Consider the following 56,541-nt stretch of genomic DNA (forward strand, 5'->3'; position numbering starts at 1 on the left):
GGTAGCCAGACCGCCACACGCTGTCCCGGGCGCACGCCGATGCGGGCAAGGCCGGCGGCCAGCGCGCGGCTTTGCGTCCGCAGTTGCGCGGCGCCGATGGGTTGGTCCTGGTCGATCAGCAGCGGCGCATCGGGCCGGCGCGCGACCAAGGCGTCCAGGTGTTCGGAGAACGTCGAGTACGGCATGTTCATGGCTTACACCGTGGCGATGGGCGTCACGGGAGAACCCACCGCGCCAGGCATGCGCAAGGGCGGGGCAGTCAGCAGGAAGCGGCTGCGGCCTTGCGCATGCAGCCAGTCGGCCAGGTCCTTCAGGTACCAGAGTTCGGCCAGCGGCAGGCCCAGCTTGAAGAGGCAATGGTGGTGCAGCGGCAGGATGGAGTGGCCGGGGCCGGAGGTGCGCGCCGGATAGGCTTCGACCGCGTAGTTGTCGGCGCAGATCGCGGCGATGCCGGATTGCGTGATCCAGTCCAGCAGCGCCGGGTCGGAGCCGTCCAGCACGGCGCCGGTCTGCTCCAGCTTGTGCGGATCGGGCTGGCCGTCCATGGCAACGATCGCCTCGGCAAAGCCCGTGCGCAGCACCAACATGTCGCCGTGTTCGACCGTCACGTTCTGTGCCCGCATGGCGGCCTGCAGGGCGGCCAGGTCGACGACCGTGCGGCCGGGGCCGTAGGCGCGCGCCAGGTCCACCAGCACGCCGCGGCCCTGCATGCCTTTTTCGGCGTAGCGGTTGATACCCAGCTTGCGCGCGTACGAGCCGCCGGGCGGGCAGCAGGCGTCGTCCGATTTGTCGGGATCCGCGCCGCCGAACACGTCCACGCCGGCGGCGTAGCCGTTGTAGTAGACGCGACGCGCCTGGCCATCGCCCTGGATGTCGAACAGCGCGCCCACGTGGCACAGGCCGTCCCACTGGGTGGAGTACTGCATGGACAGCGTGACCTGGTCGTCGGACAGCACGTCCACGGCTTCGGGCTGCACCTGCGACATCTGGAAGTTCAGGTAGGGCGTGCCTTCGCGGAAGGTGGGCTTGAGCATCGGCGCGTGGCGGCGCGGGTTCAGCACGTTGCCGCCAGGCAGGTCCAGCGGCAGGGACAGGCAGAACACCTTGCCCGTGCGCACTTCGCGCACCGCCTGCAGCACTTTTTCCTCGGTCAGCAGGTTCAGGCGGCCGATCTCGTCATCCGGGCCGAAGTCGCCCCAGGTGGAGCCTTCGGGGCGTTGGGTCCAGCGTTTCATCTGCTTGTCTCCTGGAGGTTTTCTATGTTCTTATGAATATAGTACGTATTTACGTACTTTAAAAAGAAATCCGCAATCAGCGGGTTCGATAGGAGACAAGCCCATGACGCAATTCCTGCAGCGCAGGTTGGCGATCACTGCGCCGGCCCTGGCCGCGCTGGCCTTCCTGACCTTGCCCGCGGCCCAGGCCGCCGGCTATCCCGATCATCCCGTGACCGTCGTCGTGCCGTATCCGCCGGGCGGCGGCGCCGACATCTTTGGCCGCGCCATCGCTCACGCGCTGGAGCCGGGCCTGAAGCAGACCGTGCTGGTCGAGAACAAGCCCGGCGCGGGCGGCAATATCGGCATGGCCTACGTGGCGCGCGCCAAGCCCGACGGCTACACGCTGGGCCTGGGCACCATCGGCACCCAGACCATCAACCAGTTCCTCTACAACAACATGGCGTTCGACCCCGAACGCGACCTGGTGCCCATTGCGCTGGTGTCCACCACGCCCAACGTCATCGCCGTCAGCGCCAAGTCGCCCTACAAGACGGTGGCCGACGTGATCAAGGCGGCCCAGCAGTCCAAGGACAAGAAGCTGACCTATGCGTCGCCGGGCATAGGGTCCTCGGTGCATCTTACCGGGGCCTATTTCGAGGCCATGGCCGGCGTGACCATGCTGCACGTGCCTTTCAAGGGCACGTCCGCCTCGCTGCCGGCGGTGGCGGGCGGGCAGGTCGACCTGCTGTTCGACAACCTGCCGGGCGCGCTGGCGCAGATCAAGGATGGCAATCTGGTGCGGGGCGTGGCGGTCACGTCGGCCGCGCGCGACGCCTCGGTGCCCAACCTGCCCACCGTGGCGGAATCGGGACTGCCGGGCTTTGACGTCACCGCCTGGTTTGCGCTCTACGCCCCGCGCAATACCCCGGAACCCGTGGTCAAGCAGTTGATCGAAGCCGCGCGCAGCGGGCTGAAGAATCCGGCCGTCGCGGCCAACTTCGCCGGCATGGGCGCCAAGCCCGGCACGCTCTTCGGCGCGGACCTGGCGGCCTTCGAAGCCGGGGAACGCAAGAAGTGGGGCGGACTCATCAAGGACAAGGGAATCACCGCGCAATGAAAACGCCCACCGCACTGGTCACCGGCGGCAGCCGGGGCATAGGCCGCGCCATCGTTGCGCGCCTGATCGAAGATGGCTTCGAGGTCGTCAACTTCAGCCGCGGCGCGCCCGCAGCGCTCCTGCCCGGCGAAACGTTCCGTTCGGTCGACCTGGGCGACCCTGCGGCCACGGTGGCCTCCGCGCAGGAGTTGGCGGCCGAGCGCCAGGTCCTGCATCTGGTCAACAACGCCGGCATGATCCAGGTCGCGCGCATCGGGGACGTGACGCAGGAACAGATGGCGCGGATCATGGCGCTGAACGTCACGGCGCCGGTGCTGCTGATGCAGGCCCTGCTGCCCGGCATGCGGGCGGCGGGCTACGGGCGGGTGGTGAACATCGGCAGCCGCGCCGCCCTGGGCAAGGACGGGCGCACGGTTTACGGCGCTTCCAAGGCGGCGCTGGCCGGGATGACACGCACCTGGGCGCTGGAGCTGGCGGGCAGCGGCATCACGGTGAATACCGTGGCGCCCGGACCCATCGCGACTGAACTGTTCAACCAGTCCAACCCACCGGGCGCGCCGCAGACGCTGGCTTTGGAGGCGGCGATCCCGGCGGGGCGCGTGGGCCGACCCGAAGAGGTCGCCCATGCCGTGTCCATGTTCATGGACCCGCGGGCGGGCTTCATGACGGGACAGATGCTGTATGTGTGCGGGGGAGTGTCGGTGGGGCTTGCCGGCTAGCCGCTTGTTGCGTTGCGCGGTTGCTCAGGCTTGCGGCGCCGTCCCTTGCGGCGGCGCGTGTATGGCGAACTCGCGCGCCATTTTCTTCCTGGACACCTTGCCGGACGCCGCCAGCGCCTGCGCCCGCTCCAGGCGCAGGCGCTTGAGCACTTCCATGGGCGCGACGCCGAAATGCGCGGCGAATTTACGCTGGAAGGTGCGGCGCGACATCTGGCAGGCGTCGGCCATGTCGTCGACCGACCAGCGCGCCGATAGCTGCGCCTCGATTTTTTCCACCAGATCCCGGAATGGCGCGGCCACGCGGTCCTGCAAACGCAGCGCCTGGCTGTACTGGCGCTGGTCGCCGTTGCGGCGCATGAAGACCACCAGCCGCCGCGCAACCCGTTGCGACAGGTCGGCGCCGAAGTCGCGTTCGATCAGCGCCAGCGCCAGGTCGATGCCGGCGGTGACGCCGGCAGAGGTCCAGTATCTGCCGCTTTCGACGTAGATGCGGTCGTCTTCGACGCGCAGGGCCGGGTGAAGCTGGCGCAGCCGGTCGGCCGATCGCCAGTGGGTGGTGACGGCGCGGCCGTCCAGCAGGCCGGCGGCGGCCAGCACGAAGGCGCCGGTGCATACGCTGCAGGTGCGCCCGGCGGTCGCGTCGCGGCGGCGCAGCCAGGCGCGCGTCTCGCCATGGGCGCCCGCGAAATCGGCGCCGGGGCCGCCGGGCACGAACATCATGTCCAGGCGCTCATCGCCATCGTCGGCAAAAGTGCCGTCCACCTGCATGCGCAGGCCCTGTTCCCAGGTGGAGACCAGCGGCGTCGCGGCGATGGTGCCCAGGCGGTAGAGCTTGCGGCCGGCTTCCTCGTTGGCCGAACTGAAGGCTTGCCACGGTCCGGCCAGATCCAGCGGCTGGAAGCCGTCATACAGGACGAACTGCACGCGCAATGGCGCATCCGGCGCAGTATTTGGCGCACGCGTCCGGGCGCGTCCGCCTATGCTGGGAGTCGTCGTTTCTAACGGAGCATCGTCATGCATGTGAATTTTCTCTTGTTCGAAGGGCTGACCCAGCTGGATATGACCGGGCCGTACGAAGTGCTGGCAGGCGCGCCGGGCTTCACCGTGGATTTTGTCGCAAAAACGCGCGATCCGGTGCGCAGCGATCGCGGGCTGTGTTTCGTGCCCACGCAGACCATCGCATCGGCGCCGCCCTGCGACCTGCTGGTGGTGCCAGGCGGGCCGGGCACGGATGATGCCATTGTCGACGCCGACTGGGTAGCGTTCACGCGCGCGCAGGGTCTGGGGGCACGCTACGTATTCGGCATCTGCACCGGTTCGCTGTTGCTGGGCGCGGCTGGCCTGTTGCGCGGCAGGCGCGCTTCCAGCCATTGGCGCGCGCGCGAACTGCTGTCGCGCTTCGGCGCCATCCCCAGCGACGAGCGCATGTGCGTGGACGGCAACCTGTACACCGCGGGCGGCGTGACCTCGGGCATCGACATGGGGCTGAAGGTGGTGGCGGACCTGTGCGGCGAGGACGTGGCCAAGCTGATACAGCTGCAGATCGAATATGACCCCCAACCACCGTTTCCCGGTGGCACGCCCAAGACCTCGGAGCCGGCCGTGGTGCAGCGCTATCTGGAGATGTCGCAAGCGCGCTTCGAACGCCGCTCGCAGGCGGTGGACCGGGCCGCGGCCGCGATGGCCTGAGTTCGAGCGCGCGGCGCGCTCACTTCGCCAGATGATCCAGCGGCAGCGGGCTTTGCGGCTTGACGGTCTGGATCGCGAAGTTGCTGCGTATGTCCTTCACGCCGGGCAGCTTCAATAGCGTGCCCAGCAGGAAGCGTTCGTAGGCGCGCAGGTCGGGCACCACTACCTGCAGCAGAAAGTCGGACTCGCCCGACACCAGATGCGCGGCGATGACTTCCGGCAAGGTGCTGACCTCCTCGCGGAACAGGGCGGAGTCGCGCTCGTGGTGCCGCTCCACCTTGATGCCGACGAAGACGGTCAGGCCCAGGCCGACTTCGTCCGGCGCCAGGCGGGCTTCGTAACCCTGGATGACGCCGGCTTCTTCCAGCAGCCGCACCCGCCGCAGGCAGGGCGAAGGGGACAGGCCAATCTGCTCGGCGAGTTCGACATTGGTCAGCCGGCCGTTCTGCTGCAGGGCCTCGAGGATCCGGCGGTCGTAGGCGTCCAATTCGCGTTTTGGCATGAAATCAGGATAAGGATTGTTGGATTGGCGGAATATGCCAATCATCATAAATCGAATGGCATGAATAGGATGCACATGCCAGCCCGGTTTTCCTAGAATGATCGCCTGAGCCAGGACGAAAAGGAGCGGGAAAATGGCGGATATGGCGATGTTTCTAGGGGCTTTGCTGATCGTCTACGTGGTGCCGGGACCCGACATGATCCTGCTGCTGGAAACCGGCGTGCTGCGCGGCAGAGGGCAGGCGCTGGCGGTGGCCGTGGGGCTGGCCATCGCGCGGGCCGCGCACGTGACCCTGGCCGCGCTGGGACTGGCGGCGCTGTTCAAGACCCATCCCTGGGCGTTCGACGCGGCGCGCACGGTGGGGGGATGCTATCTGGTCTGGTTGGGCGTGCGGCTATTGCGCGCAGGACCCGTGTCCTACGATGCCACCGGGCAGGCGCCCGCGAGCCGCGCGGGGCTGGGGCCGGCGCTATTGAGCGGCGTGCTGACCAATGTGCTCAATCCCAAGGCCTTGCTGTTCTGCTCGGTGCTGCTGCCGCAATTCGTGTCGCCTGCCCAGGGGCCGATAGGCCAGCAGTTCGCCGTGCTGGGCGTGATCCTGGTCAGCCTGGGCCTGGCGCTGGACGTGCTGTGCGCGTTGGCGGGCGGGGCGGTGGGGCGCTGGATGTCGGCCAGCCCCCGTGCGCAGAAGATCCAGAGCCGGGTGTTCGGGCTGGCATTGATCGGCTTCGGCCTGCGCCTGACCGTGGCCCAGCGTCCGGCCTGAAGCGGCCGGTCCCGCAGCTTGCGCTACGGGACCGGCTGCCCGGCCTATTTGGCGTAGGCGTACGAGGACTCGTCGGCTTCCTCATCCTTCGGCAGCGGCGGAACCGCGCCGTCCTCCAGCAGTTCGGACTGCGTCAGGCCCTTGGTCAGCTCCAGCGCCTGGCGTTCGAACAGGCGCCGGTACAGACCGCCCTTCAGGCGGATCAGTGCGTCATGGCTGCCTTCCTCGATGACGCGGCCGCGGTCCATCACCAGCAGGCGGTCCAGCGCGCGCACCGTCGACAGGCGGTGCGCCACCACCAGCGTGGTACGACCCACCATCAGACGGTCCATGGCCTGCTGGATCAGCACCTCGCTTTCGCTGTCCAGGCTGGACGTGGCTTCGTCCAGGATCAGGATGGGCGCATCGGCCAGGAAGGCGCGGGCCAGGGCCACGCGCTGGCGTTCGCCGCCCGACAGCTTGACGCCGCGTTCGCCGACCAGCGTGTCGTAGCCCTTGGGCAGCGCCATGATGAAGTCATGGGCGCTGGCCAGCCGCGCCGCCTGCTCGATCTCGGCCTGCGTGGCGCCGGGGCGGGCATAGGCGATGTTCTCCGCCAGCGTGCGGTGGAACAGCACCGGCTCCTGCTGCACGATGGCGATCTGGCTGCGCAGGGACGCCTGCCGCGCCTGGGCGATGTCCTGCCCGTCGATCGTGATGCGGCCGTCGTTCACGTCATACAAACGCTGGATCAGCTTGATGAACGTGGTCTTGCCCGAACCCGAATGGCCGACCAGGCCGACCCGTTCGCCCGGGGCGATGCGTACCGAGAAATGGTCGTACAACGCCTTGTCGTGCGCGCCATAGCGGAACGTCACGTCCTCGAAGCGGATCTCGCCGGCCGTCACGCGCAGCTCGCCCGCGCCGGGCCGGTCGTCCACGCCCAGCGGTTGCTTTTCCAGCGCGACCAGTTCTTCCATGTCGTTGACCGAGCGTTGCAGGTTGCGGATGTGCATGCCTACGTCGCGCAGGTAGCCCTGCAGCATGAAGAACATCGTCAGGGCGAAGGTGATGTCGCCCACGCTGGCCTGGCCGCGCGACCACAGCAGCAGCGACGCGCCCAGGATGCCCGCCTGCATGGCGACCAGCATGGCGCCCTGGATGCCGCCGTTGATCGTGCCGCGGATCCAGGTGCGGCGGGTGCGGCGGCGCCATTTGTCGACCACGCGGTCCAGCCTGACTTCTTCGCGGTCTTCGGCGCCGAAGGCCTTGACCACCGCGTTGCAGCTGACGGCGTCGGCCAGGGCGCCGCCCATGCGCGTGTCCCAGGCGTTGCCCAGGCGCGCCGCCGGCGCCACATAGCCCAGCGACAGCGCCGCGGTCACGGCGATGTACAGCACCGAGCCCAGGCCCACCACCAGGCCCATGATGGGCCAGTGCACACCCAGCAGCGCGGTGGCGCCCACCAGCATCACGACCGACGGCAGCAGCGCGATCAGCAGCGTGTCGTTCAGGATGTCGACCGCCCACATGCCGCGCGTGATCTTGCGCACCGTGGAGCCGGCAAAGCTGTTGGCGTGCCAGTCCGTGGAGAAACGCTGCACGCGGTAGAACGCGTTGGAGACGATGCCGTTCATCATCTTCAGCGTGAAGGTGATGATGTTCTGGAACACGGCCTGACGCAGCAGCGTGCCGCCGATGCCCAGCGCGAGCAGCAGCCAGAACGCGGTCAGCGCCGCGCTCCAGACGATCTCGTCGCCAGCCGCGCCCGAGGCCACGGCGTCAACCAGTTTGCCGGCGTACAGCGGCGTCAGCACGTCGGTCACCGCCGACAGCAGGGCCAGCACGATGATGCCGGAGGTGCGCCAGGGCTGCGCGCGCCAATGGCGGAAGGTAAAGCCAAGGACATCCTTGAAGGTCTGTCCTCGTAGATCGATTTTTTTTCTGGCCATTGCAATGGCCCGGCGTCACCAGGACGCCGGGAGTCCTTGTGTGGAAAGAGGAAGGAGCGGCCTGCGCGGCGAGGCGCGGGCGATTGCGTTCAGGTTTTTGGGGCGGGCACGGAGGACCGGTCGCTAGATAGGCATCCAGCGATGGGTCCGCGCGGGCGACGACTTAATGACGTCGCGGGGACACGCGCGGGATGGCGGTATGCGGATTCATCATCTTGCGCCTCCCAATGGTGTGAGATGTGGGGAAAGGGAATGGGCAGAGGCCCGAATTGAAGATTCTATAGAAGTGGTGTAGGCGAATCAACGGGTAGGCGCGTGCCGGTGTGGGTTTTTTTCAACTGACGCGGCGTTCAATCCGGGGTGAACAGCGTGGGAGGCAGGCGCGCCACGGCCTCGTAGGTCAGGCGGATGTGGGCGGCCAGCAGTTCACAGGCGCGGTCCGCATCGCGCGCCAGCGTGGCGTCCAGGATGCCTTTGTGTTCGTCGTCCAGGTCGCGCGCGATGGGCTTGCGCGTGACGGTCAGGCGCCGATAGCGTTCGGCCTGCTGGTACAGGATGCCCAGGAAATGATGCAGCCAGCGCGACGGACAGGCGCGGATCAGTTCGCGGTGGAACTCGCGGTTGCGCTGTTCCCACTCTTCAAAACGGGTGTCGGGGTCGGCGGCCAGGCGCTGTTCGGCCTTGCTCAGACGGTGGAAGGCGGCCAGCACCGCGCTTTCCCAGTCGTCGTCGCCCAGGGCGATGGACTGGCGCAGGGCCTGGGTTTCCAGCAGCACGCGGTTCTCGGTGATGTCGCGGAAGTCTTCCAGCGAGATCGGCGTGACGTGAAAGCCGCGCTGGCCCTGCGCGATGACCAGGGCGTCCGACACCAGCAGCGCCAGCGCTTCGCGCAGCGTACCGGCGCCCACACCGTAATCGTCCTTCAGATGTTCGACCCGCAGGCGCGAGCCCGGCGGATGCACGCCCTGGATGATGTCGCGGCGCAGGTTGACATAGGCCGCGCCGACCAGGGTGTTGGCCGAGGCGGAATGGGCAAGCGGGGGGAGGGTGGCACCGTCTGACATGGGAGCTACTTTATCACTGGCTTTAAAAAATCTCGATAAAAATTATTGACGCCGAGATTTATGCTGCTTATCGTAGAAAAAAGCGTCGAGACCACGACCGGCATGCAGCCGGCGGCAGGCGCAACCTGGAGACAAGCAGTGATACGGCTACACGACATCCGGTACGTCCGGCTGGGTACCCGCGACCTGGAATCCGCGGTCCGCTACGCGACCGCGGTGCTGGGGCTGGAAGTGGCGCGCAAGGAGCACGGCGCGGTCTATTTCAAATCCGACTCGCGCGACCACACCCTGTGCTATTTCGAAGGCGATCCGCGCGACCACACCACGGCGTTCGAAGTGGACACGTCCGAGGAACTGGAGCATGCCGGCGCGGTGCTGGAGCGCAGCGGCTATCAGGTCGCCGCGGGCAAGCGCGAGGACGCCGAGCAGCGCTACGTACGCGATTTCCTCAGTTTCATCGACCCGTCCGGCAACCGCATCGAGCTGGTGCACGCGCCGCACCACAGCGGCCGCCGCTATTTCCCCAGCCGCGATGCCGGCGTGACGGGCTTTTCGCATATCGGCCTGCGCACGCTGGACGCGCGACGCGACGAGGCCTTCTGGACCGGGCTGCTTTCAGCCCGGGTCAGCGACCGCATCGGCGAAGCGCCCTTGCTGCGCATCGACGAAGTGCACCACAAGATCGCGCTGTTCCCGTCCAGCTATCCGGGCGTGCAGCACATCAATCACCAGGTCGAAAGCATCGACGACATCATGCGTGCCTGGTACCAGCTGAAGGAATGGCAGGTGCCGATCCGCTTCGGCCCGGGGCGCCATCCGACCTCGGGGGCGATGTTCCTGTACTTCGACGGCCCCGACGGCATGATCTACGAGTACTCCACCGGCGTGCGCCTGATCACCGCCGAAGACGAGAAGACCTACCGGCCGCGCAGCTTCCCCGCAGTGCCGTCCTCGTTCTGCATGTGGGGCGCCAAGCCCGACATCCCGGAGTTCAAGACGTGAGCGCCGCGCCGATGAAAGCCGACGCCGGCCAGGAAGCGCTGGTGCGGACGGCGGCGCGCGGCCTGGCCCGCGCCGGCCTGGTCCACGCTTACGGCCATTGCAGCAGCCGCCTCGACGCCGATCACTTCCTGGTATGCGCCGCGCGGCCCATGGGCCTGATCGAACCGGGCGAGGCGGGCACGGTGGTGCCGGTGCACGGCGAACTGCCCGAGGGTGTGCTGGGCGAGGTCCGCATCCACCAGCACATCTACCGCATGCGCCCCGAAGTGGGCGGGGTGGTGCGCTCCATGCCGCCCACGGTCATGACGCTGTCCTCGGCCCGCGTGACGCCGCAGCCGCGCCATGGGATGGGTTCGTATTTCTCTCCGTCCGTGCCGCTCTGGGACGACCCGCAACTGGTGCGCAGCGACGCCCAGGCACGCGGCGTGGCCCAGACCCTGGGCGCGGCCCGCGCCGTGGCCATGCGCGGCAACGGCGCGGTGGTGGCAGCCGAATCGCTGATGCATGCCGTGGTGCTGACCTGGTATCTGGAGGATGCCGCGCGCATCGAATGGCAACTGCGCTCGGCCGGCCTGGCCGACGGCGCGCCCACGTTCTCGCCCGAAGAGGCGGCGACCCGCGCCGTGGGCACGGGCCGGATCTACGAGCGCATGTGGGAATACCTGACCGCCGGCGACCCTGAAGCGGCGCTGGCAGACCTGTCACAACCGAGGACGCAATGACCGATTTCCGCAATTTCATCAACGGCGAATGGGTCGCCACGGACAAGACGTTCGACAACCGCGATCCGGTCGACAACCGGCTGATCGGGCGCATCCACGAGGCCGGCGACGCCGAGGTCGACGCCGCCGTGCGGGCCGCCAAGGCGGCGTTGCGCGGCCCCTGGGGCAAACTCAAGACGCAGCAGCGCGTGGAGCTGCTGCACGCGGTGGCCGACGGCATCATCCGGCGCTTCGACGAATTCGTCGACGCCGAGATCGCCGACACCGGCAAGCCCTACGACCTGGCCAGCCATCTGGACATTCCGCGCGGCGCGGCGAACTTCAAGATCTTCGCCGACCTGGTGCGCAACATCCCCAACGAGACCTTCGACCTGGAAACGCCGGATGGCGGCCATGCCCTGAACTACGGCGTGCGCGTGCCGCGCGGCGTAATCGGCGTGATCTGCCCGTGGAACCTGCCGCTGCTGCTGATGACCTGGAAGGTGGGGCCGGCGCTGGCCTGCGGCAACACCGTGGTGGTCAAACCTTCCGAAGACACCCCGGCCACGGCCACGTTGCTGGGCGAAGTCATGAACGAGGTCGGCGTGCCGCCCGGCGTCTATAACGTGGTGCATGGCCGCGGCCCCGGTTCGGCGGGCGAAAAGCTCACGCGCCATCCGTTGGTCGACGGCATCACCTTTACCGGCGAAACCCGCACCGGCGAAGCCATCATGCAGGCCGCGGCGGTGGGCGTGCGTCCCGTGTCCTTCGAACTGGGCGGCAAGAATGCCGGCATCGTGTTCGCCGATGCGGACTTCGACAAGGCGGTGGCCGGCATTGCCCGGGCCGCCTTCGACAACACCGGGCAGGTCTGCCTGGGCACCGAGCGCGTCTACGTGCAGCGGCCGATCTTCGACCGCTTCGTGGCGGCGCTGGGCGAGCGCGCCCGCGGCTTCAAGCTGGGCCGTCCGAAGGATCCCGGCGTCAACCTGGGTCCGCTGATCTCGCAGCGCCATCGCGACAAGGTGCTGGGCTACTACGCCCGCGCCCGTGAAGAAGGCGCCACGGTGGTGGCCGGCGGCGGCGTGCCGGACATGCCGGACGACCTGGCCGGCGGCGCCTGGATCCAGCCCACGGTCTGGACCGGCCTGCCGGAAAGCTCGGCCGTGATCCAGCAGGAGATCTTCGGCCCCTGCTGCCACATCGCGCCCTTCGACACGGAAGAAGAAGCCGTCGCCCTGGCCAACGCCACGCCCTACGGCTTGGCGGCCTCGGTCTGGACCAGCAACGTGGGCACCGCCCATCGCATGGGACAGGCCCTGGAAGTGGGCATCTGCTGGATCAATTCCTGGTTCCTGCGTGACCTGCGCACGGCCTTCGGCGGAGCCAAGCAGTCCGGCATCGGCCGCGAGGGCGGCGTGCATTCGCTCGAGTTCTACACGGAGCTGCGCAATGTCTGCGTGAAGCTCTGACCTGTAAGCAGGCCTTAGTACCGGCAGGCGCCGCGCAGAACGGCGCCGCCGTCCATCCCCCAAGGAGACTTAGCATGCAAGCATACGCACGCGGCCTGTCCGCGCTGGCCGCGGTCGCGGCCCTGACCGTGGCCAACGCCGCAATGGCGGACGTCCGCATCGGCTTTACCGGGGTGCTGTCCGGCCCCCAGGCGGCATTGGGCCAGGATCAGTACGACGGCCTGATGTTGGGCATCGAGCAGCTGGGCGGCAGCCTGGGCGGCCAGAAGGCGGTGGTGATCCGCGACGACGACCAGCTCAAGCCCGACGTGGGCGCGCAGATCGTGCAGAAGTTCATCGAGAAGGACAAGGTCGACGTGATCGTCGGGCTGGGCTTCTCCAACGTGCTCATGGCCGAACTGCGGCGCATCAAGGAATCGGGCGTGGTGGCGCTGTCCACCAACGCCGGACCCGCGCCCATCGCCGGCCGCATGTGCCTGCCCAATCTGTTCGTGCTCGGCTGGCAGAACGACAGCATGTCCGAAGCCATGGGCAAGTACGTCAAGGACCAGGGCTACAAGCGCGCCTACCTGATGTCGTCCAACTACCAGGCCGGCAAGGACAAGCTGGCGGGCTTCAAGCGCTTCTATGGCGCCGCGCCCGCCGACGAGATCTACACCCAGCTGGGGCAGCTGGATTACTCGGCCGAGATCTCGCGCATGCAGTCGGCCTCGCCCGACGCGCTGTTCGTGTTCTATACCGGCGGGGTGGGCGTGAACTTCGTGCGCCAGCTGCGCCAGGCCGGCCTGATGGAAAAGCTGCCGTTCTTCTCGGAAAGCCTGATCGATTCCAACACGCTGACCGCGCTGAAAGAGCAGGCGGTGGGTGCGATCTACGGCACGCCTTGGGCCACCACGCTGGACAACCCGCAGAACCGCAAGTTCGTCGAGGCCTTCAAGGCCAAGTACGGCCGCTTGCCGTCGGAATATGCGGTGGGCGGCTATGACGCGGCGTTCCTACTGGATACCGCCATCAAGCAGCAGGGCGGCAAGGTCGGCGACAGCAAGGCCCTGGCCGCGGCGGTGAAGGCGGCCGGCGCCAACTTCCCCACGGTGCGCGGCAAGTTCCGCTTCAACAGCAACAACATGCCGGTGCAGGACCTGTATGCCTACCAGGTCGTGAAGGAAGGCGACGGCGTGGGCTTGAAGCAGCTGGCCAAGGTGTTCACCGACCATCAGGACGCCTACGTGGCCGACTGCCCGCTGAAGTAACGTCCCGGGAGACGCCCCATGAACGGATCCTTGCTGTTGTCGCAGATGCTTAATGGCCTGCAGCTCGGCGCCTTGCTGTTCCTGCTGTCCTCGGGGCTGACCCTGATCTTCGGCATCATGAACTTCATCAACCTGGCGCACGGGTCGCTGTATATGATCGGCGCCTTCCTGGGCGCCACCGCCTACAACGCCAGCGGCTCGTTCGCCTTCGCCATCCTGGCGGCGGTGACGGGCAGCGGCCTGGTAGGGGTGGCGCTGGAACGCCTGATTGCGCGGCCGCTGTACAAGCATGATCACCTCTATCAGGTACTGGCCACCTTCGGGCTGATGATGTTCTTCAATGAACTGGCTTCGGTCATCTGGGGCAGCCGGCCGTACTACGCCGCCGTGCCGCAGGGGCTGGAAGGAGCGGTCAGCCTGTTCGGCAACGACTATCCGGTGTATCGCCTGATGATCATCGGCGTGGGCGCGCTGGTGGCGGTTGGCGCCTGGTTCCTGATCCAGCGCACGCGCTTCGGCATGCTGATCCGCGCCGGCGCCAGCAATGCGCCCATGGCCAGCGTGCTGGGCGCCAACGTGGACCTGCAGAAGACGCTGCTGTTCCTGCTGGGCGCGGTGCTGGCCGGCGTGGCGGGGGCGCTTGCGGGGCCGATCCTGTCGGTGCAGTCCGGCATGGGTGAGCCGGTGCTGATCCTGGCGCTGGTGGTGATCGTCGTGGGCGGCATCGGCTCGGTGCGCGGCACGCTGGTCGCGGCGCTGCTGATCGCGATGATAGACACGCTGGGCCGGGCCTTCCTGCCCGACATGCTGCGCGCCGTGTTCGACGCTTCCGTCGCCAATGCGGTCGGGCCGGCGCTCGCCTCCATGCTGATCTACGTGCTGATGGCCGTGGTGCTGGCGTTCCGGCCGCAAGGCCTGGTCTTCTCGGCGCGGCGTTGACGCGCGCTTGTACTGGGGTTGGATCATCATGCAAGAACACACATACCGGCGCTGGGCGCTGCCTTTGCTGTTCCTGGTCCTGGCCGGCGTGCCTTTCGTGGCGCAATGGCTGGGTGAACCGTTCTACGTGACGCTGGGCGCGCGCATCCTGATCTATGCGCTGGCCGCGCTGGCGCTGAACCTGGTGCTGGGCTTTGCCGGACTGGTGAGCTTCGGCCACGCCATGTTCCTGGGCCTGGGTTGCTATGCCGTGGGCATTCTCAGCTATTACGGGTTTGGCAACGGCTGGCTGCAGCTGGCCGTGTGCATCGCGGTGTGCGCGCTGGTGGCGCTGATCGTCGGCACGGTCTGCCTGCGGACCTCGGGCATAGGCTTCATCATGATCACGCTGGCGTTTGCGCAGATGTTCTATTTCCTGGCGGTCAGCCTGCGCGAGTACGGCGGCGACGACGGCCTGAACATCTACGAAGCCAGTTCCTTCGGCCTGTTCGACCTGGGCGGCAGCCAGCCCGTGTACTGGGCGGCCTGGGCGGTGCTGCTGGTGTCCAGCCTGGCGATGCTGCGCCTGCGCCGCTCGCCCTTCGGCATGATCCTGCGCGCCACGCACGCCAACCCGCGCCGCGTGGACGCGCTGGGCTATTCGGTGTTCGGCGTGCGCCTGACGGCCTACGTGGCCTCTGGCGTGCTGACCGGCGTGGCCGGGCTGCTGCTGGCCAACCTGACCGCCTTCGCCTCGCCCAGCTACATGTCCTGGCCGGTGTCGGGCGAACTCATCGTCATGGTGGTGATAGGCGGCCTGGGCAATGTGCTGGGGCCGATTTTCGGCGCCGTTGCCTATCTGCTGATGGAAGAGGCCTTCAAGAGCATGACGCAGCATTGGATGCTGCTGATGGGGCCGGCGGTGGTGGTCATCGCCATGGTGGCCAAGGGCGGCTATGCCAACTCCCTGGCCTGGCTGCGGCGTCCGCCGCCCGCCGCGCCGACGGTCCAGCCGCCGGCCGCGGGTGAACAACAGGACCGCCGCCCGCCGGACGCGATCGCCAAGGAGGCTTCGGCATGAGCATGCAAACCGCAGCCGCGCCCGTTGGATTGTCCACGCAGGACCTGGTGCGCCGCTTCGGCGGCCTGAGGGCGACCGACGGCGTGTCGCTGGACGTGGCGCCTGGCGAACTGCACGCGCTGATCGGCCCCAACGGCGCGGGCAAGACGACTTTGATCAACCTGCTGTCGGGCGAACTGCGGCCCGATGGCGGCGCCGTGCGCCTGGGCGCCTCCGACGTTTCCCGCGCCTCGGTGCAGGAACGCGTGGCGCTTGGCATGCTGCGCTCCTATCAGGTGACCTCGGTGTTCGACAGCTATACGGTGCTGGACAACGCCTGCCTGGCAGCCTTGCGCAAGCGCCGCCGGCGCCTGTCGGCCTGGACCGCCTTGCGCGATTGCGCCGACGTGGTAAGCGCCGCGACCGCGGCGCTGCGGGCCTGCAAGCTGGAAGACGTGGCCGAGGCTCAGGTGGACAGCCTGGCCTATGGCCAGCGCCGCCAGCTGGAGATCGCCATGGCATTGGCGGGCGAGCCGTCGGTACTGCTGCTGGACGAGCCCATGGCCGGCATGAGCGCGGCCGAAAGCGCGGGCGTGATCGCCTTGCTGCAAAGCCTGAAGGGCCGCTACACCATCGTGCTGGTCGAACACGACATGAACGCCGTGTTTGCGCTGGCCGACCGCATCAGCGTGCTGGTCTACGGCAAGGTCATCGCCACCGGCAGCGCCGAACAGATACGCAACCATCCCGACGTGCGCCGCGCCTATCTGGGCGACGACGCCGACGCATAAGGAGCCGCCATGTTGAGCATCAGCGGATTGACGGCAGCCTACGGGCATTGCCAGGCCTTGTTCGGCGTAGACCTGGACGTGGGCCAGGGCGAGGTCGTCGGCCTGATCGGCCGAAACGGCATGGGCCGCAGCACCGTCATCAAATGCCTGTTCGGCTTGCTGCCGGCCAGCCAGGGCAGCATCCGGTATGGCGAGCGTTCCCTGCGCGGACTGGCGCCGTACCGCATCGGCCGGTTGGGCCTGTCGCTGGTACCCGAAGGGCGCCAGATCTTCCCGACGCTGACGGTGGAAGAAAACCTGGTCGCCACGGCTATACACCGCGGCGGCGGCCGCGGCTGGACGCTGGAACGCGTGTATGAGCTGTTTCCGCGCCTGCACGAACGCCGCGCCAACCTGGGCACGCAGCTATCCGGCGGCGAGCAGCAGATGCTGGCGCTGGGCCGGGCGCTGATGACCAACCCCAGCCTCTTGGTGCTGGACGAAGCGACCGAAGGGCTGGCGCCGGTGGTGCGCGCCGAAATCTGGCGCGTGCTGGCGCAATTGAAAGCCGAAGGTTTGTCGATGATCGTGGTGGATAAGAACACCACGGCCTTGCTGCGCCTGTCGGACCGCAACGTCATCCTCGACAAGGGCGTGACGGTGTGGCGCGGCAGCTCGGCGGAATTGTCCCAGCGGCCCGACCTGGTGGCCGCCTACGTAGGAGTCTGAGATGAGATTGCAGGACAAGGTGGCGCTGGTCACCGGCGCGGCCGGTGGCATCGGACTGGCGATCGCGCGGCGCTTCGCGGCCGAGGGTGCATACGTGCTGCTGGCCGACCGCAAGGAGGCCGAACTGATGGCCGCGGCCCGCGCGCTGGGCGATCGCGCCGCCGCGCTGGTGGCGGACGTGACCGATCCGGCTGATGCCCAGAAGCTGGCCGACGAGTGCGTGCGGCGCTGGGGCGGCCTGGACATCTGCGTCTGCAACGCCGGCGTGATCCGCGCGGCGGACTTCCTGGACCTGAAGCTCGAAGACCTGGATGCGGTCATGAACGTCAATGTGCGCGGCACCTTTCTGGTCGCGCAGGCCGCCGCGCGCGCCATGGTGGCTGGCGGACGCGGCAACGGCGCCATCGTGACGCTGTCCTCGATGACGGCGGAACTGGCGATGCCGGACCAGCTGGCCTACGGCGCCAGCAAGGGCGCGGTGCGCCAGATGACCAAGTCGATGGCGCTGTCCCTGGCGCCGCACGGCATCCGCGTCAACGCCATCGGCCCCGGCAGCATCGACACCGAAATCCTCGCCACGATCACCAGCAATCCCGCAGCCCGCAGGACCGTGCTGTCGCGCATACCGATGCAGCGCCTGGGATCGACGGACGAAGTCGCCAAGGTGGCGGTGTTCCTGGCCAGCGATGACGCCAGCTACGTCACCGGGCAGACGGTGTACGCGGATGGCGGCCGGCTGGCGCTGAACTATACGGTGCCGGTGCAGGAGTAGGGCGGGGCAGGCCGAGGCCGGATACGCTTCGACAGCAAGAAGGGCAGGGTGATAAATTTCCACGCGTCATCCGGAACACAAACCCTGCCCATGAAAACCGCCCCGATTACCTCCTCTCGGGATGCCGCCTGGCTGCAACTGCGCATGGCGCTCTGGCCTGACGCGTCAGCGTCTGAGCATCAGGAAGACATGGAGGATCAGGTTTGCGCGCCGGACCGATACGTCCAGTTCCTGGCGCGCGCCGACAACGGGCAGGCGATCGGCCTTGCCGAAGCTGCGATCAGGACGGACTACGTCAATGGCACCGACTCCAGTCCCGTGGCGTTCCTGGAGGGCCTGTATGTCATGCCCGAGGCCAGGCGACAGGGCGCGGCCAGGGCCTTGATCGACGCCGTCCGGGCATGGGCGCGGGACAGGGGCTGCAAAGAGCTGGCCTCGGATACCGCGCTGGACAATGTCGTGAGCCAGGCCGCGCATACGCGTCTGGGGTTCAGGGAGACGGAACGGGTCGTCTATTTCAATATGCCGATCTGAGGCGCCAACGCTGGCTTTGCATTGCGAGTAAGGTATGGGCTGGAGGCCCTGATTTTCCGGCACGTTGGCCTGTGCCCTTCAGCGGGAACCTGAATACCATGAAGATATTCCGTCCGGCGCTGCGGACCGTCCTTGCCGCGGCCGCATGCACCTTGATCGCCGCCTGCGCGGATAAACCTCCCCAGCAAACCGAGCTGGACTATCGCAGCCGCGCGCCTTCCACGGGACAGGGCAAGAGCGATACCCCCGGCTCCTCGGACCAACGCTTGACCATACAATCCGGCGAAGGAGAGCGCTTGAACCTGCCCTGGTTCGTGCGGGATGCGCAGGACTGGATCAACAGCAACTGACATATGACCAAGCCCATGACCATGCGACGGATTTTCCTGGCGCTTGCCGCGCTGGCCGTGTCGCCGGCCATCAACGCCCAGACGCCTTCCAAGCCTGCCGCCTGGACCCCGCCGGGCCCGACCGCATGCAGCTTCTCCGGATGGACGACGAACGATAAGCCTGCCATCCAGGTGCGCGCGGCGGCATCCGCCCAGGCAGCGGTGGTGGGCAGCCTGCCGACGACTCGTGGCGACGGCCCTGATCCCGAGATCGACTACTACAGCGTGACCTTCGACGTGACCGAGGCGCGCGACGGCTGGCTCAAAATCAGGAACGCCAGCGACGACAAGACCGGCGACGAACAGAGCAAGCCGCGACCCGTATATCGGGGCGAGGGTTGGATCGAAGCCGCGGATGCGCAGGTCGGCATCCAGTCTGCGCGCGGCTACGCCCGCCCCGACGCCGGCAGTGAACGGTTGCTGGATCTGGGCAGCGACTGGCTGACCGAAAGAGCTACGCTGCGCGGCATCGCCGCCTGCGAAGGCGAGTGGCTGTTGCTGGACTACCAGATGCGCAACAGCGACACGTTCGAGCCGCTGGCGCCCAAGGACCGCACGCGGGGACGGGCGTGGTTTCGCGGCGTCTGCTCGTCGTCGGAGACGACTTGCGACATGCGGTCGGTGGACAAGTGAGCAGACGAGCAGGCGTTCGTGCGAGTCCAATTTATTGACATATCGGGAAATCCCGATATCATGGCGCCATGGATCTGCTCGAAATATTCAAAGCCCTCTCCAACCGTACGCGCCTTGAGATCCTCAAAGGACTGAAGGACCCCGCCAAGAACTTCCCGCCCCAGGACGAGGGCGACGTTCATACGGTGGGGGTCTGCGTCAGCAGCATCCAGGAAGGCGTGGGGCTGTCGCAGTCCACGGTGTCCGACTATCTGGCGACGCTGCAGCGCGCGGGCCTGGTGGAAGCCAGGCGCATTGGGCAGTGGACCTACTACAAGCGGAACGAAGCAACCATACGTGCTCTTGCCGGGCTCATCGGGAAAGAGCTGTAATTTTTTTGCAGGTAAATATCGGCATTTCCCGATATCCCTATTTTTCGAAACAAGGAAAACCATGAAAGCGATGACACTCAAATCATTCGGCGGCCCGGAATCGTTCGAACTCCGCGAATTGCCCAAGCCGGTGCCGCAGGCGGGACAAGTCCTGGTCCGGGTACATGCGACCTCGATCAATCCCCTGGATTACCAGGTCCGGCGCGGCGATTATGCCGATCTGGTGCCGCTGCCGGCCATTACCGGGCACGACGTCTCGGGCGTGGTCGAAGCGGTGGGGCCGGGCGTGACGGCTTTCGTTCCTGGCGACGAAGTCTGGTACACCCCGCAAATCTTCGACGGGCCGGGCAGCTATGCCGAGTATCACGTCGCCGCGCAGGGCATCGTCGGGAAGAAGCCGTCCGCGCTCAGCCATCTTGAGGCGGCCAGCCTGAGCTTGGTGGGTGGCACGGCTTGGGAAGCGCTGGTCGTGCGCGCGGGGCTGAGAGTCGGGGAGAGCGTCCTGGTGCACGGCGGCGCGGGCGGCGTCGGCCATGTGGCTATCCAGCTGGCGAAAGCCATCGGAGCGCAGGTGTACACGACCGTGCGCGCCGCCAACGCCGAGTTCGCGCGCAGCATGGGCGCTGACGTGGTCATCGATTACGAAAAGGAAGACTACGTCGAGGCCGTCATGCGGGAAACGGGCGGGCGCGGCGTCGACGTCGTGTTCGATACCATCGGCGGCGACACGCTTGCGCGCAGCCCCGATGCGCTTGCGCAATTGGGGCGGGTCGTCTCGATCGTGGACATCGCCCAGCCGCAAAACCTGATCCAGGCCTGGGGCAAGAACGCGAGTTACCACTTCGTGTTCACGCGGCAGAACCGCGGCAAGCTGGATGAATTGAGCGCGTTGGTCGCGCGCGGCCAGTTGCGGCCGCATGTGGGCGCGGTCTATGCGCTTGCCGACATTGCACAGGCTCATGCGCGGCTGGAAAGCCCCAACAATGGTATCCAAGGAAAGATCGCGATTGCCGTCGCGCCGTCGGCGTACCTTCAGTGCGGGGGGTAGGGCTTCGAGGTCGCGGACGTCGGCGTTCTTTAGTCGCCGAGGCTGCCCTGCGCCATTCCGATGCTCGCCCCGGTGGGGCTGTGCTTCGGATGGCTCCGGGGTCCTCGGCTGGCAGTCGCCTAATGCGTTGGTTTCGGCCCCGATCATGGGCAGATGCCGTGAGGCGGGGGCCGGACGGAGGGATCCGAAGCGCAGCCCCACCGGGGCGAGCATCGGAATCCCGCAGTCCGGACGCCGGCGACTCAAGAACCCCGCCTCACAACACCGAAGCGGCAGGGTCTCGGGCTTGCGGACGTCGGCGTTCTTTAGCAGCCCAGGCTGCCCTGCGCCATTCCGATGCTCGCCCCGGTGGGGCTGCGCTTCGGATGGCTCCGGGGTCCTCGGCTGGCAGTCGCCTAATGCGTTGGTTTCGGACCCGATCATGGGCAGATGCCGTGAGCCGGTGGCCGGACGGAGGGATCCGAAGCGCAGCCCCACCGGGGCGAGCATCGGAATCCCGCAGTCTGGGCGCCGGCGACTCAAGAACCCTGTCTCACAAAACTGAAGCGCTAGGGCTTCGAGCTTGCGGATGCCGGAGTTCTTTAGCCGCCGAGGCTGCCCTGCGCCATTCCGATGCTCGCCCCGGTGGGGCTGCGCTTCGGATGGCTCCGGGGTCCTCGGCTGGCAGTCGCCTAATGCGTTGGTTTCGGACCCGATCATGGGCAGATGCCGTGAGGCGGGGGCCGGACGGAGGGATCCGAAGCGCAGCCCCACCGGGGCGAGCATCGGAATCCCGCAGTCCGGACGCCGGCGACTCAAGAACCCCGCCTCACAACACCGAAGCGGCAGGGTCTCGGGCTTGCGGACGTCGGCGTTCTTTAGCCGCCGAGGCTGCCCTGCGCCATTCCGATGCTCGCCCCAATGGGGCTGCGCTTCGGATGGCTCCGGGCAGCCTCGGCTGCAGTCGCCTAATGCGGTGGCTTCAGACCCCGTTCATGGGCAGATGCTGAAAGCCGGTGTCCGGGCGGAGGAGGCGAGACCTTATATCGCGCCATGCGCGGCGATATTCCGATACTGCCCTTTGAAATACAGCAATGGCTGCGTGGAAGCAGCGATTTGCAGATCCAACGCTTTCACCTCGCCAATCACGATCAGGTGATCGCCTGCGGCGTGTTCGGCATAAATCTCGCAATCAAGCCAATGCAGGCTGCCGGCAATGATCGGGTTACCCAGCGGCGATTCCTGCCAGTCCACGTCGTGCCACTTGTCCGTGCCGCGCTGCGCGAATTGGTTGGAAATCCTGACTTGCTCGTCGGACAGGATATTGACTACGAATCGACCCGCCTGGCGAATTTTGGGATAACTGGCCGAACTGCACATCACATTGAACGACACCAACGGCGGATTCATCGAAACGCTGTGGAATGACTGGCAGGTGAAGCCTATCGGCTCGCCTTCGATCTGCGATGTGATTACCGTGATGCCGGACGCGTAGTGCCCGAGAGCTTCGCGAAAGCGCCTGGGCTCGATCGCAGTACTGGAAAGTGACATAGTGGGGGTTGAATACTGGGTGCAGCTCGATTTGGTCGTCGCGAGCCGCGCGACGACCATTTCCGCCTGGGAATCAGTTCGAGAGTTCCCGGCGGACGATTTCCGCGCCGGCGCTCAAGGCGCTCAGCTTGCCTCTTGCCACCGCGCGGGACAAGGGAGCCATGCCGCAGTTGGTGCAAGGATAAAGTTTGTCGGCATCGACAAACTGAAGCGCCTTGCGCAGGGTGTCGGCGACTTCCTCGGGCGTTTCAACGGTGTTGGTCGCCACATCGATGGCGCCTACCATTACCTTCTTGCCCCGGATGAGTTCGATCAGATCCATGGGAACGCGGGAGTTCTGGCATTCCAGCGAGACGATGTCGATACTGGATTTTTGCAGCTTGGGAAAAGCTTCCTCGTATTGCCGCCACTCCGATCCCAGCGTCTTCTTCCAATCCGTATTGGCCTTGATGCCATAGCCATAGCAGATGTGGACGGCGGTTTCGCACTTGAGCCCTTCAATGGCTCTTTCCAGCGTGGCCACGCCCCAATCATTCACCTCGTCAAAGAACACGTTGAATGCGGGCTCGTCAAACTGGATGATGTCGACACCCGCAGCCTCCAGCTCCCGGGCTTCCTGATTGAGAATCTTGGCGAATTCCCACGCCAGCTTTTCGCGGCTTTGATAGTGGCCGTCGTAAAGCGTATCGATCATCGTCATGGGACCCGGCAAGGCCCATTTGATCGGTTGCTTGGTCTGCTGGCGCAAGAACTTGGCATCTTCGACGAACACCGGCTTGCGGCGCGCCACGGCGCCCACAACCGTCGGCACGCTCGCATCGTAGCGGTCGCGGATCCTGACGGTCTTGCGGTTCTCGAAGTCCACGCCTTCCAGGTGCTCGATGAACGTCGTCACGAAATGCTGACGCGTTTGTTCGCCATCGCTGACGATATCGATGCCGGCGTGCTGCTGTTCCTGCAGCGACAGACGCAGCGCATCCTGCTTGCCTTCGGCCAAGCCCTCGTCCTGCAATTTCCAGGGAGACCAGAGTTTCTCGGGTTCAGCAAGCCAGGAGGGTTTAGGCAAGCTGCCGGCAGTGGAAGTAGGGAGCAATTTTTTCACAATAGATGCCTTGATATTTTTGATTGGTCAAAGAGGGTAGTTGGCGGACCACTGCTCAAGAATCGCCTGGTGCGGTTTGATGAAGTGTTCCTCGACAAACCTTCCCTGCTCGATAGCCAATTGGCTACGTTCCTCTCGATCGTAGACAATCCGGGTCAAGGAATAATCCTGATGCTTCAAACTGGGCTGGTAGGATTTTCCTGCCGCGGAGTTCGCGTTGTAGATCTCTGGCCGGTATATCTTCTGGAAGGTATCCATCGTGCTGATGGTGCTGATCAGCTCCAGATTGGTGTAGTCGCTCAGCAAATCGCCGGAAAAATAAAAAGCCAAAGGCGCGGCGCTGTTCGGCGGCATGAAGTAGCGGACCTTCATGCCCATCTTCTTGAAGTATTCGTCAGTCAGGGAATATTCATCCTGCTGATACTCAACGCCCAGTACAGGGTGCTGGTTTTCAGTCCGATGATAGGTCTTGCTGCTCGATACGCTCAGGCATATCACGGGCGGCTTGCTGAAGTGCTGCTTGTAAGTGCTTGAATTTACAAAGCACTTGAACAGCTTCCCGTGCAGGTCTCCGAAATTCTCTGGAGCGCTGAATACCGGCTGGTTCTTGGTGTGTTCCAGCAGCAGCACGCTGAAGTCATAATCCCGCACGTACGAGGAAAAGTTATTCCCGACGATGCCTTCGATGCGTTCGTTGGTCTTCTTGTCGACGATGCTCGTCTTCAGTATTTCGATCAAGGGGAGGGCATTGCCACTGCTTGCGCCGGGGATGCTCATCTCGACGGAAATGATCTCAAGGTTGACGGCATAGCGGTCGCCCTTGGGATTGTCCCAATGCGCCAGGGCATTGAAGCGGTTGTCGATCATCCGGAGGGTGTTGCGCAGGTTCTCCTGGCGACTCGTGCCCCGGGCCAGATTGGCGAAGTTGGTTGTGATCCGCGTATTGTCTGAAGGACGATAGTCCTCATCGAAACAAATGCTCTTGATGGCAAATGCAAACTCTTTACTCATGGTGCTCTGCTGCCCTGAATCCTGAGATAAAACCCGCGTCTATTTCCTGCTTTTCCAGCGCTGCCTGTTTTCTTTCTTTATTCAGCAGTCTTGACTTTGGCGGTACAGGGGGCGTAGTTTATGTCGGGCAATCCATGAATAAAAGTGAATTGATCTAATGGATCAATTAGTCTGATTCATGGATGAGCGCGCGGCCGATCTGCCGGAAGATCAGACCGCCTGACGAGCAGCCGCAGCCGCGAATCAAGCCGTGGCAGGCTTTTTCGCTTGTTCAATGAATGCGCGCAGATAGTCGATGCCGATATCTGCCTCGCGTGCACCCAGATAGATGTGTTTGGCAATGCCTTTCTTGCCCAAGCGGACTGGCACCACATGCATCGTGTCCGCGTACTCCAGCACCAGCCACCGCGGCAACGCCGCCACCCCACGGCCGCTGGCGACCATTTGCAGCATGATGTCGGTGGTCTCGATGGCCTTGTGGCGCTTGGGTATGATGCCGGCTGGCGTCAGGAACATGTTGTAGATGTCGAGCCGGTCTACCGGCACCGGATAAGCCACCAGTACTTCGTTGGCAAGCTGTTTGGGAGTGACGTACTCCTCCCGGGCAAGAGGGTGGTTGCCGGCGACGACCAGCACTTGTTCGTAGTCGAACACGGGCTCGAACACGAGCCCGGGTTTGTTCAGCGGGTCAGGCGTGACCAGCAGGTCGATTTCGTAGCCGAACAGCGCCCCGATGCCGCCGAACTGGAATTTCTGCTTCACGTCCACGTCCACATCCGGCCAGGCTGCCAGATACGGCGAGACGATCTTCAGCAGCCATTGATAGCAGGGATGGCATTCCATGCCGATGCGCAGCGACCCGCGTTCTCCCTGGGCGAACTGGCGCAGTCGTTCTTCGGCCAGGGTCAGTTGCGGCAATACCCGGTTGGCCACCGCCAACAGGTATTGGCCGGCTTGCGTGAGCCTCAGGCTGCGGCCTTCGCGCAGCCAGATGTCGGTGCCCAGTTGCTGCTCCAGCTTCTTCATGCTGTGGCTCAGGGCCGACTGCGTCACGTGCAGGACGCCAGCGGCGGCAGTCAGCGAACCCTGCTTTTCGACCTCCTGCACGATGGATAGATGGACACGATCAAGCATGATGAAAATTCATGGTTTATTGAGATAAAACCATTTTACTTAATCGTTTCGCTCTATCAGAAGGTCCCGCGCACCGTCAGCGTCGCGTTGCGGGGCTCGCCGTAGAAGCTGCCCCAGCCCGGCGCGCCTATCGTCTGATAGTAGGTCTTGTCGAACAGATTGTTCACGTTCAATGCCGCCGACCAGTTCTTGTTGATCTTGTAGCCGATGCGTGCATTCCAGACGGCGTAGGGCGCCTGCGAGACCCGCACCGAGCGGGTTTCCGTGTAGCTGCCGGTCTGGTAGTTCACGCCACCGCCCAAGGTCCACGCCGACCATTCGCCGGGCAGACGGTAGTCGGACCACAGGCGCAGGATGTGCTTGGGCGTCACCGTGCGTCCAAAGTTGGTGCTCGATACCTCGGTGTCGTCCAGGAACTTCAGGGTGTTGAAGGTGTAGCCGGCAAACAGCTGCCAGCCCGGGGCCACCTCGCCGCTGATTTCGGCGTCCACGCCCTGGCTGCGTACCTTGCCGCTGGACAGATAGCAGATGTCGCCCACGGTGCAGGCGCTGACCAGGTCTTGCTGGGCGCGGTTTTTCTGGTCGACGCGGAAGAGCGCGAGCGAGGCGTTGACCCGGCCATCGAGCAGTTCGCCCTTGATGCCGGCTTCGTAGTTCTTGCCCATGATGGGGTCGAGTATCTGCCCCGACGCGTCCACGGCGTTCTGCGGCTCGAAGATTTCCGCAAAGCTGACATAGCCGGACCACTGGGGATTGAAGGCGTAGATCAGGCCGCCGTACGGTGTGACGACGCCGTTTTCCTTGTAGGGGTCGGTGTACTGCTTGCCGTCGTCGCGGTACTTGCCGGTGTTCTCGTACCAGCTGACGCGGGCGCCCGCCACCAGCGTCAACGGATCGGCCAGCTTGAAGCGGCCGACGCCGTAGATGCCGGTCTGCTTCATCGTGATGACGGTCGCGGCGCCGCGGTAGGCATTCTCGCGCAACCAGTCGTCGGTGGGCTCGGGCACGTGGTGATCCGGATCCCAGACGTTTACGGCGCGGTTCAGGCGCGCGGTCGCGAAATCGTTCTTGCTGGTCAGTTCGTTGATGCTGGCGCCCACGCTGATCGAATGCTTGCGGCCCAGCGCCTCAAACGCGCCGTCCACATCCAGGTTGAGCGCCTTGTTGTGCGTGGAGAAATCGAAGATGCCGGCGTACATCGTCGGCCCCAGTCCGGTGGCCGGATTGACCGCGCCTTCGGTGAAGGCGTATTTGGAATCGTTGGACTCCTGGGTGGAAGTCCCGGTGAGTTTCAGCGACCAGTCCTGGTTGAAGCGGTGCGCAAGCTCGGCGAACACGGTGGTCTGCTTGCCGTTCCAGCGGTTCCAGTCTTGCGAGAGCGAGGTCGAACGCTTCAGCCCGATGTCGTCGCCGTTGGTGTAGTGGGGCAGGCCGTGGAAGAACGGCGTGGATCGCAGTTCTTCGTAGCTGACGCCGCCGGTCAAGGTGGTGGCGGGGCCCAGGTCGTAGCTGAGTACGCCATACAGCACACCGGTGCGGCTGTCGGCGTTGTCGTAGAAGTAGTCCCGGTCGTTGTAGCTGGCCACGGCGCGTCCGCGCAGGGAGCCCGACGCGTTCAAGGGGCCGGTCGCATCGATGTCGGCGCGGTAGTTGTTCCAGGAGCCGCCGCTGGCTAACAACTGCACCTGGTTTTCGGCCAGCGGCCGCTTGCGCACCAGGTTGACCGCGGCGCTGGGCGAGCCGGCGCCCTGCAGCAGGCCGGTGGCGCCGCGGATGATTTCGACCCGGTCCAGGATCACGGTGCTGCTGGTGAAGCTGTTGGCCTGGGGGTAATAGAACGCGCGGTTGACGCCGTCGAACTGGTAGCTGTCGACGCGGAAGCCGCGCGAGAACACATAGTTGCCGCCCATCGGGCTCTTGTAGAGCGTCATGCCGGTGCTATTGGCCAGCACGTCGTCCAGCGTGTTGGCGTTCTGGTCGTCCATGCGCTGGCGCGTCACCACCGTGACCGACTGCGGAATCTCCTTCAGGGTCTGCTCGCCCTTGCCTATGGTCACGAACCCGCTGGTATAGCTGCCCGTGCCTTCGGTGACGGCCGGGTCGGCCATGCCTGTCACCGTGACTGGCGCAAGCGTGGTCGCTTCGCCCTGCGGAATGCGGCGCAGGTGATAACCCTCTCCGTTGGCGTTGGCCACGGCTTGCAGGCCCGTGCCTGCGAGCAGGCGCGTGAGGCCCTGTTCCGCGGTGTAGCGGCCGGTAAGCCCTTGCGTCATCACCCCGCGGGTCAGCGTCGGCGACGCGGCCACGGTGACGTTGGCGGCGACGCCGAACTGGCCCAGCGCTTCGTCCAGCGTCATGGGGGCGATGGCGAAGGCGACCCCTTGCGCGGCCGCGGGCTGGGCCCAGGACACGGCGGGCGCGGCGAGCGGGGTCATTGCGGCCAAGGCCAGATGGACGGCAAGGCGCAAGCGCGCCGGGACTGCCCCGGGGGTCTGGGGCGCGGCAAGAGTAGAGGGTGTATGGCGTGCTGCCATGAGGGCTTCCTGGTTCGTCGATGGGTAAGGCCAGACCGCGGGCGCCTCGGGTCTGTCTCTATGTCTAACGAACCACATCCGAAAATCTTCGCCGTCGTTACAAATTTTCTGGAAGACCGCCCAGGCTGAGGCTCTGCACGTCAGGCGCGATCGACGCTGACCCAGTAGCGCGTGCGGTATCGCAGCCTCAGGTCCAGCACGCCGGCCAGGACTTCCAGCGCCCGGTCGGTGTCGTCGATGCGGAACGCCCCGGTGACTTCGAGGTCCGCTACCCTGGGGTCGCAACGCAGGACGCCGACGCGGTAGCGCCCCAGTTCCGCGAGGAACTGGTCCAGCCGCATGCGGTTCGCGACCAGCATGCCGGCGGCCCAGGCAGGCTCCGTGCCGTCGACACGGATTGCGGGAGCCAGCGTGCGTCCGTCGAATTCCGCCTGTTCGCCGGCATGCACGACCCGCCCGGCGGGATCCACGCGCACAGCCCCTTCAAAGACGGCAAGGCGCGTCGAGCCATCGCTGTCGTCCAGCTGGCGGACGGTAAAGCGCGTGCCCAGCGGCGTGAGCAGGCCGTGCCGGGTCTGCACGCTGAAGGGGCGTCCGGCGCCATCCGCGCCCGTTGCGATCAGGATTTCTCCGCTGCGCAGCGTGACGCGGCGTTGCTGCGCGTCGTAGCGCAACGCCACGGCAGTGTCGGTGTTCAGCGTCAGGAGGGTGCCGTCAGGCAGGGTCATGGTCCGCTGCTCGCCGGTGGCGGTGCGATAGACGGTGCTGCCGTCCCACCAGCCTTCGCGCGCGCCCGCCCATGCCAGCGTGCCCAGGCAGATGCCGCCCGCGGCCCATTTCATGACGCTGCGGCGCGAACGCTGCTCGCAGTAACGCAGGATGGTCTGGCTGGCGGCGCCTTCGGACACCTTGCCGGTGTTGATGGTGTGGACCTCGCGCCCGATGCCCTGCAGGCGCTGCCAAGCCAGTTCGTGGCGCGCGTCTGCCTGACGCCAAGCCGCACAGGCGGCTTGCGTGGCCGCATCGGGCGCGTCCCCGGTCCGCATCATCCAGAGCGCCGCCTGCTTGATGATGTCGGGATGCAGCCGTTCGGCTTGGGCGGCGCTCATGCGTACAGCACCGCGTAGCAATGCTCCCAGGCCTTGACGATGTCGCGCTGCACGGCCGCCACCGAAATGTCGAGCTGCTGGGCGATGTCGCGGTAGGGCAGGCCTTCCACCTGCGCCAGCACGAAGACCCGGCGCGCCCGCGGCGGCAACTGCTCCAGCATGCGGCATACGGCGTTCAGCGCCTCCATCACCAGCGCATGCGTTTCGGGACTAGGCTCGACGGCCTCGCTGCGCGAGGCCAGCGTTTCCAGATAGGCCTGTTCCACCGCGCGGCGGCGCGACTGGTCGATAAGGAGGCGCTTGGCGACGGTGGTGAGGAAACCGCGCGGCTCGGCGAACGCCGCGCGCGACTCGCTGCGCATGACGCGTTCGAAGGTGTCGTGCGCCAGGTCCGCGGCGTTTTCGGTGTTGCCGCTGAGCCGGCGGCGCAGCATCTGCACGAGCCAGCCGTGATGCTCTCGATACAGGCTGACGAAATCGTCGGAGGAGGCAAAGTCGGCGCTAGGCAAGGGGGCTTCCGTTCAAACGCTAATGGGAATGATTGCTAATTGTATAGGATCATCATTCCGGGCGTGCCTCGCGATGCCGCGCCGCATTGGCCAGATCCGCAATCGGCGCCAGCAACCCCCGATCAAAACTCTCCATCGCCGCGCCCGCGCGCAATCTTGCGGGCCAATCGGCATGCGTCAGCGCGCCGCGCCCGAGCGAAACGAAGTCCGCTTCCTCCCGCGCCATCATCCCGTTGGCCGCCATCGGGTCATGCAACGATCCGTTGGCCAGCACCGGGACCGCGACGTGCCGCCGCGCCAATGCCGCGAGGCTTGGGCCCTGATCTCCAAAAGCCGGACGCCAGGCCTCGAACTCGGTCGTGTGCAGGTAGTCGATGGGCTGGGCGCCCAGCGTGCGGTAGATCTGCGCCGCATCCGCCTCGCCGCCTTCCCACTTGTGGGTGAAGTCATTGACCTTGCCCTGGGAGCTGCGCACGCCCACGATATAGCGCTGCCCCGTAGCCTGGCGTACGGCCTGGATGACTTCCAGCGTCAAGCGCAGCCGGTTGTCCAGGTTGCCGCCATAGCGGTCTGTGCGCAGATTGGTGTGGGTGGTGAGGAACTGGTCCAGCAGGTAGCCGTTGGCGCCGTGTATCTCGACGCCGTCGAAGCCGGCCTCCTGCGCCCGGCGCGCGGCCTGGGCAAAGCCGTCGATGGCCTCCGCGATGTCCTCGTCCGACATGGCTTCAGGCGTCCGGTACGGCCCATCGCCCCGATAGAACGCCATCTGCTGTCCCTTGGGCTGTACGGCCGAGGGACCCTTCGTCGTGCCGCGGTATGGGTTGCCCTGCGACAGCGCACCCGCGTGCATGAGCTGCGCGATGATGCGGCCGCCGTGCGCATGCACACGGTCGACCACGGCGCGCCAGGCGTCGCGCTGGGCCTCGTCGGTCAGGCCGGGTTGGAACAGGTAGCCCTGCGCATGCGCCCGGTCGGTGTAGATGCCCTCGGTGATCACCAGGCCGAAGCCGCCGGCCGCGAAGGCTGCGTAGTAATCGGCCATCTGCGGCGTGGCGCGGCCATCTTCCGTGGCGCTGACGCGGGTCATGGGGGCGACGGCGAGACGATTGGCCAGGGTCAAGCCCCTTTCCAGCTGCAGCGGCGTGAACAGTCCGGCCTGCGCCGCGTCGTTCGTACGATAGTCGAGCGCGCCCATGTCAACGGCCCTCCTGCGGACGGACGGCCGCGATGGCCTCGATCTCGATCATGGCGGCCGGGTCGTAGAGCGCCTTGATCTCGGCGATCGTGTCGGCGGGGTAGGGAGCCGAGAAGTGGCGGCGGCGCAGCGTGACCACGTCCTGGAAGTGCCCCATGTCGGTGACGAAGATGGTCACCTTGATGACGTCCTTCAGGCTGGAGCCGCCGGCTTCGAGCGCGCGGCGCAAGTTCAGGAAGGCTTGTTCGCCCTGGGCCAGAAAGCCGCCCTCGACGATCTTGCCGTCATCGCCGGCGCCAGCCTGGCCGGAGATGAACAGCAGATTGCCGAACTGGATGCCTTGCGACAGCAGGAAGGGTTCGTAGTTGTCGGGCTGGGTGATGACGCGCTGTAGCATGATGCGATTTCCTTCATTTATGGTTGATCTGTGAATCAGCGCGAGAATCGCTGGTCCATGCCGTAAATGTAGGAATCTGCCGGGACGCTGACAAAGGTTCATTTATCAGCTATAAGATGAGAAAATCTCATCCATGACCATGCAACGCCGATCTCTTCCGCTCTCTGGACTGCGCGTATTCGAGGCCGCCGCGCGCCTGGGCAGTTTCAAGGCCGCCGCCGAGGAACTGGCCGTCACGCCGACCGCCGTCAGCCATCAGATCCGCGCGTTGGAAGCGCAGACCGGGCTGGCGCTGTTCGATCGCCACGTGCGCAGGGTGTCGCTGACTGAGGCGGGCGCACAGCTCTATCCTGTGCTGCGGGATGGTTTCGATGCCTTCGAGGCGGCGCTGGCGCGTTTGACGCAGCAGCGCACGCGGATGCAGGTGACCATCTCCGCGACCAACGCGTTCACGGTGAAATGGCTGGTGCCGCGCATGGCGGATTTCCGCAGCAAGCATCCGGGCATCGATCTACAGTTGCAAGCCAGCGACGACGTGGTCGATCTGCGATCGGCCGCGGTCGACATCGCGATCCGCTATGGCCGCGGGCCGTATCCGGGCCTCGTCGCGCAGCCGCTGTTCACGGACCGCTTCGCGCCCGTGGCGAATCCGCGGCTGGGCGTGGCATCGCCGGACGATCTGGCCGGCGTGCCCTTGATCCGTTTCAACTGGAAATGGTCCCATCCGGACAATCCGACCTGGGAGCGCTGGTTCGCGGTCGCGCAGCGTTCCTTGCCGCGGCAGGCGGGCCAGTTGCGCTTTTCCGATGAAGGCCACGCCATACAGGCCGCCGTCGCCGGCCATGGCGTGGCGCTGGTCAGCCTGGCGTTGATCGCCGAAGAATTGGAAGCGGGCCATCTGGTGCAGCCCTTCGGCCCGGAGATCGCCGGGCATACCTACCATCTGGCCATGCCCGCCGACCGGCCGCCCTCGGCGCCTGTCCAGGCGGTTGCGCATTGGTTGAGCATGCAGGCGGTGGCGCAAGAACCGGGCCGCAAGAAAGCGTAGGCGGTCTGGCCGGAACCCGGGTTCGCCGTTGTCAGCGAGCCGCTTTTGCAAGCACTTCCATGGCAGCCGCCTTGGCGCGGCCGAACTCCGCATGGTCGTCCATCGACGCGGCGACGTTGGCATATGCCTGGTAGGCCAGCAGCTCCATGACCAGTTTCGCCTCGTCGGCGTCGGCTGCGATTTGTCCCTGCGCCCGGGCCTCGCGGATCAATCCGTAAAGACGCGTGCGTCCTGCTTCGCGGTATTGCTGGATGGCGTCGCGCAAGGGGCCGGGACGCGCACGATATTCGCTGCTTACCGCGGTGATGACGCAGCCGCCCGGAAGCTGGCGGGTTTCCACGAAGTCGAACCAGCCGTTCATCAGGGCGCGCAGCCGCGTCAGCGGCGTGCGCTTGCGCATGGCTGGCTCGACAACCTGGGTCTGGTACAGGCCTATCGCATGGGCCAAGGCCGCCAGTTGCAGGTTTTCCTTGTCGCCGAACAGAACCTGAAGATTGCTTTTTCCCACTTCAGCCAAGTCGGCCACCTGGCCGAAGGTCAGGCCGCCCAGTCCTTCGACGGAGAGGAGCTTTACGGCTTCGTCGAGCACGCGGGCTCGCGCGCGCTCGCCGCGCAAGCGGCGGCCATCGGGTGGGGGAGAGGGGGGCAACGGTTTCATCGGACCTTGTTTTTCTGCTTGCACGGGTTTCATTCTTTCACGATACTATAAATACGATCGTACATATATAAATGTGAAGAATGAACGCTGAATTTGCGCTGCAAGCTGAAAAGAACCGCCCCTGGCGCGCCCTCGCTGTGCTGTTGACGGGCAACTTCGTGACGATCCTGGATCTCTTCATCGTCAATGTCGCATTGCCCAGCATCCAGAGCGGCTTGTCGGCATCGGATACCGATTTGCAGCTGATCGTGGTGGCTTACGCTTTGGCTTATGGCTTGTGCCTGATCAATGGCGCGCGTTTGGGCGACCTGTTCGGGCGGCGGCGCTTGTTCCTGGCCGGCATGGGGCTGTTCACCGTGGCTTCGGCGTTATGCGGGGTGGCGGTCACGCCGTGGCAGCTCATCCTGGCGCGCGCCCTGCAGGGCGTGGGGGCGGGCGTGCTGATGCCGCAAGTGCTGGCTTCGATAAGAGTGGTGTTCGAGGGCGAGGCGCGCAGGCGCGCGTTCGGCATCATGGGCGCGGTGCAGGGCGTGGCCGCAAGCATTTCACAGTTGCTGGGCGGCATGCTCATCACGCTGAATCCGCTGGACTTGGGGTGGCGACTGGTGTTTCTCATCAACGTCCCGATCGGCATTGCTGCATTGCTGGCGGGGCGGCGGGCGCTTCCCGAATGGCGCGCGCCGGTTCCGACGCGGGTGGACCTGCGCGGCGCGCTTGCGGGCGCTGCCGGGCTGGCCCTGATCCTGGTGCCTGTCATGGAGGGACGAGAGCATGGATGGCCCTGGTGGTCGCTTGCGGGGCCCGTGCTGGCGTTGGGTGTGCTGGCGTATTTCGTCCGCTATGAGAAAGCGCTGGCCCGGCGCGGTGGCGTGCCTGTGCTGGATATGGGGTTGTTTGCCAACCGGCCATTCGTGGCAGGCATAGGCGCGGTGTTTTTCTTTTTTTCAGCCATCAGTTCGTTCTTCTTCGCGTTGACGCTGCTGTTGCAGTTCGGGCTGGGGTTCGCGCCGCTGGCGGCGGGCGCCGTGTTCACGCCTTCGGCGCTGGCGTTCTTTGGCGCGTCGCTTGCCGGTCCAAAACTGGCCACCCGCTATGGACGCGGGGCGCTGCTGTTCGGTGTGCTGGTCTTTAGCGCGGGCTTGGCGCTGTCCGCGGTTACCGCCGCCACGCAGCCCCAGAATCTGGCGCTGTTGGTGGCGTCACTGGTGCTGAATGGCGCGGGGCAAGGGCTGGTGATCCCGCTGGCATTCAACGCCATTCTGGGGGCGGTGCAGGAGGAACAGGCCGGCATGGCTTCCGGCATGCTCAGCACCTTGCAAGTCGTCGGGACTTCCGCGGGCGTGGCGGTAGTGGGCGGCGTCATCTTCACGATGCTTGAGGCCGCGGGGAGCTTGCCCGCCAGCGACGGCGCATCGATCTACGGAGGCGCGCTGGCGGCGGCCATGCTTTACAACATTGCGGCTGCGCTGCTCAGCTTCGTCCTTTTCAGGCTGGCGACGCGCCGATAGGCGCCAAGAATCCGTTCCAACATTCCCGGGTGAACTCATACAGCGCATCCTGTGCTGTCAACGGAGTGCGCCCCGCCAGCCGGGCCAGCGCATAGTGCCCCTGGCGCTGCGGGTCGGACGGGATCGGCACTTCGACCAGCAGCCCGGCTTCCTGCTGCTGCCGTGTGACGCAGATCACGCCCAGCAGCAAGGCGTCCGTGCGCAGCGCCAGTTCCACCAGCGCGTCCAGATTCTCGCAGCGGTGGGTGACCATTTGTTCCGGCGCGCCGCCCGGCCCCAGGGTTTCCGCGAGCCGCAGCGAGACTTCCGGGCTGAGAGTGGTGGATGCCACGGGGTACTGGCGGACCTGTTCTATGCCGGGCCGCTTGTGGGCAAGGATGGGATGGCCCTTGCGACACACCAGGCCCGCGCGCAGCGGGGGCAGGGCGCGGGTCTCCAGGTCGGCCGCGTCATACAGCATGCGGGCGTCGCAGACCATGGCGTCGATGCGTTCGTCGCGCAGCATTTCCAGCAAGGCGGCGGTGGCGCCCAGTTCGACGCCCACGCGTACCTGGGGATGGCGCTCTGCCATGTGGGCCAGGAAGGGCGACAGCAGCAGCGATGCGGGCGCCGGGCTCAGGCCGATGGACAGCGTGCCCGATTCGCCGCTGTGCAGTGTTTTCAGTTCGCGCTGCAGCTCCGCTTCTTCGAAGCGCATGCGGCGCGCGCGTTCGGCCACGCAGGCGCCGTAGGGCGTGAGGCGCACGCGACGGGTGCCGCGGTCGAGCAGGGGCAGGCCCAGTTCGGCTTCGAGCGCCTGGATGCTGCGGCTGAGCGCCGGTTGCGACAGGTTGACCGCCTCTGCGGCGCGCGAGTAAGTGCCGTGTTCGACCACCGCCAGCAGGTGTTTGAGTTTCTGGAAATCCATGTCCAAGCCGCATAAATACTATGAAATAAATGCATTGGAATTATAGATAGGCTGTTCGTATCATGGTCCGCAGACGGCGCCCGCAGAGGCGCCGCAAACCGTGCCCGGGACTCGCACCGCGGCGCGGCTCGTCAAATACGGAGACAGATTCGAATGAAGCAGCACTTGTTGTCGGCCGCCATCCTGGCGGCCTGCGCGGCCATGGGCGCCCAAGCCCATGCCCAGGAAGTCCAGCAGCACGATCAGAAGCAGTCCGAGGCCGCGTTGCGTCCGGCCGGCGCGGCCAGCGGCCAGGTCACGATCCGGCGCGACGGCTATGGCATGCCCCATGTGTACGCCAACACCGTGTACGGCATTTTCTACGGCTACGGCTATGCGGTGGCGCAGGACCGCCTGTTCCAGATGGAAATGGCGCGGCGCAGTACCCAGGGCCGCGTGGCCGAGGTGCTGGGCCAGCCCATGGCGGCGTTCGACAAATCCATCCGCGGCAATTTCTCGCCCGAGCGCATCCAGCGCCAATTGGCCGCGCTGCCCGCATCCGAGCGGCAGATCCTGGACGGCTATGCGGCCGGCATGAACGCCTGGATCGCGCGGGTGCGGGCCGAGCCCGGCAGCCTGATGCCCAAGGAATTCAACGATCTGCGCTTCCAGCCCGCGGACTGGACGGCCTATGACGTGGCGATGGTGTTCGTGGGCACCATGGCCAATCGTTTTTCCGATGCCAACAGCGAGATCGACAACCTGGCGCTGCTGACTGCCCTGAAGGACCAGCATGGCGACGAGCGCGCCATGCAGATCTTCAACCAGCTGCGCTGGATGACCGACAGCCGCGCGCCCACCACCGTGCCCGAGGAAGAGGGCGTGTACCGGCCCGATGGCGCCAAGCCGTCCGCCAGGCTGTCCTATGCGCTGCCGCGCTACGACGGCACGCCGCCCATGCTGGAACGCGTGGCGCGCGATCCGCAGACGCGCGGCGTGCTGGATGAGACGCCCGCGGCCGCGTCGGCGCGCCTGCTGGCGCAGTTCGCGGAATCGGGGCAGCCGGGCATCGCCGGTTTTCCGACCACCAGCAACATGTGGATCGTGGGCCGCGACCACGCCAGGGACGCTCGTTCCATCCTGCTGAACGGGCCGCAGTTCGGCTGGTGGAATCCCGCCTACACCTACGGCATTGGCCTGCACGGCGCGGGTTTCGACGTGGTGGGCAACACGCCGTTCGCCTACCCCAGCATCCTGTTCGGCCACAATGCGCACGTGACCTGGGGCTCGACCGCGGGCTTTGGCGACGACGTGGACATCTACGCCGAAAAGCTCGACCCGAACGACCGCACCCGCTACTTCCACGACGGCGTCTGGAAGACGATGGAAAAGCGCACCGAGCTCATCGAGGTCAAGGATGGGCAGCCGGTGGTGATGGACGTGTACCGCACGGTGCACGGCATCGTCACCAAGTTCGACGACAAGCAGCACGTGGCCTATGCCAAGGCGCGCGCCTGGGAAGGCTATGAGCTGCAATCGCTGATGGCCTGGACCCACAAGGCGCAGTCGCGCAACTGGGACCAGTGGAAGCAGCAGGCGGCGCGCCACGCGCTGACCATCAACTGGTACTACGCCGACGACAAGGGCAACATCGGCTACGCGCACACGGGCTTCTATCCCAAGCGTCGTCCGGGCCATGATCCGCGCCTGCCCGTGCCGGGCACGGGCGAGATGGACTGGGACGGCATGCTGCCGTTCTCGACCAATCCGCAGGTCTACAACCCGCGCCAGGGCTTCATCGCCAACTGGAACAACCAGCCCATGCGCGGTTATCCGTCCACCGACCTGTTCGCCATCGTGTGGGGCCAGGCCGACCGCTACGCCGAGATCGAGACCCGCCTGAAAGCCATGACGGCCAACGGCGGCAAGGTCAGCGCGCAGCAGATGTGGGACCTGATCCGCACCACCAGCTATGCCGACGTCAACCGCCGCCACTTCCTGCCGTATCTGCAGCAGGCGGTGCAGGGCTTGCCGGCGGACGATGCGCGGGCCGGGCTGGTTGCGGGGCTGGCGTCCTGGGACGGCATGGCCACCAGCGACAAGCAGGCCGGCTACTACGACAACGCGGGACCTGCCGTGATGGACGCCTGGCTGCGCGCCATGCTCAAGCGCACGCTGGCCGACGAGATGCCCGCGGACTTTTTCAAGTGGTACAGCGCCACCGGCTATCCGACACAGGCGGCGCCCGCCACGGGTTCGGTCAACCTGACGGTGGGGGTGAAGGCGCTGTTCAACGCGCTGGCCGGCCGCGATTCGGGCGTGCCGCAGAAGTACGACTTCTTCAATGGCCAGCGGCCGCGGGACGTGAGCCTGGCCGCGCTGGACGATGCGCTGGCGGCCTTGCAGAAGACCTACGGCCAGGATCCGGCAAGCTGGCGCATACCCGCGCCGCCCATGGTGTTCGCGCCCAAGAATTTCCTGGGCGTGCCGCAGGCGGATGACAAGGCGGTGCTGAGCTTTCCGGCCACGCAGAACCGCGGCACCGAGAACAACATGACGGTGTTCGATGGCAAAGGCGTGCGCGCGGTGGACGTGGTGGCGCCGGGGCAAAGCGGTTTTGTCGCCCCGGACGGCACGCCGTCGCCCCACATCCGCGACCAGTTCGACCTGTACACCAGCTTCGGCAACAAGCGGGTCTGGTTCACGGATGCGGAAGTGCGCGCCAACGCTAAGTCGGTAGAGACGTTGCGCTATTGACGGCGTAGCCGCCCTGGTGGCTGGCCAGGCGCGCATAGACCCCTTGCCGCCTGAGCAACTGGTCGTGCGTGCCGGCCTCCGCCAGCGTGCCGCGATCCAGCACCAGGATCAGGTCGGCATCGCGTATCGTCGACAGGCGGTGCGCGATGACCAGCGTGGTCCGATGGCGCATCAGCACGTCCAGCGCGCCGCGCACCTGCATTTCCGACAAGGTGTCCAGGTGCGAGGTGGCTTCGTCCAGGATCAGCACTGGCGCGTTCTTCAGGAAGGCGCGGGCAATCGAGATGCGCTGGCGCTGGCCGCCGGATAGCTGCATGCCGCGTTCGCCCACTCGCGTCGCCAGGCCTTCCGGCAGGGCGTGCACGAAGTCCGCCAGCGCAGCCTGTTCCAGCGCGCGGGCCAGGTCCTCGGGGCTGGCTTCGGGGCGGGCCAGGCGGATGTTGCCTTCCAGCGTGTCGTTGAACAGATAGGTGTCCTGCGTCACCAGCGCCACGCGTTCGCGCAGGCCGTCCAGCTGCAGTTCCCGCAGGTCCACGCCATCGAGCTTGACCTGTCCCGCGCGCGGATCCCAGAAGCGCAGCAGCAGGCTGGCCACGGTGCTCTTGCCCGCGCCCGATGCGCCCACTACCGCCACGGTGGCGCCGGCCGGCACCTTGAAGCTCAGGTCGCGCAAGGTGTCCGCGGTCTTGCCTGGATAAGCGAAGCTCACGTGGTCGAAGGCCAGCGACAGGCCGTGGGCGGAGACGGGCGCCGGCAGCGGTCCGTCGGTCACGGGTTCGGGCTCGTTGGCGACCACGTGCAGGCGGCGGGTGGCGGCGATGGTGTCCGCCAATTGCCGGCTGACCTGCGAGATCTCGGAGACTGGCAAGAAGGTCGCCAGGGCGATCAGCACCAGCAAAGGCAGCATGCCGGCCGACAGCGCGCCGGCCGATACCTGCAGCGCGCCCACGACGGCAACCGCCAGGCCACCCAGGCCCATCGCGATTTCAAAGCCCGCAGTCTGGCGCGACAGGTCGTCCAGGATGTCCAGGCGGCGCGTGCGGTAATGGTCCGCCACCCGCAGGAATTCATCGCGCCGGCGGCCGGTGGCCTGGAAGGCGGTCAGGTCGGCCAGGCCCTGGATGGTGTCGGTGGTGTGGGCGCTCATCTCGCCCAGCGCCTCGCGCGCCTTGTCGCCCAGCGCGTCGACCTTGCGGCGTCCGCGCACCGGCGACACCAGCGCATAGGCCAGGAAGGGCAGCAGCGCCAGCGCCACCGGCCAGCTGTAGACGCCCAGGAAACCCAGCACCGACAGCGGCACCAGGACCGAGACGATGGCGGGGGCGATGGTGTGCGCGTAGAAGTACTCCACCATTTCCACGTCCTGGGTGGCCAGCGCCACCAGGTCGCCGGAGCGGCGCTGCAACAGGTAAGCCGGGGCCAGGCGCTCCAGCTTGTCGTAGAGCTTGACCCGCATGTCGGCCAGCAGCTGGTACGCCATGGCGTGGGCCAGCCAGGATTCGAGCCAGTGGAACAGCGCGGCCAGCGGCGCGGCGACCAGCAGGCCCGCTATCAGGGCCGAGTAGTCGCGGCCGTCGCGGATGGCGGCGACGATCAGCGCGCTGAACACGCCCACGCCGATGTAGGCCGCGACCCGCGCTACGCCCAGCAGGATCGTGGCGGTCAGCGTGCCGCGCCACGGCCGCACCACCGAGAGCAGGGTGCCGAGCGTGGCGCGCCAGCCGACCTGGACCGCGTCCGCGTCCAGCGAGCGCAGGGCCGGGCCTTGCGCGCCGGACTCTTCGGCGGAGGCGTTGCGGTCGGTCGTTTCCGCGGGGACGGCAGCGGCGGAGGCAGGCGATCCCGCCGACGGATTGCGGTGCGCGGCCGCCTGTTCGTGCATCAGGCGGTAGTACAGGCCGTTTTGCCGCATCAGTTCTGCGTGCGGTCCTTCCTCCGCGACCCGGCCCTGGTCCAGCACCAGGCAGCGGTCGGCGCCGATGACGCTGGCCAGGCGGTGGGCCAGGATCAAGGTCGTGCGGCCGGCCATCAGGCGGTCCAGCGCCTGCTGGATCAGCGCTTCGTTTTCCGTATCCACCGACGACAGCGCCTCATCCAGGATCAGGATGGGCGCGTCGCGCAACAGCGCGCGGGCGATCGCCACGCGCTGGCGCTGGCCGCCGGACAGCTGCAGGCCGCGCTCGCCGATGCGGGTGGCGTAGCCCTCGGGCAGCGCCATGATGAAGTCGTCGATATTGGCGGCGCGGGCGGCGGCGCGCACCTGTTCGGGGGTGGCGTCGGGGCGGCCCAGCCGCAGGTTGTCGTCGATGGTGCCATGGAACAGCGTGATGTCCTGGCTTACCAGCGCGATGTGCGACAGCAGCGCCTGCGTATCCAGTTCGTTCACGTCATGGCCGCCGATGCGGATGCTGCCGGATTGGGGCAGGCATTCGCGCAGCAGCAGGCGCACGATGGTCGACTTGCCGGCGCCGCTGGGGCCGACCACGCCGACGCGTTCGCCCGCGGCGATCCGGAAGCTCAAGCCCTGGTGGGCGCGGCGCTCGGGGGTGTAGGAAAACGCCACGTTGTCGAATTCGATGGTGGGCGCGAGCCGGCCCGGGGTCTTGCCGCCGGCGGCGGGGGCGGGTGTCAGCGGCTGCGCATCCGTCAGCGCATGGATGCTGGCGGCGGCCGACTGGCCCAGCATGCCCCGGTGCAGTACCGAGCGCAGGTCGCGCAGCGGGCGGAAGATCTCGGTGCCGGCCATCAGCACGATCAGCAGGGCTTCCACGCTCATGTCGCCGTGGGCCACGCGCCAGGCGCCCAGCGTCAGCGCCAGCGCCGCGCCCAGGGCCACGCCCAGGTCGCTGATGCCGCGCGTCAAGAGGCTGACGGAAAGTACCCAGAAGGTGTTGTCGGACAGGCTGCGGGCGCGGGCGGCCAGCCGCTGGCCCCAGGCCTTGCCCTGGCCATAGGACTTCAGCGTGGGCAGGCCCTGCACGGCGTCCAGGAAGTCCTCGCCGAAATCGTTCAGGGACTTGCTGCGGGCCAGGCTGGCGCGGCGGTCCAGCATGTGCACGGCCATGGGGCCGAACAGCGCGAACAGCGCCGCCGCCAGGAACACCAGCGCGGTGGGCACGTCCCAGAACGCGATCACGGCGAAGATGGCGAAGGGCGCTGCGGCGGCGATCGCGACTTGCGGCAGGTACTGGCCGAAGAAGGCTTGCAACTGCTCGACTCCGTCGACCACCGTCAGCATCACGCCGCCCGTGCGCTGGTTGGCGAACCAGGCGGGGCCCAGGCTCACGATGCGGTCATAAAGCCGCGCGCGCAGCGCATGCTGCACGGTGGCGGCGCAGCGGTTGGCCTGCACGGTGCGCCAATGGTCCAGGAAGGCGCGCAGCAGCACCATGGCGGCGGCCCACAGCGCCGGCGCGAGCCAGTCCTGCGACGGTGCGCCATCGAATACGCGGGCCAGCAACTGGCCCAGGAACACGTAACGGGCGATGCCGGCGGCCAGGGCCAGCAGGCCCAGGAAAATGCCGCCCGCCATGCTGGCGCGCAAGCCCGCCGTCAACTGCCAAAGGCGCGAATCGAAATACATAGCAAACTCCTTTCAGTGCTTGCATGGTCCCCGATCCCGCGACCCGGCGATAGCGATAGTTTTTCAATCTAGGGTTGAGCTAGACTTGACCTATGGCCGATCTTCCCAACCACACGCCGCCGCTGGCGGCCCTGCGCGCCTTCGAGGCCGTAGCCCGCCTGGGCAGCCTGAGCCGCGCCGCCGCCGAACTTCACGTGACCAAGAGCGCCGTCAGCCATCAACTGCGGGCGCTGGAGGCGGACCTGGGGGTGGCGCTGCTGCGCCGCGGCGGCACGGTGCGCCGCGCAGAAACCACCGCGGCGGGCGCGGACCTGTTGGCATCCGTGCAACAGGCCTTGACCCTGCTGGAGACCGCCTGCCGCAACGTGCGGGCCTCCGCCCGGGGCAAACGGCGCAATACCCTGAACGTTTCCGCCAACCCGTCGCTGGCCGCCATGTGGCTGGCCCCGCGCATCGGACGCTTCATCGAGCTGCATCCCGGCATCGACATCCAGGTGTACCTGCACGCCAGCCAGGACCCGGCCTGGAAAAGCCAGGACATCGACCTGGCGTTCCTGCACGTGCGCGCCATGGGGCCGCATATCGCCGAGCCCGGCGACATCCCGTTGATGACCGAAACCGTGGTGCCCGTGTGCAGTCCGTCGCTGGTCGATCCGGCCGAGCGCGGCGATCCTGGCGTGTTCCTGCGCCATCGCTGGCTGGAGGAAAAGCACGTCGACAGCCCGGAGACCGACTGGCGCACCTGGAGTCCGCGGCTGGGCCTGGCCGAATCCGACTGGCAGGAACCCATGGTGCTGAGCGGCCTGAGCACGGTCGCCGCAGCCGCGGCTGCCGGGGTCGGCATCGCGCTGGGCCGCGCGCCGCTGATTGACGAGGAACTGGCCAGCGGCCGGCTGGTGCCCCTGGTGCCGCACCTGCGCATGCCGGGCTCCTGGGGCTACGTGATGCGGATCCAGGCCAACCGGCCGATGGACGCCGCCTTGCCGACGCTGGTGGAGTTCCTGGCGGAAGAGGGGCGCAGCACCGGCGCCTGGCAGAACCTGGCGGACGCGGGGCGCTGAGGCCGCGCCGGGGCGTCAGTCCGCGCCGCTGCGGCCTCGCGGCGGCTTGCTGATGGTGACCGCCGAGGTGACGATCAGCTCCATCAGGATGTTGCGCGCCAGGTTCTCGGCATAGTCGTTGCGCGCCTCCGCCGTGGCGATGGCGCGCTCCACCGATCCCTCCACGATGGCGTTGATCTGCTGGATGTGCAGCTCGCAGATCTGCACCAGGTCCGGATGGCGCTTCTGGTGGAAGTACAGGAAACGCCGCGCCAGCGTCTGCAGCATGGCGTGGAACTCGGCCGCGTAGCTGTTGCGCGAGGCGGCGCCGATCTGGCTGGTCAGGGTGAAATGCAGGCGCATGTACATGCGCATGTCGTTGACGGCCTTCAGGTCTTCGAGTTCACGGGCCAGTTGCGCCAATTCGGCGCGTTCGCCGTCGTCGGCCCACTGCGCGGCCTGGGCCACGATCAGCCGTTCGATCTCGCGGCGCGCCTGGATGATCTTCAACTGGCCCTGGTAGTCGATCTCGGAGATGAAGATGCCCTGGCGCGGGGCGATTTCCACCAGGCGTTGGAACGCCAGCTTCTGCAGGGCGTCGCGCACCGGCGAGCGGCCGATGCCGACGCGTTCGCTCAGGGTGGTTTCCGACCACTGGCTGCCAGGCGGCAGTTCGCCGGTGACGATCATTTCCTCCAGGGCGCAATAGGCCTTTTCGGTCTGGCTGACAGCGGTCCGGCCAAAGAGGGGGAAAGCTTGGGTCATGGAGTCGGAAGCGCGCGTTGTTGGAGTTCGCGTTTTAACACTTTGCCGGTGCTGTTCTTGGGCAGCTCCTCCAGAAAGACGTAGCGCTTGGGGCGCTTGAAGCGCGCGATGGATTCCAGGCAGAGCCGGTCCAGATCCTGCTCGGAGGCCCGGGCGCCGGGCTTGAGCACCACGAAGGCCAGCACCGACTCGCCCCATTCGGGGTCGGGGCTGCCGACCACCGAGACCTCCTGCACGGCGTCGTGGCGCATCAGCGCCTCTTCCACTTCGCGCGGATAGATGTTGGTGCCGCCGCTGATGATGACGTCCTTGGAGCGGTCCTTCAGGTGCAGCAGGCCGCGTTCGTCCAGGATGCCGATATCGCCCGTATGGAGCCAGCCGCCAGCCAGCGTGTCGGCGGTGGCGCGCGGATTGTTCCAGTAGCCCTGCATTACGGTCGGCCCGCTGACGACGACTTCGCCCAATTCGCCAGGGGCTGCCGGCCGGCCGGAGGCCTCGCGGATTTCGACGTCCATGGCCGACTGGATGTACCCCACCGAGCCCAGCAGCGCGTCATCGTTGCGGGCCACGGCGTCGGCGATCTGGACGGCGGACAAGGCCGATATCGACATGGGGCTTTCACCCTGTCCGTAGATCTGCGCCACGCGCGCGCCGTAGCAGGCCACCGCGTCCTTGATGTCTTCGATGTAGAACGGCGCGCCGCCCACGATCAGCGTGCGCAGGCCGGGCGGCGGGCCGCCTGCCTGACGGGCGTGGCGCACCATGCGCTGCACGATGGTGGGGGAGGCGAACAGGCTGACGTTGCGGTAGTGCGTCAGCAGCCCGGACAGTTCTTCTTCGTCCAGGCCGCCGCTGTCGGGCACGATCTGCAAGGCGCCGTGCAGCCAGTACGGAATGCTGTAGAGGCCGCCGCCGTGCGACAGCGGCGCCACGTGGACCATGGCGTCGCCGGGCTGTACCGGCTGCACGTCGGCATAGAAGTTCAGGCACATGCCGACCAGGTTGGCATGGCTGAGCATGACGCCCTTGGGCTTGCCGGTAGTGCCGCTGGTATAGAACAGCCAGGCCAGGTCCTGGGGCGGACGCGTTTCCAGGGGCAAGTGCTGGCCCAGGGCGCCGGCCGCGTATTCGGCCGACTCCACGTCCACCACGCGCGTCGCTGGCAAGCTGCGGGCGACGGGCGCCAGCGCCTGCAGCAATTCGCCTTGCGACAGGCACAGGCGCGCATCGCTGTCGCGCAGGATGTATTCGAGTTCGTTGGGATGCAGTTTGGCGTTGACCGGCACGGCGCAGAGGCCGGCGTGCCAGATGGCCAGCATCGATTCGATGTAGCTGGGGTGGTTGCGCAGCGCCAGCATGACACGCTGGCCGGGCAAAAGGCCCAGCGGGCCGCGCAGCCAGCCGGCCAGCGCCTGCACCCGGGCCTGAAGCTGGGCGTAGCTGAGGGGATCGCGGGTGCCGGCGGCCAGCGCGGGCTGATCGGCGTAAATAGTGGCGCTGCGGTGAAAGAGAGAGCTGAGATGCATGGCGGTCTCTGGGTTGATGGGGGCGCGGATCAGCGGCCAAGCAGGGTGATGCAGGTCACCGCCTCTTCCACGCCGTTGAAGCCGCCGCCGTTCTCGGCGATGGCGAAGCGCGCGCCTTCGACCTGGCGGGCGCCGGCTTCGCCGCGCAGCTGGATCACCATTTCGTGGACTTGCGCCAGCCCGGTCGCGCCAATGGGGTGGCCGCGCGACAACAGGCCGCCGGACACGTTGATGGGGATGCGGCCGCCCAGGCTGGTGGCGCCGGACTCGGCCATCGGTCCGCCTTCGCCGAAGGCGCAGAAGCCCAGCGCCTCGGTCTGCTGGATCTCGGCGAAGGCGGTGGCGTCGTGCACTTCCGCCAGCGACATGTCCTGCGGGCCGACGCCGGCGCGCTCGTAGGCCTCGAGCGCGGCCAGATGGCACAGGTGCCGGTCGTAGCGGTCGGCCGGGCGGTCGGTGGCGGTTCGCAGCACGCTGGCGTACAAGCGCACGGCGCGGGCGCGTTGCAGGCGCTTCAAGCCCTGGGCGTTGCAGACGATGGCGGCGGCCGCGCCGTCGCTGATGGGGGCGCACATGGGCAGGGTCAGCGGCCAGGACACGGGCCGGGCGGCCAGGGCCTCGTCTATCGTCATGGGGTACTGGAACTGGGCCAGCGGATTGCGGGTGGAATGCATGTGGTTCTTGGCGGCCACGGCGGCAAGCTGGCGCTGGGTGGTGCCGAAGGTCTTCATGTGCAGCCGCGCCAGGCTGGCGTAGATGTCCATGAACACGCTGCGTTTGCCCGGCTCTTCGAAGCCGGGCGGGGGCGTCACGTCGGGCGCCAGTGCCATCAGGCGCGCCATCTGCGCCGGCGCGTCGTGCACGTCCCAGGCGCCGTCGAACACGGCGAAGCTCTTGGCCTTGTCCTCGGAAAACAGCTTGTCCACGCCCACGGCCAGGCAGATGTCGCCCGCGCCCGAGGCTACGTACAAGTGCGCGGCGTTCAGCGCGGTGCTGGAGCTGGCGCAGGCATTCTCCACGTTGACGACGGGGATGCCGGCGATGCCCATGGCCTTCAGCGCAACCTGGCCGGCCACCATGTATTGGCCTTCGATGGAACCCTGGCCAGCGGTGGCGAAATAGGCCGCCTGCAGGTCGGCGGCGTCGCAACCCGCGTCGGCCAGCGCCTGCGTGACCGCGTCGCGCACCAGGTCCTTGACGCTTTTGGCCGGCTGCTTGTCGAAGCGGGTGATGCCCACGCCCGCGATGTAGGTGGTGTCGTTGCTCATGCTTGGATGCCCGTGGTGAGGATGGATTCGATGATGTGGCGGTCGGCCTGGACTTCCGCGGCCGATCCGCTCCAGGCGATTTCGCCGTGGTCCAGCACGTACTGGCGGTGCGCCAGGCGGGCAGGCACCTTCAGGTTCTGCTCGACCAGCACGATGCCGGTGCCCTGGCGGTGGACTTCGGCGAAGACCTCGATCAGTTCGTTGACGATGCGCGGCGCCAGCCCCTCGGTCGGCTCGTCCAGCAGCAGGACGCGCGGATTGCCCAGCAGGGCGCGCGCGATCGACAGCATCTGCTGTTCGCCGCCGGATAGCTGGTCGCCATGGAAGCCTATGCGTTCGCCCAGCCGCGGAAAGACCTGCAGCACCCGGTCCTGCGTCCAGTAGCCGGGCTGGTGCGCCAGTGCGCCCATGCGCAGGTTTTCGCGCACCGTCAGGTTGGGGAAGATGCGGCGCGTGTCGGGCACCAGCGCGATCCCGTCGCGGCTGATCTGTTCGACGGCGCGGCGCGTGGCGTCCTGGCCGGCGATCAGGCGGTTGCCGGCGGACAGCGGCATGAGCCCGATCAGCGTCTTGAGCACGGTGGACTTGCCAGCGCCGTTGCGCCCGACGATGGCGACGATCTCGTCCTGGGCCGCGCGCAAGCCTATGTTCTTGAGCGCCAGCGCCTGGCCGTAGTGCACGCTGGCATGTTGCAGTTCGATCATGCCGCCACCTCCTCGCCCAGATAGACGGCGCGCACGGTGGCGTCGTCGCGGATGGCGGCCGGCGGTCCCTCGGCCACCTTGCGGCCGTTGGACAGCACCACGATGTGTTCGGACAGCGTCATGATCACGTCCATGTTGTGTTCGATCAGCAGCACCGTGCGGCCGGCGGCGGCGTGGCGGATCAGGCGGGTGGCGGCGGCTATCTCATGGTGGCCGACGCCGGCCAGCGGTTCGTCCAGCAGCAGGATGCGCGGGTCCGGCAGCAGCGTCAGGCCCAGCTCCAGCGCGCGCTGCAAGCCGTAAGACAAGGTACCCGCCACGGTGTCGCGCCATGCCGTCAGGTCGGTCAGTTCCAGCATGGCGTCGATGGTGGACGCCAGGCGGCGGTCGTAGCGCGGCGCCAGCCAGAACGGCAGCAGATGCGAGTGGCTGATCTGCGCGGCGATGCGCAGGTTCTCCAGCACCGTCATTTCAGGAAAGATCTTGGTGATCTGGAAGCTGCGGCCGATGCCATGCCTGGCGCGCTCATGGGCCCGCAGGCGCGAGATGTCCGCGCCGTGGCACAGGATGCGCCCGCCATGTCCGGGCAGGTTGCCGGACAGCACGTTGAGCAGGGTGGTCTTGCCCGCGCCATTGGGGCCGATCAGGCCGTAGACGCGGCCGGTTTCGAAGGCGTAGCTGAAGTCCTCGATGGCGCGCAGCGCGCCGAAGGTGACGCTGACCTGTGCGCATTGCAGTGCGATATCGCTCATGACGGGCTCCCTTCGCGCGGCGCCAGCGGCACGGCGGGCGCGGGTGGACTGGCGGGGGCGGGCGCCGCGGGGCGCTTGCGGCTCCAGCGGGCCTGCAGCGCGCCCAGCACTCCTTGCGGGAAGTACAGCGTGGCCAGGATGAAGACCAGGCCCAGGATGCCGTACCAATAAGGCGTCCAGCCGCTGAGCCATTCCTTCAGCGCCTCGAACAGCAGCACGCCGGCCACCGGTCCCCACAGGGTGCCGGCGCCGCCCAGCAGGGTCATGATGATGACGTCGCCGGAGGTGGTCCAGTGCAGCATCTGCGGGTTCATGTACATCAGCACCGCGGCCAGCAGTCCGCCCGCCAGGCCGCCGACGGCGCCGGACACGAGGAAGGTGATCTGCTTCAGGCGCTGCACGTTGTAGCCCAGCTGGGCGGCGCGGATCTCGTTCTGGCGCACGCCCGCGACCGCGCGGCCGAAGGGCGAAGCGCGCAGCATCGCCATCAAGGCCATCACCAGGGCGAACACGGCGGCGACATACCAATAGAAGTTCACGGTATCGAAGAAGTCTATCCCCGCGAGTTCCGGCCGGCCGATGCCGGGCAGGCCGTCGGCGCCGCCGGTCCATTCGCGCAACTTGCTGTCGGCCAGGATGTACATGAGCTGTGACAGCGCCAGCGTGACCAGGGCGAAGAAGATCCCCGAGACCCGCAGCGCGAACACGCTGAAGATCCAGGCGCAGGCCGCGCCCGCCACGACGGCCAGCGCCAGCCCGGCCTCGAATGGCAGGCCGTAGCGCTGGGTGGCCAGCGCCAGCGCGTAGCCGCCGGTGCCCAGGAAGGCCGCGTGGCCGAAGGACACCATGCCCAGCAGGCCGAACACCAGGTCGAAACCCACGGCGAAGATGGACCACACCATGATCAGGATGGTCAGGTTCAGGAGAAAGTCGTTTTGCGTGCAGAAGGGCACCGCGATCACCGCGGCGGCCACGCCTGCCGCGATGGCGGCATCTTGGCGGGAAGTCGTCATGCCAGCCTCGCTTGGCGGGAGAACAGTCCTTGCGGACGGGTGAGCAGGGTGGCGATCAGCATGGCGAACGTCAGGATGTCGACCCAGCTGGGCATGAAGGTGTAGCCCACCGCACGCACCATGCCGATCAACAGCGACGCCGCGACCACGCCGCGGATATTGCCCAGCCCGCCCAGGATCACCACGATGAAGCAGTCGATGATGGTGTTGGTGGCCATGCCCAGCTCTATCGGGAACAACGGCGCGGAGATGGCGCCGGCCAGCCCGGCCAGCGCCGCGCCCACGCCGAACACCGCGCTGCGGATGGTGGCGGCCGGCAGGCCCAGGATGCGCACCATTTCGCCGTCGCTGCTGGCCGCGCGCACCAGCATGCCGAAGGTGCTTTTTTCCAGCACGAAGAACAGCGCGGCCGACACCAGCAGGCCGAAGACGATGACGAACAGGCGGTAGACGGGGATGGTGCTGCCGGCCAGTTCGACCGTGCCCGCCAGCAGCGCCGGCATCGGCGTTTCCTGGTAGCCCAGGCCCCAGACGAACTTCACGGCCTCGCTGATGACGAGGATGAAGCCGAAGGTCAGGATCAGTTGATAGAAGTGCGGGCGGTTGTACAGCGGTCGCAGGGCCAGCCGTTCCATCGCCACGCCGACGAGGCCGACGCCCACCGTTGCCACGACCAGCCCGGCGATGAAGGAACCGGTGCGCAGCTGGATGTCGAAGGCCAGGTAGGCGCCCAGCATGTACAGCGCGCCATGGGCGAAGTTGATGACGCCCAGCATGCCGAAGATAAGCGTAAGGCCGGACGCCAGCAGGAACAGCAGCATTCCCAGGCTCAGGCCGATGATCACGGTGGACATGGCAAAAATCCGTCAGGCGGCGCGCAGGGGCGCGCCGGGGGGAAAACCGGTCCACGAGGACCGGCGGGTGCGTCACTCGGCGGCTTCAGCCCGCGCAGGGTTCGAAAACCTGATCCGGCGGGAACACCTTGACGATGTCCATGACGTAGGCGGGCTGCGGCGGCTTGCCCGTGTCCACCACGCCCCACAGGCCGTTCTGCATGGCCTGGTGGTCGCAGGCGCGCATGGTTTTCTTGCCTTCCACGGAGTTGGTGCGCTCGCTGGCGGCAAACGCCTCGACCCACTTTTCCTTGTCCCAGGTGCCGGTCTTGTCGACCACGTCCAGCCACCAGCTCATGCCGTCGTAGGCTTCGCCAGCGGCGGCCGAGGGGAACTCGTTGTATTTCTTGCGGAAAGCCTCGACGAATGCCTTGTTGGCGTCGTTCTCGACGGTGAAGTGATATCTCACGCCCGACTGCACGCCGACCGCGGTGGGGCCGACGCCGGCCGCCATGGTCTCGTCGGCGATCACCGGGCCGAAGATCTTGCGCGTCTTGCCCAGTTCGATCTGGCCGGCCTGCTTGACCATGGTGACGGCGTCCGAGCCCGTCATGAACAGCGCCACGCCGTCGGCGTTGGAGCGCGCGATCTTGTCGGCGATGGAGGAATAGTCGCGATTGCCCAGCGGCGGGAAATCGGCGCCCACGATCTCGATGCCGGCCTTCTCGGCTTCGCGCCGGTACCAGTCCCAGCTGTCGCGCGTGGCCTGGTAGTCGGCCGTCACGCCGTAGATGCGCTTGAGCTTCTGCTCCTTGGAGTAGGCCAGCGCCATGCGCTGCTCCATGCCTAGCGTGTTGGAGGTGCGGAAGGTATAGCGCGAGCCGCCCGGCACCGTGATCTTGTCGTCGGCCGACATGGTGACCAGATGGGGAATCTTGCGCTGCTTGGCGATGTTCATGATGGCCAGCGTGCTGGCCGAGCTGACCGCGCCGAAGATCATCTGCGATCCATCGGAGATCAGGCGGGTGGTTTTCTGCACCGCGGGCTGCGGCTTGGTTTCATCGTCTTCCCAGGTGACCTGGATGGGCTTGCCCAGCACCTTGCCGCCGCGCTGCTCGATGGCGATGGTGACGCCCTTGCGCATGTCTTCGCCAAAGATGCCGTAGGTCCCCGACAGCGAGACCACGCCGCCGATCTTGAACGTGTCGGGATCGGCGGCGCGCGCCCCTGTCGCATACAGGGCGCACAGCGCCAGCGCGCCGCAGGCGGCGTGACTCCATGTCTTCATTTTCTGTCTCCGCGTATTTTTCGTTATGGCTCGTAATGTTTTACGTAGCGCGGTTGAGATACTACGTTTTGGATTGTGATGTGAAAAATTGGGGAATACCCGAGCGCCGAGACAAAAAAAACCGCCCCGAGGCGGCAAGCGCCTGGGGCGGTTCGGGGTGGGGACCGGCTTGCGGTCAGCGCTGGCGCGCTTCGGTCTGTTTCAGCGCCGACTGCACCATGCTTTCGACCAGCGGGATGACCTTGCCCGCCAGGTCGGGGCGATAGGCGTAGGGATGCGTTTCGTCCATGTAGGCGGACTGGCACATTTCCAGCTGGATGGCGTGGACGTTGTCGGCGGGCTTGCCGTAGTGGCGCGTGATGTAGCCGCCCTTGAAGCGGCCGTTCACCGCCCAGGTGTAGGCGGTGTTTTCGCGCAGCCGCTCTTCGACGGGCGCCAGGATGTCGGGCGCGCAGGCCGCGCCGTCGGCGGTGCCGATGTTCAGGTCGGGCAGCTTGCCTTCGAACAGGCGCGGCAGCACGCTGGCGATCGAGTGCGCTTCCCACAGCAGTACGGTGCCGTGCTCGGCCTTGATGCGGTCGATCTCCTCGCACAGCTTGGCGTGGTAGGGCTTCCAGTAGGTCTGCAGCCGGTGTTCGCGTTCCGCGTCGGTCAGGACGGCCTCGTTGCGGTAGAGGGCGTCGCCGCGGAAGGTCTGGGTCGGGCACAGGCCGGTCTTGGTCTGGCCGGGATACAGGCTTTCATCGTTGGGCGGGCGGTTCAGGTCCACCACGTAGCGCGAATAGCGCGCGCCGATGACGGACGCGCCCAGCGCCTCGGCGAACCTGTACAGCGTGTCCAGGTGCCAGTCGGTGTCGCCCGACTGCAGGCCCAGCGGCGTCATCTGCGCGCGCTGCGAGTCGGGGATCATGCTGCCCAGATGGGGAATGGAGATCAGCAGCGGCGCCGTGCCGCGACTGAATTGGTAGATGTCGCTCAAGTAAAACTCCGGGGGAAATGGCGGGGCGCAGGCAAGGGCATGCCTGGCAGCGTCCCTGGGTGTCCGGTATTGCGCCCGGCGGGGCAATGCCGGCAATCATAGTGGATCGGGCGCACGCCTATGGCCGCGGCGGCGCGGCGTCGCTGGTCCAGGGCGCGCCGCCGCGCCATCTGTCGGCGATGGCGTCGATCAGGACGCGCACCTTGGGCGCCAGGTGGCGCCGGTGCGGATAGACCGCGCACACCGGCGCGCCGGCCGGCGCTACCGATTCCAGTACCGGCGCCAGCCGGCCGGCGCGCAGATCCTCGCCCACCAGGAAGGCGCCTAATTGGACGATGCCTTCGCCCGCCAGCGCGGCGTCGCGCAGCGCTTCCGTGTTGCCCAGCCTCAGCCGTCCAGCGACATGAACACTGCGTTCCTGTGCGTTGACGGCAAAGCGCCAGGGCACCAGTGCGCCGGCATGGGTGTAGGCCAGGGTGCGGTGGCCAGCAAGGTCATCCGGGCTGGCTGGCGCGCCGTGGCGGGCCAGGTAGCCGGGCGCGGCGCAGGTGATCAGGCGATGCGGCGCCAGCACCCGGCGCACCAGCCGGCTGTCGGTTTCGCCGCCGATGCGGATGGCGACGTCCACGCCGTCACGCACCAGGTCGATGTAGTCGTCGGAAAAGCTGACGTCCGCCTCGACTTCGGGCCAATCGCGCAGGTAGTCGCGCAGCAGCGGCATGATGTGCAGCCGTCCCAGCGATACCGGCAGGTCGATGCGCAGCCGGCCCCGCGGCGCCTGCTTGCGGCTGGCCATGGCGTCGGTGGCGTTGTCCACTTCGGACAGGATGCGCTGCGCATGTTCGTAGAAGACGCGGCCTTCGTCGCTGAGGCTGACGCTGCGCGTGCTGCGGTGGAGCAGCCGCGCGCCCAGGCCCAGTTCCAGGCGCGCGATGCACTTGCCGACGGCCGAACGCGACAGGCCCAGCTTTTCGGCCGCGGCGGTAAAGCTCTGGGTGTCGGCCACGCGCACGAACGCGAGCAGATCGCCGATGTGGTCCAGACGGGCGGCTGGGTAGGATGAATTGCGCACGATTCGTCCCTTGTGTTTATTGGTTTTCCTACTTTATCAGCGAAATGGAAACAGTAGACTGCCCAGGAGTCGGCCCGGCCTGGGCCTTGCCTGGAACCTTTGACCATGACTCGCGGCATTTCCCCTGAAGACCACGCCATCGCCGGCGCTTCGTTTACCGAACCCATGCCTGAGCGCGCTGGCTGGCGTGCGTGGCTGGGCGTGATCGCCGTCGGCCTGGCGACCTTCTGCGTGGTCACCACCGAAATGCTGCCGGTGGGGCTGTTCGTGCCCATTACCGCTGCGCTCGACGTTTCGGTGGGCATGGGCGGCTTCATGCTGTTCGTGCCGGCCATCCTGGCGGCGCTGTTCGCGCCGCTGGTCGTCATCGGCGCGAAGGGGGCGGACCGCCGCGTGATCCTTTGCGGTTTGCTGGCGCTGCTGGCCTGCGCCAACGCGGCCAGCGCCTGGGCGCCCAGCATGGCGTGGTTCCTGGCGGCGCGGGTGCTGGTGGGCTTTTGCATCGGCGGCATCTGGGCGATCGCGGGTGGATTGGCGGGCAGGCTGGTCGGGGCGGGCTCGGTGGGACTGGCCACTTCCGTCATCTTCGGCGGGGTAGCGGTGGCGTCCGTGCTGGGCGTACCGCTGGGCGCCTTCATCGGCGAGCTGGCTGGCTGGCGCGCGGCCTTCGGCGCCATGGCCGCGCTGTGCGCCGCCGTGCTGCTGCTGAATCTGCTGAGCCTGCCGCCGTTGCCCACCGCGCGTTCGCTGCGTCCGCGCCAACTGGTGTCGCAGCTGGCCAATCCGGGCCTGCGGCGGGGTCTCCTGATCACGCTGTTCCTCGTCGCGGGCCATTTCATGGCCTACACCTTCGTCCGTCCGCTGCTGCAGATCCACGCGGCGTTCGGAGAGAACTGGATCGGACCGCTGCTTTTCGCCTACGGCGCGGCGGGTGTGGCGGGCAACTTCCTGGGCGGGACTGCGGCCGCCAGGCGGCCGGCCGCGACGCTGCTGATGATCGCGGTCAGCCTGCTGATGGTCTTGCTGCTGCTGGGCATGCTGGGGCAGTTGCGCCCGGCCGTCGCGGTCTTGCTCTTGCTGTGGGGCCTGGCTTATGGCGCGGTGTCGGTGTCGCTGCAAACCTGGATGATGAAGGCCGCGCCGGATGCCGTGGAAGCCGCCACATCGCTGTTCGTCGCGGTGTTCAACCTGGGCATCGCGGCAGGTTCGCTGCTGGGCGTGCCCAGCGTGGACGCATTGGGGCTGCGGGCCAATCTATGGCTGGCCGCGGCCTGCATGCTCTGGCCGGCGCTGATGCTGGCGCGGGCAGGGTGGGGCGAGTGGCGCGGCGATTACGCGCGGAAGGCGCGCAACAGGGTATCCACCCCGTAGCGGCAGGTGGCCAGATGGTCTGCGTCGGGGCCGTCGGCGCGGCCGCCGGTCAGCCGCGCGTGCGAGGCGATGCCGTTGATCAGGTTGCCCAGGGTACGCGCTGCCAGGCGCGGATCGTCGATGCGCAATTCGCCGCGCGCGCAAGCGCGTGTCAGGCATTGTTCCAGGGGCGCGTGCAGTTGCACTTCCACCGCCTGCCGCAGGGATTCGGCCAGGTGCGGCAGGCGATGCGATTCCGACACGATCAGGCGGTAGAGCGCAGCCGATTTGGGCTGCAGGGCGTAGGTCAGCAGGCGTCGCGCAAGTTCATGCAGAGCGGGACCGACGGGCTGGTCCAGCATGGCGTCGGCGAAGACTGCCGCGCGCATGCCGTTCAATTCGTGCTCCAGCACCGCAACCAGCAGGCCTTCCTTGTTGCCGAATAGCTGGTAGGCGGTGGCCGCCGACCCGCCCGCCTGGCGCACGATGCGCTGGATGGAAGTTTGCGCGTAGCCGTGCTCCAGCAGTGACTGGGTTGCGGCTTCGAGCAGGCGCTCGCGGCGCGCCTCGCCCCGGCTGGTCAGCGCGCGCGGCGCCGTATCGTCTGGAATCGTATTCACTTCATTCCCATGGCCGCGTATCGGTCGCGGACTCTCTTGCACCAGGCGGATGTCTGGTTGAATTTGTGTAATGTATAGTACATTACGCGCTTGCAACATCATCCAAGCAGCTGTGACCCGCCGCAACGCCGGCGCCCGCAGCGCTCATCACCATGATCGACGACCTGGTTCAATTGGGAAAACTGGTCAGCCTGGGGCTGGCCTTGATGCTGCCCCTGGCCAATCCCCTGACCTCCATGACATTGCTGCTGTCCCTGGGCCAGCAGATTCCCTATAAAGAGCGCGAACGCCAGGTCAGGCAGGCCGCCTTCTACGTGGTCGGCATCATGCTGGTCACCTACTACGCCGGCGCCTGGATCATGCATACCTTCGGCATTTCGATCCCGGGGCTGCGCATCGCCGGCGGGCTGATCGTGGCCAGCATCGGCTTCAGCATGGTGTTCCCATCCGCGCCGTCGACCGCCTCCGAGGCCGACGTGGCTGATGCCCAGGCCAATCGGCAGACGCCCAACATCGCCTTCGTGCCGCTGGCGATGCCTGGCACGGCGGGCCCCGGCACCATCGCCATGATCATCAGCGGCGCGGCGACCCTCGATGCCTCGGTGACGCAGACCTATGCGCCCTGGGTGCTGGCGGTGACTCCCATCCTCGTGTTCTCCCTGCTGGGCCTGCTGTTCTGGATATGCCTGCGTTCGGCCGGGCGCATCGTGGCCGTGATCGGGCAGGGCGGGGTGGAAGCCATCTCCCGCATCATGGGCTTCCTGCTCGTGTGCATGGCGGTGCAGTTCGTGATCAACGGCGTTCTGGAAATCGTGCAACAGCATGGCGGCATGTAATCGACCCGGGCGCGGCTGCCTGGCGATCGCCGGACGCGTCATCTTCAGTCTTGTTCTTATCCTGTCCGCGCTGTGGGGCGGTCTGGCGCTGTTCTACCGCATGCCAGGCGGCACAGTGGTGCAAGGCGCAGCGGCGCTGGCCTGGGCCGCGCTGTGCCTGTATGCGGCCGTCGCGCTGTGGCGCGGACGCACGCGGCGATCCGCCTGGACCTGGCTGATCGGCATGGCCGCGCTGTGCGTCTGGTGGCAGACGCTGGCCCCGTCCAACGACCGGGTCTGGGCGGACGATGTGGCGCGCACGCTGCGCGGCAGCGTCTCCGGATCCATTGTCACGTTGGACAGCGTGCGCAACTTCGACTGGCAGGCCGATACCGACGCGCGCTACACGGCGCGCTGGGAAAGCCAGCAGTACAACCTGAACGAGCTCGTTTCCGTGGACATGGTCCTGTCGTACTGGGGCAGCCCGGCCATCGCCCACACGCTGGTCTCCTTCGGTTTCACCGACGGCCGTCACGTCGTGTTTTCGGTCGAGATCCGCAAGGAACGCGGCGAGCAGTTTTCCGAGATCGGCGGCTTCTTCAAGCAGTTCGAACTGAGCGTGATCGCCGCGCAGGAGCGCGACATCCTCTACGTGCGGGCCGGGCCGCGCGCCGAACGCGTGTACCTGTATCCCGTCGACATGCCCGTGCCCGCCATGCGCGAATTGTTCTTGTCCTATGTGCGCACCGCGAATGAACTGGCCGACGCGCCGCGCTTCTATCACACGGTGACCGCCAATTGCACGACGCTGGTCTACAGCATGGTGCGCGCCATCGTGCCGGGCCTGCCGATGGATTACCGCATCCTCCTGTCCGGCTACCTGCCGGAATACCTCTACGAA

53 protein-coding genes and 1 pseudogene (2 of these 54 cut by a window edge) are annotated in these 56,541 nt (G+C 66.7%); 25 read left to right on the forward strand and 29 right to left on the reverse strand.

Features of this window, described 5'->3' with window-relative positions:
- Positions 1 to 191, reverse strand: partial view of an AMP-binding protein gene (locus IB257_RS00250; protein ID WP_370540080.1) — the 5' end (the start) only. 1,426 nt of this gene lie to the left of the window's left edge; only the first 191 of its 1,617 coding nucleotides appear in the window; its start codon is at positions 189 to 191; its stop codon lies off the left edge, out of view.
- A gap of 3 nt (positions 192 to 194) precedes the next feature.
- Positions 195 to 1,235, reverse strand: coding sequence for a cyclase family protein (locus tag IB257_RS00255; RefSeq protein ID WP_175164494.1), 1,041 nt, complete (start codon positions 1,233 to 1,235; stop codon positions 195 to 197).
- A 103-nt stretch (positions 1,236 to 1,338) separates the two neighbouring features.
- Between IB257_RS00255 and IB257_RS00260 the strand changes: the two genes are divergently transcribed.
- Entirely contained in the window at positions 1,339 to 2,334 is a 996-nt protein-coding gene (locus tag IB257_RS00260) for a tripartite tricarboxylate transporter substrate binding protein (protein ID WP_175164493.1), read from the forward strand.
- Positions 2,331 to 3,053 (forward strand): SDR family oxidoreductase, encoded by a 723-nt coding sequence (locus IB257_RS00265; protein WP_054453757.1) that lies wholly within the window; start codon positions 2,331 to 2,333, stop codon positions 3,051 to 3,053. The genes IB257_RS00260 and IB257_RS00265 overlap by 4 nt, the downstream gene beginning before the upstream one ends.
- A 24-nt stretch (positions 3,054 to 3,077) precedes the next feature.
- On the opposite strand, the gene IB257_RS00270 is transcribed toward IB257_RS00265, so the two are convergent.
- Positions 3,078 to 3,977, reverse strand: coding sequence for an AraC family transcriptional regulator (locus IB257_RS00270; protein ID WP_192491695.1), 900 nt, complete (start codon positions 3,975 to 3,977; stop codon positions 3,078 to 3,080).
- 90 nt (positions 3,978 to 4,067) lie between these two features.
- Between IB257_RS00270 and IB257_RS00275 the strand changes: the two genes are divergently transcribed.
- Positions 4,068 to 4,742 (forward strand): DJ-1/PfpI family protein, encoded by a 675-nt coding sequence (locus tag IB257_RS00275; RefSeq protein WP_054453759.1) that lies wholly within the window; start codon positions 4,068 to 4,070, stop codon positions 4,740 to 4,742.
- A 19-nt stretch (positions 4,743 to 4,761) separates the two neighbouring features.
- On the opposite strand, the gene IB257_RS00280 is transcribed toward IB257_RS00275, so the two are convergent.
- Positions 4,762 to 5,244, reverse strand: a complete 483-nt coding sequence (locus tag IB257_RS00280; protein WP_054454795.1) for an Lrp/AsnC family transcriptional regulator — start codon at positions 5,242 to 5,244, stop codon at positions 4,762 to 4,764.
- Positions 5,245 to 5,392: 148 nt separating this feature from the next.
- Here IB257_RS00280 and IB257_RS00285 point away from each other — a divergent pair, with 148 nt between their 5' ends.
- Positions 5,393 to 6,010, forward strand: a complete 618-nt coding sequence (locus IB257_RS00285) for a LysE family translocator (RefSeq protein WP_225588701.1) — start codon at positions 5,393 to 5,395, stop codon at positions 6,008 to 6,010.
- Between the two features lie 44 nt (positions 6,011 to 6,054).
- Here the strand turns inward: IB257_RS00285 and IB257_RS00290 are convergent, their stop codons facing one another.
- Together IB257_RS00290 and IB257_RS00295 are read right to left on the reverse strand one after the other, a co-directional pair.
- On the reverse strand, positions 6,055 to 7,941 hold the full coding sequence (locus IB257_RS00290) for an ABC transporter ATP-binding protein (protein ID WP_175182367.1): 1,887 nt from the start codon (positions 7,939 to 7,941) through the stop codon (positions 6,055 to 6,057).
- A 350-nt stretch (positions 7,942 to 8,291) separates the two neighbouring features.
- Complete coding sequence (locus IB257_RS00295) at positions 8,292 to 9,005, reverse strand: GntR family transcriptional regulator (protein WP_054453767.1); 714 nt, start codon at positions 9,003 to 9,005, stop codon at positions 8,292 to 8,294.
- A 138-nt stretch (positions 9,006 to 9,143) separates the two neighbouring features.
- Between IB257_RS00295 and IB257_RS00300 the strand changes: the two genes are divergently transcribed.
- The 14 genes from IB257_RS00300 (at position 9,144) to IB257_RS00365 (ending at position 20,654) form a co-directional block, all read left to right on the forward strand.
- A complete protein-coding gene (locus IB257_RS00300) occupies positions 9,144 to 10,007 on the forward strand; it encodes a VOC family protein (protein WP_054456504.1) in 864 nt (287 codons plus the stop codon).
- A complete protein-coding gene (locus IB257_RS00305; RefSeq protein WP_233564475.1) occupies positions 10,004 to 10,729 on the forward strand; it encodes a class II aldolase/adducin family protein in 726 nt (241 codons plus the stop codon). The genes IB257_RS00300 and IB257_RS00305 overlap by 4 nt, the downstream gene beginning before the upstream one ends.
- A complete protein-coding gene (locus tag IB257_RS00310; protein ID WP_175162561.1) occupies positions 10,726 to 12,180 on the forward strand; it encodes a 2-hydroxymuconic semialdehyde dehydrogenase in 1,455 nt (484 codons plus the stop codon). Before IB257_RS00305 ends, IB257_RS00310 begins: the two co-directional genes overlap by 4 nt.
- A 74-nt stretch (positions 12,181 to 12,254) precedes the next feature.
- Positions 12,255 to 13,430, forward strand: coding sequence for an ABC transporter substrate-binding protein (locus IB257_RS00315; RefSeq protein WP_192354118.1), 1,176 nt, complete (start codon positions 12,255 to 12,257; stop codon positions 13,428 to 13,430).
- 18 nt (positions 13,431 to 13,448) lie between these two features.
- Positions 13,449 to 14,369, forward strand: coding sequence for a branched-chain amino acid ABC transporter permease (locus IB257_RS00320; protein ID WP_042793142.1), 921 nt, complete (start codon positions 13,449 to 13,451; stop codon positions 14,367 to 14,369).
- Positions 14,370 to 14,397: 28 nt separating this feature from the next.
- On the forward strand, positions 14,398 to 15,429 hold the full coding sequence (locus IB257_RS00325) for a branched-chain amino acid ABC transporter permease (RefSeq protein ID WP_119449078.1): 1,032 nt from the start codon (positions 14,398 to 14,400) through the stop codon (positions 15,427 to 15,429).
- Positions 15,426 to 16,199: an ABC transporter ATP-binding protein gene (locus tag IB257_RS00330; protein ID WP_192491696.1), complete on the forward strand. Its 774-nt coding sequence runs from the start codon at positions 15,426 to 15,428 to the stop codon at positions 16,197 to 16,199. The genes IB257_RS00325 and IB257_RS00330 overlap by 4 nt, the downstream gene beginning before the upstream one ends.
- A gap of 9 nt (positions 16,200 to 16,208) precedes the next feature.
- Positions 16,209 to 16,907: an ABC transporter ATP-binding protein gene (locus IB257_RS00335; protein ID WP_175162563.1), complete on the forward strand. Its 699-nt coding sequence runs from the start codon at positions 16,209 to 16,211 to the stop codon at positions 16,905 to 16,907.
- Position 16,908: 1 nt separating this feature from the next.
- On the forward strand, positions 16,909 to 17,679 hold the full coding sequence (locus IB257_RS00340) for an SDR family NAD(P)-dependent oxidoreductase (RefSeq protein ID WP_119449067.1): 771 nt from the start codon (positions 16,909 to 16,911) through the stop codon (positions 17,677 to 17,679).
- 90 nt (positions 17,680 to 17,769) lie between these two features.
- Entirely contained in the window at positions 17,770 to 18,213 is a 444-nt protein-coding gene (aac(6'), locus tag IB257_RS00345) for an aminoglycoside 6'-N-acetyltransferase (protein ID WP_119449068.1), read from the forward strand.
- A gap of 98 nt (positions 18,214 to 18,311) precedes the next feature.
- Positions 18,312 to 18,563 (forward strand): hypothetical protein, encoded by a 252-nt coding sequence (locus tag IB257_RS00350; RefSeq protein ID WP_082401205.1) that lies wholly within the window; start codon positions 18,312 to 18,314, stop codon positions 18,561 to 18,563.
- 3 nt (positions 18,564 to 18,566) lie between these two features.
- Complete coding sequence (locus tag IB257_RS00355; protein WP_225588702.1) at positions 18,567 to 19,235, forward strand: hypothetical protein; 669 nt, start codon at positions 18,567 to 18,569, stop codon at positions 19,233 to 19,235.
- A gap of 68 nt (positions 19,236 to 19,303) precedes the next feature.
- The gene (locus IB257_RS00360; RefSeq protein ID WP_054456511.1) at positions 19,304 to 19,606 is read left to right on the forward strand and encodes a helix-turn-helix transcriptional regulator; all 303 of its coding nucleotides are present in this window, start codon (positions 19,304 to 19,306) and stop codon (positions 19,604 to 19,606) included.
- Positions 19,607 to 19,667: 61 nt separating this feature from the next.
- Entirely contained in the window at positions 19,668 to 20,654 is a 987-nt protein-coding gene (locus IB257_RS00365) for a zinc-dependent alcohol dehydrogenase family protein (RefSeq protein WP_175214450.1), read from the forward strand.
- A 1,020-nt stretch (positions 20,655 to 21,674) separates the two neighbouring features.
- Here the strand turns inward: IB257_RS00365 and IB257_RS00370 are convergent.
- The 9 genes from IB257_RS00370 to IB257_RS00410 all read right to left on the reverse strand — a co-directional run bounded on the left by IB257_RS00370 (position 21,675) and on the right by IB257_RS00410 (position 31,175).
- Positions 21,675 to 22,184 (reverse strand): flavin reductase family protein, encoded by a 510-nt coding sequence (locus IB257_RS00370; protein ID WP_054456513.1) that lies wholly within the window; start codon positions 22,182 to 22,184, stop codon positions 21,675 to 21,677.
- A 73-nt stretch (positions 22,185 to 22,257) separates the two neighbouring features.
- Positions 22,258 to 23,286: a methionine synthase gene (locus IB257_RS00375; protein ID WP_192491697.1), complete on the reverse strand. Its 1,029-nt coding sequence runs from the start codon at positions 23,284 to 23,286 to the stop codon at positions 22,258 to 22,260.
- A gap of 27 nt (positions 23,287 to 23,313) precedes the next feature.
- Positions 23,314 to 24,297, reverse strand: coding sequence for a DUF1852 domain-containing protein (locus tag IB257_RS00380; RefSeq protein ID WP_054456515.1), 984 nt, complete (start codon positions 24,295 to 24,297; stop codon positions 23,314 to 23,316).
- A gap of 243 nt (positions 24,298 to 24,540) precedes the next feature.
- Positions 24,541 to 25,431: a LysR family transcriptional regulator gene (locus IB257_RS00385; RefSeq protein WP_054456516.1), complete on the reverse strand. Its 891-nt coding sequence runs from the start codon at positions 25,429 to 25,431 to the stop codon at positions 24,541 to 24,543.
- Positions 25,432 to 25,487: 56 nt separating this feature from the next.
- Positions 25,488 to 27,866, reverse strand: a complete 2,379-nt coding sequence (locus IB257_RS00390) for a TonB-dependent receptor (protein ID WP_225588703.1) — start codon at positions 27,864 to 27,866, stop codon at positions 25,488 to 25,490.
- A 239-nt stretch (positions 27,867 to 28,105) separates the two neighbouring features.
- A complete protein-coding gene (locus IB257_RS00395; RefSeq protein ID WP_192491699.1) occupies positions 28,106 to 29,074 on the reverse strand; it encodes a FecR domain-containing protein in 969 nt (322 codons plus the stop codon).
- The gene (locus tag IB257_RS00400) at positions 29,071 to 29,583 is read right to left on the reverse strand and encodes a sigma-70 family RNA polymerase sigma factor (RefSeq protein ID WP_054456519.1); all 513 of its coding nucleotides are present in this window, start codon (positions 29,581 to 29,583) and stop codon (positions 29,071 to 29,073) included. Before IB257_RS00400 ends, IB257_RS00395 begins: the two co-directional genes overlap by 4 nt.
- Before the next feature lie 52 nt (positions 29,584 to 29,635).
- Positions 29,636 to 30,778, reverse strand: a complete 1,143-nt coding sequence (locus IB257_RS00405; RefSeq protein ID WP_192491700.1) for an NADH:flavin oxidoreductase — start codon at positions 30,776 to 30,778, stop codon at positions 29,636 to 29,638.
- A gap of 1 nt (position 30,779) precedes the next feature.
- Positions 30,780 to 31,175, reverse strand: coding sequence for a RidA family protein (locus IB257_RS00410; protein WP_054456521.1), 396 nt, complete (start codon positions 31,173 to 31,175; stop codon positions 30,780 to 30,782).
- A 139-nt stretch (positions 31,176 to 31,314) separates the two neighbouring features.
- Here IB257_RS00410 and IB257_RS00415 point away from each other — a divergent pair, with 139 nt between their 5' ends.
- A complete protein-coding gene (locus IB257_RS00415) occupies positions 31,315 to 32,223 on the forward strand; it encodes a LysR substrate-binding domain-containing protein (RefSeq protein WP_175182278.1) in 909 nt (302 codons plus the stop codon).
- Between the two features lie 31 nt (positions 32,224 to 32,254).
- On the opposite strand, the pseudogene IB257_RS00420 reads toward IB257_RS00415, so the two are convergent.
- Positions 32,255 to 32,946: pseudogene (locus IB257_RS00420) on the reverse strand (TetR/AcrR family transcriptional regulator).
- A 15-nt stretch (positions 32,947 to 32,961) separates the two neighbouring features.
- On the opposite strand from IB257_RS00420, the gene IB257_RS00425 reads away from it, so the two are divergent.
- Positions 32,962 to 34,389: an MFS transporter gene (locus IB257_RS00425; RefSeq protein ID WP_192491701.1), complete on the forward strand. Its 1,428-nt coding sequence runs from the start codon at positions 32,962 to 32,964 to the stop codon at positions 34,387 to 34,389.
- On the opposite strand, the gene IB257_RS00430 is transcribed toward IB257_RS00425, so the two are convergent.
- Positions 34,367 to 35,296, reverse strand: a complete 930-nt coding sequence (locus IB257_RS00430; protein ID WP_054456525.1) for a LysR family transcriptional regulator — start codon at positions 35,294 to 35,296, stop codon at positions 34,367 to 34,369. The genes IB257_RS00425 and IB257_RS00430 overlap by 23 nt on opposite strands.
- A gap of 153 nt (positions 35,297 to 35,449) precedes the next feature.
- Between IB257_RS00430 and IB257_RS00435 the strand changes: the two genes are divergently transcribed.
- Positions 35,450 to 38,032, forward strand: a complete 2,583-nt coding sequence (locus tag IB257_RS00435; RefSeq protein WP_192491702.1) for a penicillin G acylase — start codon at positions 35,450 to 35,452, stop codon at positions 38,030 to 38,032.
- On the opposite strand, the gene IB257_RS00440 is transcribed toward IB257_RS00435, so the two are convergent.
- Complete coding sequence (locus IB257_RS00440) at positions 38,004 to 41,615, reverse strand: ABC transporter ATP-binding protein (protein WP_192491703.1); 3,612 nt, start codon at positions 41,613 to 41,615, stop codon at positions 38,004 to 38,006. The genes IB257_RS00435 and IB257_RS00440 overlap by 29 nt on opposite strands.
- A gap of 92 nt (positions 41,616 to 41,707) precedes the next feature.
- Between IB257_RS00440 and IB257_RS00445 the strand changes: the two genes are divergently transcribed.
- Positions 41,708 to 42,676, forward strand: coding sequence for a LysR substrate-binding domain-containing protein (locus IB257_RS00445; protein WP_054456528.1), 969 nt, complete (start codon positions 41,708 to 41,710; stop codon positions 42,674 to 42,676).
- Positions 42,677 to 42,691: 15 nt separating this feature from the next.
- Here the strand turns inward: IB257_RS00445 and IB257_RS00450 are convergent, their stop codons facing one another.
- From IB257_RS00450 to IB257_RS00495, 10 genes are all read right to left on the reverse strand, one after another.
- Positions 42,692 to 43,420, reverse strand: a complete 729-nt coding sequence (locus tag IB257_RS00450; protein WP_054456529.1) for a GntR family transcriptional regulator — start codon at positions 43,418 to 43,420, stop codon at positions 42,692 to 42,694.
- Positions 43,417 to 44,946 (reverse strand): AMP-binding protein, encoded by a 1,530-nt coding sequence (locus IB257_RS00455; RefSeq protein WP_192354127.1) that lies wholly within the window; start codon positions 44,944 to 44,946, stop codon positions 43,417 to 43,419. Before IB257_RS00455 ends, IB257_RS00450 begins: the two co-directional genes overlap by 4 nt.
- Before the next feature lie 29 nt (positions 44,947 to 44,975).
- Positions 44,976 to 46,214 (reverse strand): thiolase family protein, encoded by a 1,239-nt coding sequence (locus tag IB257_RS00460; protein ID WP_054456531.1) that lies wholly within the window; start codon positions 46,212 to 46,214, stop codon positions 44,976 to 44,978.
- A complete protein-coding gene (locus IB257_RS00465; protein ID WP_192327268.1) occupies positions 46,211 to 46,918 on the reverse strand; it encodes an ABC transporter ATP-binding protein in 708 nt (235 codons plus the stop codon). Before IB257_RS00465 ends, IB257_RS00460 begins: the two co-directional genes overlap by 4 nt.
- Positions 46,915 to 47,670: an ABC transporter ATP-binding protein gene (locus tag IB257_RS00470; protein ID WP_175162579.1), complete on the reverse strand. Its 756-nt coding sequence runs from the start codon at positions 47,668 to 47,670 to the stop codon at positions 46,915 to 46,917. The genes IB257_RS00465 and IB257_RS00470 overlap by 4 nt, the downstream gene beginning before the upstream one ends.
- The gene (locus IB257_RS00475) at positions 47,667 to 48,683 is read right to left on the reverse strand and encodes a branched-chain amino acid ABC transporter permease (RefSeq protein WP_054456534.1); all 1,017 of its coding nucleotides are present in this window, start codon (positions 48,681 to 48,683) and stop codon (positions 47,667 to 47,669) included. The genes IB257_RS00470 and IB257_RS00475 overlap by 4 nt, the downstream gene beginning before the upstream one ends.
- Positions 48,680 to 49,537: a branched-chain amino acid ABC transporter permease gene (locus IB257_RS00480; protein ID WP_054456535.1), complete on the reverse strand. Its 858-nt coding sequence runs from the start codon at positions 49,535 to 49,537 to the stop codon at positions 48,680 to 48,682. Before IB257_RS00480 ends, IB257_RS00475 begins: the two co-directional genes overlap by 4 nt.
- Positions 49,538 to 49,622: 85 nt before the next feature.
- Positions 49,623 to 50,804 (reverse strand): ABC transporter substrate-binding protein, encoded by a 1,182-nt coding sequence (locus IB257_RS00485; protein ID WP_054456536.1) that lies wholly within the window; start codon positions 50,802 to 50,804, stop codon positions 49,623 to 49,625.
- Positions 50,805 to 50,979: 175 nt separating this feature from the next.
- Complete coding sequence (gene hutG, locus IB257_RS00490; RefSeq protein ID WP_175182258.1) at positions 50,980 to 51,783, reverse strand: N-formylglutamate deformylase; 804 nt, start codon at positions 51,781 to 51,783, stop codon at positions 50,980 to 50,982.
- A 118-nt stretch (positions 51,784 to 51,901) separates the two neighbouring features.
- Complete coding sequence (locus IB257_RS00495; protein ID WP_192491704.1) at positions 51,902 to 52,855, reverse strand: LysR family transcriptional regulator; 954 nt, start codon at positions 52,853 to 52,855, stop codon at positions 51,902 to 51,904.
- 105 nt (positions 52,856 to 52,960) lie between these two features.
- Here IB257_RS00495 and IB257_RS00500 point away from each other — a divergent pair, with 105 nt between their 5' ends.
- The gene (locus IB257_RS00500; protein WP_175162588.1) at positions 52,961 to 54,226 is read left to right on the forward strand and encodes an MFS transporter; all 1,266 of its coding nucleotides are present in this window, start codon (positions 52,961 to 52,963) and stop codon (positions 54,224 to 54,226) included.
- Here the strand turns inward: IB257_RS00500 and IB257_RS00505 are convergent.
- Complete coding sequence (locus tag IB257_RS00505) at positions 54,187 to 54,825, reverse strand: TetR/AcrR family transcriptional regulator (protein ID WP_054456539.1); 639 nt, start codon at positions 54,823 to 54,825, stop codon at positions 54,187 to 54,189. The genes IB257_RS00500 and IB257_RS00505 overlap by 40 nt on opposite strands.
- A gap of 152 nt (positions 54,826 to 54,977) precedes the next feature.
- Between IB257_RS00505 and IB257_RS00510 the strand changes: the two genes are divergently transcribed.
- A complete protein-coding gene (locus IB257_RS00510) occupies positions 54,978 to 55,661 on the forward strand; it encodes a MarC family NAAT transporter (protein WP_054456540.1) in 684 nt (227 codons plus the stop codon).
- Positions 55,648 to 56,541, forward strand: partial view of a DUF4105 domain-containing protein gene (locus tag IB257_RS00515; protein WP_175162590.1) — the 5' portion only. It continues 141 nt past the right edge of the window; the window shows 894 of its 1,035 coding nt (coding positions 1–894); the start codon lies at positions 55,648 to 55,650; its stop codon lies beyond the right edge, outside the window. The genes IB257_RS00510 and IB257_RS00515 overlap by 14 nt, the downstream gene beginning before the upstream one ends.

The organism is Achromobacter sp. ACM03 (genome assembly GCF_014851665.1).
Classification (GTDB): Bacteria; Pseudomonadota; Gammaproteobacteria; order Burkholderiales; family Burkholderiaceae_B; genus Achromobacter; species Achromobacter aegrifaciens.

Bases quoted from the DNA above. Each gene is read 5' to 3' on its own strand.
- IB257_RS00255 (WP_175164494.1), bottom strand. From the start codon at position 1,235: ATGAAACGCTGGACCCAACGCCCCGAAGGCTCCACCTGGGGCGACTTC.
- IB257_RS00260 (WP_175164493.1), top strand. From the start codon at position 1,339: ATGACGCAATTCCTGCAGCGCAGGTTGGCGATCACTGCGCCGGCCCTG.
- IB257_RS00265 (WP_054453757.1), top strand. From the start codon at position 2,331: ATGAAAACGCCCACCGCACTGGTCACCGGCGGCAGCCGGGGCATAGGC.
- IB257_RS00275 (WP_054453759.1), top strand. From the start codon at position 4,068: ATGCATGTGAATTTTCTCTTGTTCGAAGGGCTGACCCAGCTGGATATG.
- IB257_RS00280 (WP_054454795.1), bottom strand. From the start codon at position 5,244: ATGCCAAAACGCGAATTGGACGCCTACGACCGCCGGATCCTCGAGGCC.
- IB257_RS00285 (WP_225588701.1), top strand. From the start codon at position 5,393: ATGTTTCTAGGGGCTTTGCTGATCGTCTACGTGGTGCCGGGACCCGAC.
- IB257_RS00290 (WP_175182367.1), bottom strand. From the start codon at position 7,941: ATGGCCAGAAAAAAAATCGATCTACGAGGACAGACCTTCAAGGATGTC.
- IB257_RS00295 (WP_054453767.1), bottom strand. From the start codon at position 9,005: ATGTCAGACGGTGCCACCCTCCCCCCGCTTGCCCATTCCGCCTCGGCC.
- IB257_RS00310 (WP_175162561.1), top strand. From the start codon at position 10,726: ATGACCGATTTCCGCAATTTCATCAACGGCGAATGGGTCGCCACGGAC.
- IB257_RS00315 (WP_192354118.1), top strand. From the start codon at position 12,255: ATGCAAGCATACGCACGCGGCCTGTCCGCGCTGGCCGCGGTCGCGGCC.
- IB257_RS00320 (WP_042793142.1), top strand. From the start codon at position 13,449: ATGAACGGATCCTTGCTGTTGTCGCAGATGCTTAATGGCCTGCAGCTC.
- IB257_RS00325 (WP_119449078.1), top strand. From the start codon at position 14,398: ATGCAAGAACACACATACCGGCGCTGGGCGCTGCCTTTGCTGTTCCTG.
- IB257_RS00330 (WP_192491696.1), top strand. From the start codon at position 15,426: ATGAGCATGCAAACCGCAGCCGCGCCCGTTGGATTGTCCACGCAGGAC.
- IB257_RS00335 (WP_175162563.1), top strand. From the start codon at position 16,209: ATGTTGAGCATCAGCGGATTGACGGCAGCCTACGGGCATTGCCAGGCC.
- IB257_RS00340 (WP_119449067.1), top strand. From the start codon at position 16,909: ATGAGATTGCAGGACAAGGTGGCGCTGGTCACCGGCGCGGCCGGTGGC.
- IB257_RS00350 (WP_082401205.1), top strand. From the start codon at position 18,312: ATGAAGATATTCCGTCCGGCGCTGCGGACCGTCCTTGCCGCGGCCGCA.
- IB257_RS00355 (WP_225588702.1), top strand. From the start codon at position 18,567: ATGACCAAGCCCATGACCATGCGACGGATTTTCCTGGCGCTTGCCGCG.
- IB257_RS00360 (WP_054456511.1), top strand. From the start codon at position 19,304: ATGGATCTGCTCGAAATATTCAAAGCCCTCTCCAACCGTACGCGCCTT.
- IB257_RS00365 (WP_175214450.1), top strand. From the start codon at position 19,668: ATGAAAGCGATGACACTCAAATCATTCGGCGGCCCGGAATCGTTCGAA.
- IB257_RS00370 (WP_054456513.1), bottom strand. From the start codon at position 22,184: ATGTCACTTTCCAGTACTGCGATCGAGCCCAGGCGCTTTCGCGAAGCT.
- IB257_RS00380 (WP_054456515.1), bottom strand. From the start codon at position 24,297: ATGAGTAAAGAGTTTGCATTTGCCATCAAGAGCATTTGTTTCGATGAG.
- IB257_RS00385 (WP_054456516.1), bottom strand. From the start codon at position 25,431: ATGCTTGATCGTGTCCATCTATCCATCGTGCAGGAGGTCGAAAAGCAG.
- IB257_RS00390 (WP_225588703.1), bottom strand. From the start codon at position 27,866: ATGACCCCGCTCGCCGCGCCCGCCGTGTCCTGGGCCCAGCCCGCGGCC.
- IB257_RS00395 (WP_192491699.1), bottom strand. From the start codon at position 29,074: ATGAGCGCCGCCCAAGCCGAACGGCTGCATCCCGACATCATCAAGCAG.
- IB257_RS00405 (WP_192491700.1), bottom strand. From the start codon at position 30,778: ATGGGCGCGCTCGACTATCGTACGAACGACGCGGCGCAGGCCGGACTG.
- IB257_RS00410 (WP_054456521.1), bottom strand. From the start codon at position 31,175: ATGCTACAGCGCGTCATCACCCAGCCCGACAACTACGAACCCTTCCTG.
- IB257_RS00415 (WP_175182278.1), top strand. From the start codon at position 31,315: ATGCAACGCCGATCTCTTCCGCTCTCTGGACTGCGCGTATTCGAGGCC.
- IB257_RS00425 (WP_192491701.1), top strand. From the start codon at position 32,962: ATGAACGCTGAATTTGCGCTGCAAGCTGAAAAGAACCGCCCCTGGCGC.
- IB257_RS00430 (WP_054456525.1), bottom strand. From the start codon at position 35,296: ATGGATTTCCAGAAACTCAAACACCTGCTGGCGGTGGTCGAACACGGC.
- IB257_RS00435 (WP_192491702.1), top strand. From the start codon at position 35,450: ATGAAGCAGCACTTGTTGTCGGCCGCCATCCTGGCGGCCTGCGCGGCC.
- IB257_RS00440 (WP_192491703.1), bottom strand. From the start codon at position 41,615: ATGTATTTCGATTCGCGCCTTTGGCAGTTGACGGCGGGCTTGCGCGCC.
- IB257_RS00445 (WP_054456528.1), top strand. From the start codon at position 41,708: ATGGCCGATCTTCCCAACCACACGCCGCCGCTGGCGGCCCTGCGCGCC.
- IB257_RS00450 (WP_054456529.1), bottom strand. From the start codon at position 43,420: ATGACCCAAGCTTTCCCCCTCTTTGGCCGGACCGCTGTCAGCCAGACC.
- IB257_RS00455 (WP_192354127.1), bottom strand. From the start codon at position 44,946: ATGCATCTCAGCTCTCTCTTTCACCGCAGCGCCACTATTTACGCCGAT.
- IB257_RS00460 (WP_054456531.1), bottom strand. From the start codon at position 46,214: ATGAGCAACGACACCACCTACATCGCGGGCGTGGGCATCACCCGCTTC.
- IB257_RS00465 (WP_192327268.1), bottom strand. From the start codon at position 46,918: ATGATCGAACTGCAACATGCCAGCGTGCACTACGGCCAGGCGCTGGCG.
- IB257_RS00470 (WP_175162579.1), bottom strand. From the start codon at position 47,670: ATGAGCGATATCGCACTGCAATGCGCACAGGTCAGCGTCACCTTCGGC.
- IB257_RS00475 (WP_054456534.1), bottom strand. From the start codon at position 48,683: ATGACGACTTCCCGCCAAGATGCCGCCATCGCGGCAGGCGTGGCCGCC.
- IB257_RS00480 (WP_054456535.1), bottom strand. From the start codon at position 49,537: ATGTCCACCGTGATCATCGGCCTGAGCCTGGGAATGCTGCTGTTCCTG.
- IB257_RS00485 (WP_054456536.1), bottom strand. From the start codon at position 50,804: ATGAAGACATGGAGTCACGCCGCCTGCGGCGCGCTGGCGCTGTGCGCC.
- IB257_RS00500 (WP_175162588.1), top strand. From the start codon at position 52,961: ATGACTCGCGGCATTTCCCCTGAAGACCACGCCATCGCCGGCGCTTCG.
- IB257_RS00510 (WP_054456540.1), top strand. From the start codon at position 54,978: ATGATCGACGACCTGGTTCAATTGGGAAAACTGGTCAGCCTGGGGCTG.